This is a genomic window from Paraburkholderia acidicola, from assembly GCF_002362315.1.
Classification (GTDB): Bacteria; Pseudomonadota; Gammaproteobacteria; order Burkholderiales; family Burkholderiaceae; genus Paraburkholderia; species Paraburkholderia acidicola.
The window spans coordinates 2646347-2703485 of record NZ_MTZV01000006.1; the positions used below are offsets into that span (position 1 = coordinate 2646347).

General features: G+C 58.4%; 53 protein-coding genes and 4 pseudogenes (2 of these 57 cut by a window edge). 25 read left to right on the forward strand and 32 right to left on the reverse strand.

Annotated elements, in window-relative coordinates; translation table 11 throughout:
- On the reverse strand, nucleotides 1–610 hold the 5' portion of the coding sequence (locus tag BWP39_RS30290) for a LysR family transcriptional regulator (RefSeq protein ID WP_096725855.1). The gene continues 299 nt to the left of window position 1, outside the view; the window shows 610 of its 909 coding nt (coding positions 1–610); its start codon is at nucleotides 608–610; its stop codon lies beyond the left edge, outside the window.
- Nucleotides 611–736: 126 nt separating this feature from the next.
- Here BWP39_RS30290 and BWP39_RS30295 point away from each other — a divergent pair, with 126 nt between their 5' ends.
- A complete protein-coding gene (locus BWP39_RS30295) occupies nucleotides 737–1378 on the forward strand; it encodes a glutathione S-transferase family protein (protein ID WP_096725856.1) in 642 nt (213 codons plus the stop codon).
- A 22-nt stretch (nucleotides 1379–1400) separates the two neighbouring features.
- Nucleotides 1401–3479, forward strand: a complete 2079-nt coding sequence (locus BWP39_RS30300) for a pyridoxamine 5'-phosphate oxidase family protein (RefSeq protein ID WP_096725857.1) — start codon at nucleotides 1401–1403, stop codon at nucleotides 3477–3479.
- A gap of 77 nt (nucleotides 3480–3556) precedes the next feature.
- Here BWP39_RS30300 and BWP39_RS30305 read toward each other — a convergent pair whose 3' ends face one another.
- Nucleotides 3557–4444 carry an aminoglycoside phosphotransferase family protein gene (locus BWP39_RS30305; RefSeq protein ID WP_096725858.1) on the reverse strand — a complete coding sequence of 296 codons (888 nt, stop codon included), beginning with the start codon at nucleotides 4442–4444 and terminating at the stop codon, nucleotides 3557–3559.
- Between the two features lie 412 nt (nucleotides 4445–4856).
- Between BWP39_RS30305 and BWP39_RS30310 the strand changes: the two genes are divergently transcribed.
- Nucleotides 4857–6188 carry an RICIN domain-containing protein gene (locus tag BWP39_RS30310; protein ID WP_096725859.1) on the forward strand — a complete coding sequence of 444 codons (1332 nt, stop codon included), beginning with the start codon at nucleotides 4857–4859 and terminating at the stop codon, nucleotides 6186–6188.
- Nucleotides 6189–6239: 51 nt separating this feature from the next.
- Here BWP39_RS30310 and BWP39_RS30315 read toward each other — a convergent pair whose 3' ends face one another.
- Nucleotides 6240–7484 carry a saccharopine dehydrogenase family protein gene (locus BWP39_RS30315; RefSeq protein ID WP_096725860.1) on the reverse strand — a complete coding sequence of 415 codons (1245 nt, stop codon included), beginning with the start codon at nucleotides 7482–7484 and terminating at the stop codon, nucleotides 6240–6242.
- Between the two features lie 167 nt (nucleotides 7485–7651).
- Nucleotides 7652–8917, reverse strand: a complete 1266-nt coding sequence (locus tag BWP39_RS30320) for a PucR family transcriptional regulator (RefSeq protein ID WP_207557195.1) — start codon at nucleotides 8915–8917, stop codon at nucleotides 7652–7654.
- 121 nt (nucleotides 8918–9038) lie between these two features.
- Between BWP39_RS30320 and BWP39_RS30325 the strand changes: the two genes are divergently transcribed.
- Nucleotides 9039–10562 carry a flavin-containing monooxygenase gene (locus BWP39_RS30325; RefSeq protein ID WP_096725862.1) on the forward strand — a complete coding sequence of 508 codons (1524 nt, stop codon included), beginning with the start codon at nucleotides 9039–9041 and terminating at the stop codon, nucleotides 10560–10562.
- Nucleotides 10559–11452, forward strand: coding sequence for a metal-dependent hydrolase (locus tag BWP39_RS30330; RefSeq protein ID WP_096725863.1), 894 nt, complete (start codon nucleotides 10559–10561; stop codon nucleotides 11450–11452). Before BWP39_RS30325 ends, BWP39_RS30330 begins: the two co-directional genes overlap by 4 nt.
- A 26-nt stretch (nucleotides 11453–11478) precedes the next feature.
- Here the strand turns inward: BWP39_RS30330 and BWP39_RS30335 are convergent, their stop codons facing one another.
- The 4 genes from BWP39_RS30335 to BWP39_RS30350 form a co-directional block, all read right to left on the reverse strand.
- A complete protein-coding gene (locus BWP39_RS30335) occupies nucleotides 11479–12306 on the reverse strand; it encodes an SDR family NAD(P)-dependent oxidoreductase (RefSeq protein ID WP_096725864.1) in 828 nt (275 codons plus the stop codon).
- A gap of 111 nt (nucleotides 12307–12417) precedes the next feature.
- Nucleotides 12418–12810: a hypothetical protein gene (locus BWP39_RS30340; RefSeq protein ID WP_096725865.1), complete on the reverse strand. Its 393-nt coding sequence runs from the start codon at nucleotides 12808–12810 to the stop codon at nucleotides 12418–12420.
- A gap of 67 nt (nucleotides 12811–12877) precedes the next feature.
- A complete protein-coding gene (locus tag BWP39_RS30345) occupies nucleotides 12878–13507 on the reverse strand; it encodes a TetR/AcrR family transcriptional regulator C-terminal domain-containing protein (RefSeq protein WP_096725866.1) in 630 nt (209 codons plus the stop codon).
- A gap of 88 nt (nucleotides 13508–13595) precedes the next feature.
- The gene (locus tag BWP39_RS30350; RefSeq protein WP_096725867.1) at nucleotides 13596–14555 is read right to left on the reverse strand and encodes an AraC family transcriptional regulator; all 960 of its coding nucleotides are present in this window, start codon (nucleotides 14553–14555) and stop codon (nucleotides 13596–13598) included.
- A 149-nt stretch (nucleotides 14556–14704) separates the two neighbouring features.
- Between BWP39_RS30350 and BWP39_RS30355 the strand changes: the two genes are divergently transcribed.
- The 8 genes and pseudogenes from BWP39_RS30355 to BWP39_RS30390 all read left to right on the forward strand — a co-directional run bounded on the left by BWP39_RS30355 (nucleotide 14705) and on the right by BWP39_RS30390 (nucleotide 23958).
- The gene (locus BWP39_RS30355; RefSeq protein WP_096725868.1) at nucleotides 14705–16117 is read left to right on the forward strand and encodes an FAD-dependent oxidoreductase; all 1413 of its coding nucleotides are present in this window, start codon (nucleotides 14705–14707) and stop codon (nucleotides 16115–16117) included.
- A 207-nt stretch (nucleotides 16118–16324) separates the two neighbouring features.
- Nucleotides 16325–16675: a VOC family protein gene (locus BWP39_RS30360; RefSeq protein ID WP_133116978.1), complete on the forward strand. Its 351-nt coding sequence runs from the start codon at nucleotides 16325–16327 to the stop codon at nucleotides 16673–16675.
- Between the two features lie 162 nt (nucleotides 16676–16837).
- A complete protein-coding gene (locus tag BWP39_RS30365) occupies nucleotides 16838–19183 on the forward strand; it encodes a cytochrome P450/oxidoreductase (RefSeq protein ID WP_096725870.1) in 2346 nt (781 codons plus the stop codon).
- Between the two features lie 140 nt (nucleotides 19184–19323).
- Nucleotides 19324–20271, forward strand: coding sequence for a prolyl aminopeptidase (gene pip / locus BWP39_RS30370; protein ID WP_096726268.1), 948 nt, complete (start codon nucleotides 19324–19326; stop codon nucleotides 20269–20271).
- On the forward strand, nucleotides 20272–20973 hold the full coding sequence (locus BWP39_RS30375; RefSeq protein ID WP_096725871.1) for an AIM24 family protein: 702 nt from the start codon (nucleotides 20272–20274) through the stop codon (nucleotides 20971–20973). It abuts the gene before it with no gap.
- Between the two features lie 408 nt (nucleotides 20974–21381).
- Nucleotides 21382–22518, forward strand: a pseudogene (locus BWP39_RS30380) (cysteine desulfurase family protein); the annotation flags it as partial.
- Nucleotides 22519–22574: 56 nt separating this feature from the next.
- Nucleotides 22575–23273 (forward strand): MBL fold metallo-hydrolase, encoded by a 699-nt coding sequence (locus BWP39_RS30385; protein ID WP_096725873.1) that lies wholly within the window; start codon nucleotides 22575–22577, stop codon nucleotides 23271–23273.
- Between the two features lie 106 nt (nucleotides 23274–23379).
- Complete coding sequence (locus BWP39_RS30390; protein WP_096725874.1) at nucleotides 23380–23958, forward strand: GNAT family N-acetyltransferase; 579 nt, start codon at nucleotides 23380–23382, stop codon at nucleotides 23956–23958.
- A 69-nt stretch (nucleotides 23959–24027) separates the two neighbouring features.
- Here the strand turns inward: BWP39_RS30390 and BWP39_RS30395 are convergent, their stop codons facing one another.
- Both BWP39_RS30395 and BWP39_RS30400 read right to left on the reverse strand, forming a co-directional pair.
- Nucleotides 24028–24609, reverse strand: a complete 582-nt coding sequence (locus BWP39_RS30395; protein WP_096725875.1) for a nuclear transport factor 2 family protein — start codon at nucleotides 24607–24609, stop codon at nucleotides 24028–24030.
- 60 nt (nucleotides 24610–24669) lie between these two features.
- The gene (locus tag BWP39_RS30400; protein WP_096725876.1) at nucleotides 24670–25422 is read right to left on the reverse strand and encodes a siderophore-interacting protein; all 753 of its coding nucleotides are present in this window, start codon (nucleotides 25420–25422) and stop codon (nucleotides 24670–24672) included.
- Nucleotides 25423–25591: 169 nt separating this feature from the next.
- Between BWP39_RS30400 and BWP39_RS30405 the strand changes: the two genes are divergently transcribed.
- Nucleotides 25592–26443: an AraC family transcriptional regulator gene (locus tag BWP39_RS30405; protein WP_096725877.1), complete on the forward strand. Its 852-nt coding sequence runs from the start codon at nucleotides 25592–25594 to the stop codon at nucleotides 26441–26443.
- 19 nt (nucleotides 26444–26462) lie between these two features.
- Here BWP39_RS30405 and BWP39_RS30410 read toward each other — a convergent pair whose 3' ends face one another.
- Genes BWP39_RS30410 through BWP39_RS30420 form a run of 3 tightly spaced genes read right to left on the reverse strand, consistent with a single transcriptional unit; the run spans nucleotide 26463 to nucleotide 28924 of the window.
- Nucleotides 26463–27431 (reverse strand): oxidoreductase, encoded by a 969-nt coding sequence (locus BWP39_RS30410; RefSeq protein WP_096725878.1) that lies wholly within the window; start codon nucleotides 27429–27431, stop codon nucleotides 26463–26465.
- Between the two features lie 40 nt (nucleotides 27432–27471).
- Nucleotides 27472–27840, reverse strand: a complete 369-nt coding sequence (locus BWP39_RS30415) for a VOC family protein (protein WP_096725879.1) — start codon at nucleotides 27838–27840, stop codon at nucleotides 27472–27474.
- 4 nt (nucleotides 27841–27844) lie between these two features.
- Complete coding sequence (locus BWP39_RS30420) at nucleotides 27845–28924, reverse strand: quinone oxidoreductase family protein (RefSeq protein ID WP_096725880.1); 1080 nt, start codon at nucleotides 28922–28924, stop codon at nucleotides 27845–27847.
- A 138-nt stretch (nucleotides 28925–29062) separates the two neighbouring features.
- Here BWP39_RS30420 and BWP39_RS30425 point away from each other — a divergent pair, with 138 nt between their 5' ends.
- Nucleotides 29063–30028, forward strand: a complete 966-nt coding sequence (locus BWP39_RS30425; protein WP_096725881.1) for an AraC family transcriptional regulator — start codon at nucleotides 29063–29065, stop codon at nucleotides 30026–30028.
- 12 nt (nucleotides 30029–30040) lie between these two features.
- On the opposite strand, the gene BWP39_RS30430 is transcribed toward BWP39_RS30425, so the two are convergent.
- Nucleotides 30041–30922 carry a LysR family transcriptional regulator gene (locus tag BWP39_RS30430; RefSeq protein WP_096725882.1) on the reverse strand — a complete coding sequence of 294 codons (882 nt, stop codon included), beginning with the start codon at nucleotides 30920–30922 and terminating at the stop codon, nucleotides 30041–30043.
- Nucleotides 30923–31062: 140 nt separating this feature from the next.
- Here BWP39_RS30430 and BWP39_RS30435 point away from each other — a divergent pair, with 140 nt between their 5' ends.
- The gene (locus BWP39_RS30435; RefSeq protein WP_096726269.1) at nucleotides 31063–32196 is read left to right on the forward strand and encodes a C45 family autoproteolytic acyltransferase/hydolase; all 1134 of its coding nucleotides are present in this window, start codon (nucleotides 31063–31065) and stop codon (nucleotides 32194–32196) included.
- A gap of 168 nt (nucleotides 32197–32364) precedes the next feature.
- Here the strand turns inward: BWP39_RS30435 and BWP39_RS30440 are convergent.
- The 7 genes and pseudogenes from BWP39_RS30440 to BWP39_RS30475 all read right to left on the reverse strand — a co-directional run.
- Nucleotides 32365–32622 (reverse strand): annotated as a pseudogene (locus BWP39_RS30440) (transposase); the annotation flags it as partial.
- 456 nt (nucleotides 32623–33078) lie between these two features.
- Entirely contained in the window at nucleotides 33079–33534 is a 456-nt protein-coding gene (locus tag BWP39_RS30450) for a hypothetical protein (protein WP_096725884.1), read from the reverse strand.
- Nucleotides 33535–33893: 359 nt separating this feature from the next.
- The gene (locus BWP39_RS30455) at nucleotides 33894–34832 is read right to left on the reverse strand and encodes an extracellular solute-binding protein (RefSeq protein WP_096726270.1); all 939 of its coding nucleotides are present in this window, start codon (nucleotides 34830–34832) and stop codon (nucleotides 33894–33896) included.
- 106 nt (nucleotides 34833–34938) lie between these two features.
- Nucleotides 34939–35736: an ABC transporter permease gene (locus tag BWP39_RS30460; protein WP_096725885.1), complete on the reverse strand. Its 798-nt coding sequence runs from the start codon at nucleotides 35734–35736 to the stop codon at nucleotides 34939–34941.
- Nucleotides 35723–36628: an ABC transporter permease gene (locus BWP39_RS30465; protein WP_096725886.1), complete on the reverse strand. Its 906-nt coding sequence runs from the start codon at nucleotides 36626–36628 to the stop codon at nucleotides 35723–35725. The genes BWP39_RS30460 and BWP39_RS30465 overlap by 14 nt, the downstream gene beginning before the upstream one ends.
- Before the next feature lie 182 nt (nucleotides 36629–36810).
- Nucleotides 36811–37800: an AraC family transcriptional regulator gene (locus BWP39_RS30470; protein ID WP_096725887.1), complete on the reverse strand. Its 990-nt coding sequence runs from the start codon at nucleotides 37798–37800 to the stop codon at nucleotides 36811–36813.
- A 26-nt stretch (nucleotides 37801–37826) separates the two neighbouring features.
- The gene (locus BWP39_RS30475; RefSeq protein ID WP_096726271.1) at nucleotides 37827–38282 is read right to left on the reverse strand and encodes a GNAT family N-acetyltransferase; all 456 of its coding nucleotides are present in this window, start codon (nucleotides 38280–38282) and stop codon (nucleotides 37827–37829) included.
- Between the two features lie 494 nt (nucleotides 38283–38776).
- Here BWP39_RS30475 and BWP39_RS30480 point away from each other — a divergent pair, with 494 nt between their 5' ends.
- Nucleotides 38777–39646, forward strand: a complete 870-nt coding sequence (locus tag BWP39_RS30480) for a helix-turn-helix domain-containing protein (protein WP_096725888.1) — start codon at nucleotides 38777–38779, stop codon at nucleotides 39644–39646.
- Nucleotides 39647–39655: 9 nt separating this feature from the next.
- Here the strand turns inward: BWP39_RS30480 and BWP39_RS30485 are convergent, their stop codons facing one another.
- From BWP39_RS30485 to BWP39_RS30495, 3 genes are read right to left on the reverse strand one after another with little or no spacing between them, the layout of a single operon-like run.
- A complete protein-coding gene (locus BWP39_RS30485) occupies nucleotides 39656–41491 on the reverse strand; it encodes a hybrid sensor histidine kinase/response regulator (protein ID WP_096725889.1) in 1836 nt (611 codons plus the stop codon).
- Between the two features lie 14 nt (nucleotides 41492–41505).
- Complete coding sequence (locus BWP39_RS30490; protein WP_096725890.1) at nucleotides 41506–42303, reverse strand: class I SAM-dependent methyltransferase; 798 nt, start codon at nucleotides 42301–42303, stop codon at nucleotides 41506–41508.
- 4 nt (nucleotides 42304–42307) lie between these two features.
- Nucleotides 42308–42829 carry a molybdopterin-dependent oxidoreductase gene (locus BWP39_RS30495; RefSeq protein WP_096725891.1) on the reverse strand — a complete coding sequence of 174 codons (522 nt, stop codon included), beginning with the start codon at nucleotides 42827–42829 and terminating at the stop codon, nucleotides 42308–42310.
- Nucleotides 42830–43064: 235 nt separating this feature from the next.
- Here BWP39_RS30495 and BWP39_RS32660 point away from each other — a divergent pair.
- The 3 genes and pseudogenes from BWP39_RS32660 to BWP39_RS32035 form a co-directional block, all read left to right on the forward strand.
- A pseudogene (locus BWP39_RS32660) lies at nucleotides 43065–43228 on the forward strand (IS701 family transposase); the annotation flags it as partial.
- A gap of 125 nt (nucleotides 43229–43353) precedes the next feature.
- Nucleotides 43354–43527: pseudogene (locus BWP39_RS31810) on the forward strand (IS5/IS1182 family transposase); the annotation flags it as partial.
- 33 nt (nucleotides 43528–43560) lie between these two features.
- A complete protein-coding gene (locus BWP39_RS32035; protein ID WP_170043919.1) occupies nucleotides 43561–44454 on the forward strand; it encodes a LysR substrate-binding domain-containing protein in 894 nt (297 codons plus the stop codon).
- Nucleotides 44455–44503: 49 nt separating this feature from the next.
- Here the strand turns inward: BWP39_RS32035 and BWP39_RS30510 are convergent, their stop codons facing one another.
- The gene (locus BWP39_RS30510; protein WP_157915207.1) at nucleotides 44504–45346 is read right to left on the reverse strand and encodes a M24 family metallopeptidase; all 843 of its coding nucleotides are present in this window, start codon (nucleotides 45344–45346) and stop codon (nucleotides 44504–44506) included.
- A 313-nt stretch (nucleotides 45347–45659) separates the two neighbouring features.
- The gene (locus BWP39_RS30515) at nucleotides 45660–48230 is read right to left on the reverse strand and encodes a right-handed parallel beta-helix repeat-containing protein (RefSeq protein WP_133116980.1); all 2571 of its coding nucleotides are present in this window, start codon (nucleotides 48228–48230) and stop codon (nucleotides 45660–45662) included.
- A gap of 259 nt (nucleotides 48231–48489) precedes the next feature.
- Here BWP39_RS30515 and BWP39_RS30520 point away from each other — a divergent pair, with 259 nt between their 5' ends.
- Nucleotides 48490–49038, forward strand: a complete 549-nt coding sequence (locus BWP39_RS30520; protein WP_096725895.1) for a DinB family protein — start codon at nucleotides 48490–48492, stop codon at nucleotides 49036–49038.
- Here BWP39_RS30520 and BWP39_RS30525 read toward each other — a convergent pair.
- From BWP39_RS30525 to argG, 4 genes are all read right to left on the reverse strand, one after another.
- Complete coding sequence (locus BWP39_RS30525) at nucleotides 49010–49651, reverse strand: DsbA family oxidoreductase (protein ID WP_096725896.1); 642 nt, start codon at nucleotides 49649–49651, stop codon at nucleotides 49010–49012. The genes BWP39_RS30520 and BWP39_RS30525 overlap by 29 nt on opposite strands.
- Before the next feature lie 118 nt (nucleotides 49652–49769).
- Nucleotides 49770–50513 (reverse strand): SDR family NAD(P)-dependent oxidoreductase, encoded by a 744-nt coding sequence (locus BWP39_RS30530; RefSeq protein ID WP_096725897.1) that lies wholly within the window; start codon nucleotides 50511–50513, stop codon nucleotides 49770–49772.
- Between the two features lie 62 nt (nucleotides 50514–50575).
- Nucleotides 50576–51370, reverse strand: a complete 795-nt coding sequence (locus BWP39_RS30535) for a hypothetical protein (protein ID WP_096725898.1) — start codon at nucleotides 51368–51370, stop codon at nucleotides 50576–50578.
- 24 nt (nucleotides 51371–51394) lie between these two features.
- Nucleotides 51395–52741, reverse strand: coding sequence for an argininosuccinate synthase (argG, locus tag BWP39_RS30540; protein WP_096725899.1), 1347 nt, complete (start codon nucleotides 52739–52741; stop codon nucleotides 51395–51397).
- Nucleotides 52742–52756: 15 nt separating this feature from the next.
- On the opposite strand from argG, the gene BWP39_RS31670 reads away from it, so the two are divergent.
- From BWP39_RS31670 to BWP39_RS30550, 3 genes are all read left to right on the forward strand, one after another.
- A complete protein-coding gene (locus BWP39_RS31670; protein ID WP_133116981.1) occupies nucleotides 52757–52954 on the forward strand; it encodes a hypothetical protein in 198 nt (65 codons plus the stop codon).
- Nucleotides 52955–53101: 147 nt separating this feature from the next.
- Complete coding sequence (locus tag BWP39_RS30545; protein WP_096725900.1) at nucleotides 53102–53533, forward strand: Lrp/AsnC family transcriptional regulator; 432 nt, start codon at nucleotides 53102–53104, stop codon at nucleotides 53531–53533.
- A gap of 29 nt (nucleotides 53534–53562) precedes the next feature.
- Nucleotides 53563–54321, forward strand: coding sequence for a dimethylarginine dimethylaminohydrolase family protein (locus BWP39_RS30550; protein WP_096725901.1), 759 nt, complete (start codon nucleotides 53563–53565; stop codon nucleotides 54319–54321).
- Between the two features lie 126 nt (nucleotides 54322–54447).
- Here BWP39_RS30550 and BWP39_RS30555 read toward each other — a convergent pair whose 3' ends face one another.
- Nucleotides 54448–55731: a cystathionine gamma-synthase family protein gene (locus BWP39_RS30555; protein ID WP_096725902.1), complete on the reverse strand. Its 1284-nt coding sequence runs from the start codon at nucleotides 55729–55731 to the stop codon at nucleotides 54448–54450.
- Between the two features lie 36 nt (nucleotides 55732–55767).
- Nucleotides 55768–56766 carry an AraC family transcriptional regulator gene (locus tag BWP39_RS30560; RefSeq protein WP_096725903.1) on the reverse strand — a complete coding sequence of 333 codons (999 nt, stop codon included), beginning with the start codon at nucleotides 56764–56766 and terminating at the stop codon, nucleotides 55768–55770.
- Nucleotides 56767–56929: 163 nt separating this feature from the next.
- On the opposite strand from BWP39_RS30560, the gene BWP39_RS30565 reads away from it, so the two are divergent.
- Nucleotides 56930–57139, forward strand: the 5' portion of a protein-coding gene (locus BWP39_RS30565; RefSeq protein WP_133116982.1) for an MFS transporter. Its footprint extends 999 nt past the window's final position; 210 of the gene's 1209 nt are visible here — the first part of the coding sequence; it begins with the start codon at nucleotides 56930–56932; its stop codon lies off the right edge, out of view.

Here is a 57139-nt window from a genome sequence, read left to right on the forward strand (position 1 = left end):
TTGGATGCGGCAATACCGACAGTGCAACAAAGGGCCATTTCGCCAGCGCGGCCGGCGAGCGGGGTTTTCCCCACTGCTCCACAAAAGCCGGGCTTGCCACCACCCATTTGACGAAGGCGCCGATTTTCACCGCGCGGTAGCTCGAATCGGCGAGTCGACCGAGCCGGATGGCGATATCGATGCTGTCCGCGATCAAATCCACGTAGCTGTCGTTGCAAATCAGTTCGACGTCGAGTTCTGGATAGGCATGGCGCAGATCGACCAGCGCTGGCGCGACCGCGAGCGCGCCATAGTCGTGCGGCGCGCTCACGCGCAACGTACCGCGCACCGGAGCGCTTGCGTCCGACACTGCCGACAAGGCATCTTCGGCCGTCTGCAAGATTTTGCAACACGCGTCGTAAAACACGCGGCCGCCTTCGGTGACCTTGATCTGTCGAGTGGTTCGCACCAGCAGGCTTGCGCCTACCTCTCTCTCGAGCCGCTGAATATGTGTGCTGACCATCGCCTTTGCGAGCCCGAGGCGCGCCGCTGCCGCGGTAAGAGAACCTGCTTCGACCACCGCCGCGAAAATCACCAGCCGGTTCAGATTGATGTCCCGTATGTCTGCCATGATCGATTGTCCACTTTCGATTGACTATGTTTTGAAGCTTAGCAGTCTTCTCGCGCGATGCGGCGGTCGATAGCATTGACTATCTGTTCCAGTTCGAACACCCAGCTCTTTCAAAGGATCTTCCCTGTGCCCGCTGCTAAACCTGCCCAACCGATTCGCCTGCATACCACGCTGCTGTCCGGACACGGTCATCGTGTGAAGCTGTTTCTGACGTTGCTGGATCTGCCGTTCGAAGTAGTCGAGCTGAACATGGCCGCCGGCGACAATCGTCGCCCGGAATATCTTCAGCTCAATCCGTTCGGTCAGATACCGACGATCGAAGACGGCGACACGGTGCTGTTCGATTCGAATGCGATTCTCGTCTATCTCGCGAAGCGTTACGGCGATCCGTCATGGCTGCCGCAAGACGCATTGAGCGCTGCGGCGGTACAGCGCTGGCTTTCGCTTGCCGCCGGACCGATTGCCTACGGCCCGTGTACCGCACGGCTCGTTACCGTGTTCGGTGCATCGCATCACCTCGAAACCGCGCAAAAGATTGCGATAAAACTGTTCGATGTGCTGGAGCGCGAACTCGCCGACAAGCTTTTCGCGGCCGGTGAGCACGTGACGATCGCCGACATCGCGGCACACACGTACATTGCGCATGCGCCGGAGGGTGGTGTGGCGCTTGAACCGTATCCGAACATTCGCGCGTGGTTGCGCCGCGTCGAGGCGTTGCCGCGTTTTGTTGCAATGCCGTCTACCGAGGTGGGTCTGCTTGCCGGTTAACGGCACAGGCTCAGGAATCGCCATGTCCGAAACATCTTCCATCAAGCCGAGCGGTAGCAGTACTGATGCTGGGCCTTTTCACGCCGCTGAAATCGCCGTGCAGCGGCGTGCCGGCGTGACAGACGATGCAGACAGAAGCGGCAGGCGGGGGATTCGCCGGTATATGCCGGAGCAGCATCGGCAGTTCTTTGCGGAGCAGCCGTTCATGGTATTCGGTGGTGTCGATGCCAGCGGACAGCCATGGGCAACGTTGCGCGTCGGTGCGCCTGGTTTCGTGTCGTCGCCGGATGCGCGCACGCTGCGGATCGAAGGCGGTGCATTGCCGGGTGATCCTCTTGCAGAAAGCTGGCACACAGGCGCGTTGATCGGCGGCCTTGGACTGCAACCGTCGACCCGACGACGCAATCGGGTCAACGGTAAAGTGTTGTCGGTGAATGGTGACATCGTTACGCTCGAAGTTTTGCAGAGCTTCGGCAATTGCGCCAAATACATTCAGGGTCGCGCGCCCGAATTCGTTGCGCGTGGATCGGCTGGAGCAATGCCCGAAGTCGAATATGCGGTTGAATTAAACGCAACGGACCGTGCGCTGCTGGCGCGCGCCGACACGTTCTTCATCGCCAGCGCGAATCTGACGAAAGAAGCGGATCTCGCGCGCGGTGTGGATGTTTCGCATCGCGGTGGTATGCCGGGCTTTGTTCGCATCGACGACGCGAACACGTTGACGACGCCCGATTTCAGCGGCAATCGCTTCTTCAATACGCTTGGCAATCTGACGCACGATCCGCGTGCGGGTTTGTTGTTCGTCGATTTCGAGAGCGGTGATCTGCTTTACGTTGCAGCACGCGCCGAAATCATCTGGGAAGGACCGGAACTGGCGGAATTTCCGCTCGCCGAACGGTTGGTGCGCTTTCGCATTACCGAAGTGCGCCGTAGCCGAGCCGCTCTCCCGTTTCGCTGGTCCGCCGTGGATTACGCGCCTCAATTTCTCACCTTGAAACCCGCGCAAGAACCTGCTTCGTCTGTCTGGAGAAAACTGCGAGTCGCGGCGGTGCACGACGAAACACCGTCGATCCGCTCGTTCTATATGGAGTCGATCGACGATACGCCATTGCTGCCGTTCGAACCGGGCCAGTTCCTGCCGATCCGCGTGCCGGTAGAGGGTGTCGGCGCACCGCTGATTCGAACGTATACGCTTTCAGCGTCCAACGATGCACGGCGCTACCGCATCAGTGTAAAGCGCCAGGGCGTCGCGTCGAACTGGTTGCACGACCATCTTGCTGTCGGCATGAACATTGATACGATGACGCCACGCGGCGCATTCACCTATGATCATTCGGCTACGCGCGCGTCGGTATTCATCTCCGCGGGCATCGGCATCACGCCGATGCTGGCGATGTTGCAGCACGCTATCGCGGCCCGCACGACGAAATCGCTCTACTTTTTTCACGGCGCGCGCAATGACAGCGAACGTCCGTTCAGCTCATATCTGAAGGAACTCGCGAGTCATCACGCGAACGTCTCGATGCATCTGTTCGATAGCGACAGCAACGGCGTGGTGGATTCGATGACCTCGCCGGGGCGCATTGACGTCGCCGCGCTCAAACGTCTGCTGCCATTCGATGATTACGATTTCTATCTGTGCGGCCCGGAAGCATTCATGCGCGACCTGTACGAAGGTTTGCGCGCGCTCAACGTGGCCGACGAGCGCATCCGGTTCGAGGCATTTGGTCCCGCAAGCGTAAAACGCACACCTGGCATCGCGTCGAGCACGACGGCGGAACAACTGAACGACGAATTCAGCAATGCAACGACGCAGCAAACGGGCGGCGCGGCCGTGACGTTCTCACGCACGCAACGCACGATGCAATGGTTGCCGAAAAACGGTACGCTGCTGGAATTCGCGGAAGCGTGTGGTATTGATGCACCTTCGAGTTGCCGTTCGGGGATATGCGGCACCTGTTCCACTCGCGTGCTACAGGGTAGTGTGGCTTACGACGGTCCAACTGAAGCCGATATCGCACCAGGTCACGCGCTGATTTGCATGAGTCGACCGCTCGTCGACGAGAATGGATCGCCGCAAGCGTTAGCACTCGATCTTTGATGGCTGTTCCAGTGTCTCCCACTGGCGAAGACCGTCGACCACTACAACGCGTTGTTGCCCTGGAAGATGCCTGTCGACTAATGTGAATCGCTCAGTACTTCGTTGACGACAGCCAGGGAGCTTTCAACCTCGCGTTGATTGCCATTATGCTTTGCCGCGACAATACATGCCCTCCATAAAGCCCACCCGCGGGCACGATCCCACGTGCCGTTGTCAAAAGATAACTTGTTCCGGAACGTGGCGCGGCTTGTTCCGGAAAATTGAGTCCAGGCGATTACGAGGTCGCACGCAGGATCGCCCACTGCTGAGCAACCAAAATCAATGACTGCACTTAACCGCCCATCGGTGACGAGCAGATTGCCGAACGCGACGTCTCCGTGAACCCATACGGGAGAGGCTTGCCAGTCGGACTGCAGGGCAACATTCCACAACCGCTCGACTGCACTCGCATCGATATGGTCGCGAAGTTCAATGAGGGCTTCTCGAATTTCCTGATCGTAGACTGCCAGCTGCCCGCCTCGATGGAAATTGTGCGGCCCTGCCAGAGGCCCATCCTCAACATCAATCTGGTGAAGCGCGTCGAGAAACTCAGCAAGAGAGCCGGCGAATTGATTCATGTCTTTGATCAATTCTGCTTTTGCCGGCTCGCCTTCGATCCATCTATAAATGGACCATGACCATGGATAGCCGTTGTCTGGCATTCCCCTAACCAGGGGTGTTGGAATCGGGAGAGGCAATTGTGATGCCAATTTCGGGAGCCACCGATGTTCCTTCTCCACTTGAGCAGCGTATGCAGGGCCACTCGGCATCCTGACCAGCATATCGTTACCCAAACGGAAGGTCCGGTTGTCCCATCCCCCTGGTTTCACCATCTGCACCGGTAGATTCCCCCATTCGGGAAATTGCGCCTGGATCAATCGATGAACAAGCTGGTCGTCGATTTGCACGCGATTGGTATCTTGCATACTAGCCCAACGTGATGATGACAGCGGGCGCTGAGGTTACCGCGCTCGCTGGCAGCCCCTCGGAGAGGGGCCGTTAATCCATCGCTTACAGTTCGACTACCGCTCTGCCATTAGCAGGTCCACTATTCACACCGCATCCCATTTCTGATTGCGCCAATAAATACACAAGCACGACACGATGAATATGTGTCGCGCATCCCTGCGTCGAATCGGGCGGGGTAGAGTGACATTCATCTCTTTGGCACACGACGGCTCCTGGTTGCTGTGAATAGAAAGGCGTACTGGTCATCGCCTTGTCTCGCACCGCAGCACGACACTCAATCGCGTTGTTCATTTCTGCTTGTGTAGTTATCTGCTCGCGATTCATAGAGCATCCCTGTTCGCAACTTTAAAAAAGAGGGGAGACGTTCCCATGATTGATTCGAGTGGCATCACATCCAGCAAACGTTCCCGGACGATACGTGCGCTTTGCACCGTTTCGTCGACCCTGGCATTACTGATTACCACCAGCGCGCCACTTCATGCGCAGACCTGGACCATTCAATGGAGTGACGAATTCAACGGCGCGGCCGGCGCTGCGCCCGACTCCACCAAATGGACCTACGATACGGGCGGCGGCGGTTGGGGCAATGGAGAACTAGAAACGTATTGTTCGCCTTACTCGAGGACCGCACCATGCGATCCGAATAGTTCCAACATCTACCAGGACGGCAGCGGCAATCTGATCATCAAGGCGATCAACAACGGCGGCACGTGGACCTCGGGTCGCATGAACACGTCTGGAAAAGAAGCGTTTCAGTACGGACGCATCGAGGCCCGTATGAAGCTTCAGGTAGCGGACGGTTTCTGGCCCGCGTTCTGGATGCTCGGCAACAATATCGGCTCGGTCGGCTGGCCCGCATCAGGTGAGCAGGACATCATGGAATGGGTACAAAGCTACGGGCCGAACAAAACGTCTTCTACGGTTCATGGGCCGGGCTATTCGGGGGCAAACGGCATCGGTAGCCAGTTCACTTTCCCAAATGGTGGGCGCGTGGATGACACCAGTTATCACACCTACGGTGTGATCTGGACGCAAAACATGATGCAGTTCTACCGCGATAATCCGGAGCAGCCGTACTTCACGATTACGCCGTCCAATATCCCGGCTGGCACACAATGGGTTTTCAATCAGCCTTTCTACGTGCTGCTGAATCTTGCGATCGGTGGTGGCGGATTTCCGGGCACGACGGATGGCAGCACGCCGAGTACGGGCACGATACTCGTCGACTATGTGCGGGTGTATCAGCCGGGCAGTGCGATCGATAGCAGCGCCTGGTACACGGTCAGCAACCAGAATAGTGGTGCCTGCGTCGATGCTGCGAGCTGGGGTACCGCCAACGGCACCGTCGCCCAGCAATGGAGTTGCGGTGGGAGTCAATACAACCAGGAATGGCAACTCACGCCCACCGATAGCGGTTACTACACGATAACGAACCGCAATGCGGCGCTGGTGTGGGATGTCACAGGCGGCCCATCGGCCACCGCGAGCGGCGCCCTGATCCAGCTATGGGCTTCCGGTGGCGGCACCAATCAGCAATGGATGCCCGTGTCGAATGGCAACGGCACCTACAAGTTCGTTGCGCGCAACAGCGGTCTTTGCCTGGATGTGCCGTCTGCGTCCACGGCCAATGGCGTGCAGTTGCAGCAGTACACCTGCAACGGTAGCGCGGCGCAATCTTTCGTCCTGACGCAACAGCCTTAAAGCAAACAAAGGATGAGGTGCCGGCTAGCGCTGAGCGGCCGGCACCGAACCTCAGACCAACTCGAAACGCAATCCGGCTTGCTGAACGAGACGCTTGATGAAGCGCTCGTCGAACATCGTGGCAGGCGTCCAGAAACCCCCGGGCCGTCCGACCTTGATATCGTCCTTGATGTAGTCGAGCGCGAGACCGATCGCCGCCTGGCCGAGCATCTTGCTGGTGGAGCCGTAACCCGGATCGCGGTCTCCGGTTACTTTCACACGCACGGTTCGTCCGTCATCGGTCCGGCCAAAGAAACGTAAATCGTAGCGGCCGGCCAGTTGAGCCGCGGGGCTGGGGCCTTCGCCGGGCTTCGGCAACAGGAAGCGTTCCATCAGGATGCGTATCGGTTTGGCGATCACGCCTGCCATGAACACACCCAGGCCGGCCACCACCGCCAGGGCGGACAAGCGGCCTTTGATACCCGTGCCGGTCATGATGGCTTCGTCATACGTGAACTGGTTGCCGTATGCCTTATCCGCAAGCGCATTGGAGCGATGAACGACACGCTCATTGATGGCGGACATGACGAAGGGGGCGATCCACGCACCGTAGTCGGCATCGAATTCGGCGGATTTCACGTAGTGCTGGCGCACGGTGAAGCCGTGATCTTTGGGGCACAGCGAATAGGGGTTGAGCAGTTCCTTGCGCACGGCGGGACTGGCTACGGCTTCCTGAACGAGATTGATCACGCTGGCCACCGTACCGCCTGACGCGCCGCCCTTGAGCGTCCTGATGCGCAGCTTCACGTGGGTAGCCGGTATGCCCCACTGTTGCATCGCCTGTTGCTGCAGGAAATAGACGCCCATGTCCGAGGGCACCGAGTCGAAGCCACAGCAATGAACGATACGTGCTCCCGACTGCCGGGCAGCGGGCTCATACTTTTCGATCATCTTCCTGATCCACTGCGTTTCACCGGTGAGATCGCAGTAGTCCGTACCGCTTTGCGCGCAGACCTTGACCAGCGGTTCACCGTATAACGCGTAGGGACCGACGGTAGACACGACGACCCGTGTTCGTGCGCACATGGCTTGCAGTTGAGCTTCGTCGGCTGCGTCGGCGACGATGATTGGCAGGGACTGGCCTGCCGCGCCCAGCGAATCTCTCACGCTCTTGAGCTTGCTTTCGGATCGGCCGGCAATCGCCCAGCGCAAGGTCTCCGTCCCACTCGATAAGTATTCGCAGAGATACCGCGTCAGGATCTGTCCAACGAAACTCGTGGCGCCAAACACGACGAGGTCATAGTCACGAGCGGTCATGGAAGGGTCCTTGGAAGCGGGTGGGTTGGGGTATCGGTAGCGGCTGGAATTGGTTGGTTAATAGCCGTTAGCCAGCACTTTAAGATTAAAGACGACTGTAAGGTCAAGCGGTCGGGTAGAGGAGCAAGTCAGTTCTTTCTGTTAGTGCCCATACGACAGCCGCTTCCTCACTCCGTGCCATCCGCCTCAGGCCGCGTCCACGCGAGCACTTCAAGCGCCGCGCCGACATCGAGCCGCTGATCGGCAAGCGGACGCGGCAACAGCGCTTCTGCACGCTCAAGCCGTCGCAGCAGGGTATTGCGATGCGTATGCAGGGCGTCGGCCGTTGCGGTCACGTTGCAACCATGTTGCAGAAACGCGCGCAACGATCGCTGCAGCGTGGGCGAAGCGTTTGCCAGTTCCCCTAACGTCTGGCTGATGAAATAACGCGCGCCTTTGGTGTCCTGCGTCATCAACGCGACGAGACGGATCTGCTCGATGCTGACCACGGCAGCTGGCGCGTTCAATCTGCCGAGCACGCGCTGCACGGTGAGCGCTTCGAGATGTGAGCGACGAAATCCATCGATGCCGTGCCCCGACGATCCCATCGCGATGCGCACATCCGGCAACGTGCGCAGTGTCGCCTCGAGGTACTGCCGGTCCACGCGCGTCCCCCCCGAGCACCAGACCCAGAGCGTGGCCGGACCGGCCAGGATGATGAGCGGCTGCGGCGCCGACAGACTGCTCGCCAGCGCCTTCGCTGCTTCCTCCAGACGATGCAATTCCGGAGTCGCCGCTTCGCTCCAGATCAGCGCGCCGTAGTGCGCCTGCTCCAACGGATACCCCAGCCGGTTGCTCGCTGACGGCGCACTGACCTGGCCGTTTTCGAGGATCAGCGTTACCAGCTCGCGTCGCTCGACGTGGCTGTCGCGCTGCCGCGCCTCGCGTTCTTCTTGCACGACGGCACTCATCGCCAGCATGTTGGCGTCGATGAATGCGCTGATCGAACGTGCCGAGACGTCGAGCAGTTCTTCGAGTAACGATGGATCGCGGGTCAACTGGAAGGCGATCTGCATCCAGAGCCGCCATGCAACGGTTTGGACCGCTCGGGCCGAACTCATCATCAGTGCCGCCATGCCGCGTCGGGCCAGCTCACGCGCGTTGTGTTCCATGTCGGGCGTGATGTAGGGCGGTACGGGCTGGCCCGGATGCAGGATGTTGGCGGACGCCCAATGCACGACGCCAGCGCGATAAATGCGGCGCGCGGAAGCGAACATGACCGGATCTTCCGCTACCGATTGCCCGGCGAATTCCGGGCTTCTCGCCGCATCCAGCTCTTTCATCGATTCTGGCGGCAACGCCAGCGCGATTTCGGCGCCGCGGCGCAAAAGCTCGCAAACCTCGGGCGAGGGGGCTGGCCACGTGGTGTCGGAGAACGCAGGAAAGGTGGGCATTTTGGGTGGTTTAGCACCATACAGGTTCAATGTCGGTGCATTTTAACCCTAGGATGTGACCCCGGTAGTCAATAACATGTCCCCAGTTGCAATTGGGTTGCAGCCCTGTCGAGGAGACTTCATGACCGTCCATTCCATCCTGCCCTCCGATCACGTCGAGGTGCTGATCGTCGGCGCCGGCATTTCCGGCATCGGCATGGCCCGTTATCTGAGCGACGCACACCCCGGCAAGCGCTATCAGATTCTGGAAACGCGCAGCGAACTGGGCGGGACCTGGAGCCTGTTTCGCTACCCGGGCATCCGTTCGGATTCGGATCTGTACACCTTTGGCTACGCGTTCAAACCATGGACTAATGAAAAGTCGATTGCGGATGCCGCATCGATCCTCGAGTACCTGCGGGAAGCGGCACGCGAAGGCGACGTCGAACGACACATCCGCTTCGGCCAGCGAGTGATCTCCGCGAACTGGCGAAGCGCCGAAGCACAGTGGGAAGTGATCGTGGAGGCAGTGGCCACCGGTGCGCGCAGAACGATGACCTGTCGATGGTTCTTCTGCGCCGGCGGTTACTACCGGTACGAACAAGGCTTTACGCCTAAGTTCGAAGGTCTGGAGCATTTCAAGGGGCAGGTGATCCATCCGCAGCACTGGCCCGAAGATCTCGACTACACGGGCAAGAACGTCGTGGTGATCGGCAGCGGCGCGACGGCGATGACGCTGATTCCCGCGATTGCACCAAAGGCCGCGCACGTCACCATGCTTCAGCGCACGCCGACGTACGTACTCAGTTTGCCGTCGCGCGATCATCTTGGGAACGCACTGCACCGGATCTTGCCCAGCGGGCTCGCGCACGCGTTGATTCGCCGCAAGAACATCAGTCTGTCGCGCGGTATCTGGCGCTTTTGCAAACGCTATCCGCAGGCTGCCCGGAAGCTGATCCGCTACGCGAACAGGAAGAGCCTGCCGGCAGGCTATCCGGTCGACGAGCATTTCAATCCGCCCTATAACCCCTGGGACCAGCGTGTGTGCGCGGTGCCTGACGGCGACATGTTCAGGGCGCTGAGGAAAGGCAAGGCATCGGTTGTCACCGATCACATCGATACGTTTACCGAAACGGGAATCCGCCTGAAGTCCGGGCGCGAATTGAATGCCGACATCGTTGTGACTGCAACCGGTCTGAATGTGCAACTCTTCGGCGGGATCTCGCTGGCGAAGGACGGCGAGCCGATCGATCTCAGCAAGGCTGTCGCCTACAAGGGCTTGATGCTCTCCGGTATTCCGAACTTTGCTTTTGCGATCGGTTACACGAATGCCTCGTGGACGCTCAAGGTCGGACTGGTGTGCGAGCACTTCTGCCGACTGCTTACCTACATGGATGAGAAGGGCTATGCGATCTGCCAACCCGTCGCGCCCGAGGGTTTGCCGACCCGCCCGTTGCTCGACTTTGGCGCGGGCTATGTGCAACGGGCGCTGGATAAGTTGCCGCGTCAGGGGCCCGGTGCGCCGTGGGTGATGTCAATGGATTACTTCGATGACGTGAAGCTTCTTCGCAAGGGAGCGGTGGCCGACAAGGCGCTCGCCTTCACGTCGGTGCCTGCGTCGCAGAGCGCGTCGCCAGTTCGTCGTGTTGCAGGAGGTGCGAAATGAGTACTACAGCAATGAATACCGCAGCAATGAATACCCCGCCGATCGTTCCTCGTTCAGACCTGGACTTCGGCCTGGACAACACCATTCCGCGCTTCTGGTTTGACAACAATCCGTTCAGGACGCGTCTGATGGACGGATTGCAACTGAGCTTCCCGGATGGCGAGCGTTACTTCATCTCGAGCGTTCGCTACTTCCGCGAGCGTGTGAAAGACCCGGTGCTCGCACAGGAGATCAAGGATTTCACACGCCAGGAAGGGCAGCACGGCATGGCTCACACGACGTTCAACAACGTGTTGAAGAAGCAAGGAATGCCGGTCGATGAACTGCTCGCTGTCCAGAAGACCATTCTGGACGGCTATACCCGTCGGTGGTCTCCGGACTTCAACGTGGCTCTGACGGCGGCCTTCGAACATATGACCTCGCTGATGGCAGAGGCATTCTTCGGCCGCAAGATGGTCACGGCGGGGGCTGATCCGCACATGCAGGCGTTATTTGCGTGGCACGCCATCGAGGAAATGGAGCACAAATCGGTGGTGTTCAACGTGATGAAATCGGTCACCAGTATTGGCTATTTTCGTCGCTGCGCGGCGATGATCATCGCTGTGCGGAAATCGAACAAACTACTTTTCAAGAATTCGGATCGCCTGCTCAAGGCCGATGGTTTCAGCTGGTTGGCGCGTAAGTGGATGGTTCTGAAAAATCTGAACTGGATGTATGGCCCGAAGGGCGTGTTTTCCAGCTACAACATGAAAATCCTCGCGTACTTCCGGCCTGGATTTCACCCCACCGATATCCCGGTCATGCAGAGCTATCCCATCTGGCTCGCGGAATATCAGCGCAGTGGAAATCCGCACAAGGCGTGTCAGGCACTTCTGGCACACGCGGCCTGATACGCGGTGGCGCAATCGCTCAGGTGTCAGCCCGCCTTGCCTTGGGCTGCCTTCGAAACGGCTTCCCACTGTCGCCAGGTCGCGAGCCGGTCGGTGTAGGTGTGCTCGACGATCTGCAATGCAGTGCTACCGAGTAGCAGACGCAGCGGCGGAGTAGGTGAGTCGACGACCTGCAGAATCGCGTCGGCCGTGGCGCTCGGGTCGCCCAGTGTGCGGGAGCCATAGGCTGCGGCGAGCTTCTCGCGCAGGCCGGTGTACGCGTCGAGTTTCGTCGAGTGGTGCGCGGAAGCACTGCGCCAGTCGGTGTCGTAACCACCGGGTTCGATCAGCGTGACCTTGATGCCGAAGTCGGCGACTTCTTTCGCCAGCGTCTCGCACAATCCTTCGACGGCCCATTTGGACGCGCCATAGACGCTCGCCGTCGGGAACGTGATGATGCCGCTGAGGCTCGATACCGCAAGGATGTGACCACTACCCTGTGCACGCAGCAAGGGCAATGCGGCCTGGATGACCCACAGCGCGCCGAAAAAATTGGTGTCCATCTGCGCGCGTGCTGCGGCTTCTTCGGTTTCTTCGACTGCGCCGAACAGGCCGTAACCCGCGTTATGCAGTACCACGTCGAGGCGGCCAAAGTGCCGGTGCGCCTGTTCGACAGCGGAAAACACGGCGCTGCGATCGGCGACATCGAGCGTGAGTGGAAGAATCGCATCCCCGTACGACGCGACGAGATCGTCGAGTGCGGCAATGTCGCGCACCGTAGCCGCAACGCTGTCGCCGCGTGCTAGCGCGGCCTGGGCCCAGACGCGGCCGAAGCCACGTGAAGTACCTGTAATAAACCAGACTTTCTTGCTCATACGAATTCACTCCGAAAGAGGCCGGACGACCGGCCCGGTTTGACCTGACACTACGATCGTCTTGAGACTAACAGCGGCAGTCTACCACTGTTAGTCTAACGATGTTAGTTTTCAGGGTGTGGAGTGAGCCTGTTGATGGCCGAGCAGACGCGCGACTTCCGCGTCAATGTCGGCTTCGCTTTCGACGACCCGAACAGGAAAGCCGAATGCTTTCGCGAGAGCGGGCGCCATCGCCTTTGACGCGATGGTCACCGTGCGACGTGTCTCCACGATCACCGCGCCGGCGCACCATCGGGACAGTGCGGGCCGGTTTCGCTTGAGCCATAGCGCGTGCTGTTTGCGCTCGTTTTGTAGGGCATTGTGCTCGTCACGCGGCGCCTCGACGCTCAACAGGACAAAGCGTTGTGCGCGGGCGAACAGTGCGTCGAATTGCGATTCCCACTCTGGCTCGCTGTGCGCGAGGCACATGCGTACGAGTGGAAAATGGGTGGTATCCAGAAACATCGTCGACCTTCTTCGCAGAAGCTGAAATAAGCTAACGTTGTTAGATTAGGCTAACAACGTTAGTTAATCAAGCATCGGCGATCCTGCTCTCGATTCCGCGTATGAGCAGATCGATGCCAAGCGCGAAGCGCTGGTCGAAGTTGCGGTTGAAAATATCGCTGGCAGCGTCGTACGCGTGCGGATAATCGGTATTGGCGAGCGCGACAAATGCAGCCTGGCGCGCTTTCAGGTCGATGCCGTTGTCGGGGCCCAGTGCCTGTTCCTCCATCACGAAACCAAGCACGTAGTAGAGCACGCTGAACGAACCCCACGCGGCGAGCCGTGAGTCTGCGCCAGCTTCGACCAGCGAGGCCATCAGTGCATTGCCGACCCGCATCACGTTTTCGGTCACCCCGTTGCTACCGGCGAACACGCGCGCTCCATCCCGATGCTTCAACATCGCGCGGCGAATTTCGCCTGAAACTTGCCGCAACTGTTCTTCCCATGTGCGGTTACGCGGCATCTTGCGGGCGACGTTCTCCATCAGGAGATCGGCCATGCCATCCATCAACACCTGTTTGTTCTCAAAGTGCCAGTAGAGCGAGGCCGCCTTGATGTCCAGCGCCTGTGCCAACTTGCGCATCGTTACGCCCTCGATGCCAAGTTCATCGAGGAGTTCGATCGCAGCCTCGATGACCTGTTCTTTCTGTATCGCCATAGTGATCTTGTCTAAAGGTTGCTTACCAGGAGCCGCGTGAGAAGGGCGCGAATCGGTAACAGTGTGCCTGAAACACCTGAGTTTGCCGTCATGCCTGCAGATTCCCACCTGAAGCGCGCCACCGTGCCGGCGATACTCCGACCTGTCGCTTGAAGACACGTTGAAACGCGGCAACCGATTGATACCCCACCGATTCACCAATGTCCGCCACCGGCGTGTCTGCATGCAGCAGCATGCGGCCCGCGATAGTCATGCGGATTTCTGTGAGGACATCGGCGGCAGAGCGACCGATAGCCTCCTGAAACTGCCGGATGAACGTCGCGCGCGACATATGGCAGAGCGCCGACAACTGATCGAGCGTCCACGGTTCAGCAGGTGTCTCGAACATCGCGGTGATGGCCGGTTGCAAGCGGGGTTTCCGCGCGAGCGCAAGCAGGCCATGTGGCGGCTGGGTACCTTCCGTGGCGAAACGCAACGTCAGTGCGAACAGCGCTGCCGACAGATGATTGACGAACATCTCGCTACCGACGCCCGGATCGTTGGCTTCTTCATGCATCAATTCGATCAGACGTCTCAGACGGGTGCGGGCCATCGACCGTGCCGGGTCGTCGCGGTCCGCGCCTCGCTCAGGCAATGCGCTATGCACGACCAGACGGCCTGGCAGGTGATCGCGCAACAGCCTGTCTGGAACTGCGCCCAGCAGGAAGCGCCCGCAGAGAAAGTCCGCTTTCTCACCGGCTCCGTTGTTTTCAATGACAGTTAGCGATGCCTTCGGGCTGTGGAATTCTGGCCCCGCAGCATTGCCGCTACCGTCATGAATGAGATGCGCGTTGCCGGCCGGAAACAGAATGATGTCGCCTGCCGTTAGCTGTTCCGATGGACCGTTCACGTCGTCGAGAACGGCATGCCCCGACAACAGGATGTGGTACGGAATTTCGCGCACACCGGAGACCACCTGATCGATTTTCCACGGCGCACCGAAGAGACAGCGCAACTCGAGCCGCCCTGTGACGGGTATCAATGAAAGCAGTCGACTTAGCAGGTCCATGTGATCGGCGTGACCGGTACGGTGAGAACCGGCATTTTAACTTGATGATGATACGTTTGAGCATATAAATGACAATTTATAGTATCGAAAATATCGTCATCGGAATCTACAGTGGAGGCTCCTAACCCCACCCCTGAAGGAGTTGCATCATGAGCCACACCCCCGAAGTTGAACATTTCGACACCGTGATTCTTGGCAGCGGCCAGGGCGGCAAACTGCTCGCGTGGCATCTCGGTCGCACGGGGCAGCGTGTGGCTGTCGTCGAGCGTCAGTGGGTGGGCGGTTCGTGCCCGGCCGTCGCGTGTCTGCCGAGCAAGAACGAAATCTGGAGCGCACGCGTTGCGCATGTGACGCGACATGCCGCCGACTTCGGTGCAGTGGTGAGCGGCCCGGTGACCGTCGATATGACGAAGGTTCGCGATCGCAAGCGTGACATGGTTGAACGCGAAGTGACCGCGCACCTTAACGCCTATGCGGCAAGCGGCGCGGAATTGATCATGGGTAGCGGCAAGTTTGTCGGACCGAAGACGATCGAGATCGAACTCAACGATGGCGGCAAGCGCACGGTGAGCGGCGATCAGATCGTGGTCAATGTTGGCACGCACGCGGCCATTCCCGATTTCCCAGGCCTGCGCGCCGCCGAACCGCTGACGCACATCGGGTCGCTGGAACTGGACTACGTGCCATCCCATCTGGTCGTGCTGGGTGGCGGATATATCGGCATCGAGATGGCGCAAACCTATCGTCGCTTCGGTAGTCGCGTGACGATAATCGAGCGCAACGAGCGACTGATGATGCGTGAGGACGATGATGTTTCCGCGGAGATGCTAGGCATTCTGCGCGGAGAAGATATCGACGTGATCCTGAATGCCGAAACGGTGAAGGTAGAGGGGCGTTCTGGAGCGGGTGTCCGTGTCGTGCTGCGTACGGATGCCGGCGAGCAGGTGGTCGAAGGCAGCGATCTGCTCGTGGCGGTGGGGCGTGTTCCGAATACGACCGGGATCGGTCTGGAAGAGGCCGGTATCAAGCTGAACGAGCGTGGCTATATTCGCGTGAACGAACACCTGCAAGCGTCCACTGCAGGTGTCTGGGCGATCGGCGAAGCGGCGGGCAGTCCGCAGTTCACGCATGTATCGGTCGACGACTTCAGGATCGTGCGCGACAACATGGCAGGCGGAAACCGCAGTACCACCGACCGGTTGATTCCCTACACGATGTTCACTGAACCGCCGCTGGCGCACGTGGGCTTAAGCGAACGCGAAGCGCAGCAGAAGGGCATCGCGGTTCGTGTCGCAAAGCTGCCGATGAAGAACGTGCTGCGCACGCTTGCAACCGATGAGTCGCAGGGCTTCATGAAGGTGCTCGTCGGTGCAAACGACGACCGCATTCTGGGCTTCACGATGATCGGCGCCGAAGCGGGTGAGGTGCTGGCCGCGATGCAGACGGCGATCCTGTCTGGGCTGCCTTATCAGAAGCTGCGCGATGCGGTGATTTCGCACCTGACTTATGCCGAAGGGCTTGGGCCGTTGCTGGCGAACGTGCCACCTCGGGCTGCGGTATAGGGTTCTTCGTCATCTTCAGCTTGCGTGAATGTGTCCCGGTGCCGACGTCGATGTGACTGACGAGTGTGCACCGGGAATCGTGCGTGGGTAACGCGATTCAGATGCAGTATTTGTGGGAGTATTGACGGCGGTTACGTTGATGATCCGATAAGCATCGTCAGGGCGAAATGGATGCCTGATGAAAAACTTGCCAGGGAACTTCCCACGATGAAAATTCACTCTTTGCTGGTACCTGTGGACGATCTGGGCTCAGCCGTCGAGTTTCTGACCAGCAACCTGGGTTGTGTCGTGAAGATACGCGACGGTGACCGCTATTGCGCGCTGGATGCCGGTGGCCAGATGCTGGCGTTGGTGTCGGGAGAGGAGCGGGTGGTCGACACGATCTCTCTGGTTGTTCGCGTCGATGACATCAACGCAGCGGTCGCTTCGATTGTTGAAGGCGGAGGCCAGTTGCTTAGCCCGCCGCATGAAGGGCCTCATGAGGTGCGCGCAGTGGTCACGGGTGTCGGTGGCGTGCCGATGGTGTTGTCGGCCAGACGGCCGTCGGTTGGCTCATAACCGTCGGCCGTCGTAGGGCGGTTCTACCCGTCAGTGTGGGTGTAAATTGCGCTTCAAGAACGGGCGTGCGCACACTCGCTCGTGTTGATGGCCAGCACGAATGAGCGCATCACCGTTGGCGTATGATGTTGACGCAAATAAGGGGCAATCAGGAGACATCGGATGAGCGACGCCATCAATCCGAACCACACCGCGTCGTGTCCGTTCCATGACAATCCAGGCAGCCACACGCCATCAACATCAGGTGGCTGCCCGATCAACCACCGCGCCGCCGAATTCGATCCATTCGAAGACGCCTATCAGCAGGACCCACCCGAATACGTACGCTGGGCACGCGAAGAGCAACCGGTCTTCTACAGCCCGAAGCTCGGCTACTGGGTCGTCACGCGCTTCGATGACATCAAGGCGATCTTTCGCGACAACATCACGTTCAGCCCGTCTATCGCGCTCGAAAAAATCACCCCGACCGGACCCGAAGCAAACGAAGTGCTTGCCTCATACGGCTATGCAATGAGCCGCACGCTCGTCAACGAGGACGAGCCGGCTCATATGCCACGTCGTCGCGCACTGATGGAGCCGTTCACACCCGAGGCGCTCGAGCGCCACAAGCCGATGGTGCGTCGACTCGTGCGCGAATACGTCGACCGGTTCATTAACGACGGCAAAGCCGATCTCGTCGAGCAGATACTGTGGGAAGTCCCGCTTACCGTGGCCCTGCATTTTCTGGGCGTGCCCGAAGAAGACATGGACACGTTGCGCAAGTATTCGATTGCGCACACGGTCAATACGTGGGGACGGCCGAGGCCCGAAGAGCAGGTTGAAGTCGCGCAGGCGGTGGGCAAGTTCTGGCAGTTTGCTGGAAATGTCCTCGAGAAGATGCGTCGCAATCCGGACGGGCACGGCTGGATGCAATACGGCATCCGGAAGCAGAAGGAACTGCCCGAGGTGGTGACGGATTCGTATCTGCATTCGATGATGATGGCCGGCATCGTGGCCGCGCACGAGACGACCGCGAACGCCACGGCGAACGCATTGAAGCTGCTGCTTCAGCACCCACAGGCATGGCGTGATATCTGCGACGATCCACGGTTGATACCGAATGCGGTCGAAGAGTGTCTGCGGCACAACGGCTCGATCGCTGCATGGCGACGTCTTGCAACCCGCGATGTCGCGATCTCCGGCATCGAGATTCCCGCAGGATCGAGACTGCTGATCGTCACGTCGTCGGCGAATCGAGACGAACGTCAGTTTGCGGGCGCCGATCTGTTCGACATTCGTCGCGAGAACGCCAGCGACCATCTGACGTTCGGCTACGGCTCGCATCAGTGCATGGGGAAAAACCTCGCCCGCATGGAGATGCAGATTTTCCTCGAGGCGTTCACGCGCCGTTTGCCGCACATGCGTCTTGCCGAACAGCGCTTTAGCTACGTGCCCAATACGTCGTTTCGCGGCCCCGAGCACCTGCTCGTCGAATGGGACCCGGCGCTCAATCCTGAGCGAACGGATCTATCGGTGCTGCGACCGCGAACGGCGGTGCGTATCGGCGAACCGTCCGCACATGCAATCAGCCGTCCTGTCGTCGTAACGTCCGTCATCTACGCCGGAGCCAACATCGTGCGTGTCAAGCTTGCGTCGCGCGATGGCCGGCCGTTACCGCGCTGGACGCCGGGTTCGCATATCGACGTCGAATGCGGCAATACTGGTATCTCGCGGCAATATTCGCTGTGCGGCGATCCGGCCGACGCGGAGACGTTCGAAATCGCGGTGCTTAAAGAGCACGATAGTCGCGGCGGCTCGGTATGGCTGCACGACACCGTTAAGCCAGGCGCTTTGCTGCACATACGCGGTCCTCGCAATCACTTTCGACTCGACGAAACTGCGCAGCGGGTGGTGCTGATCGCCGGGGGTATCGGCATTACGCCGATCAGCGCGATGGCACGGCGCGCGAAAGAACTGGGTATCGACTATGAGGTGCATTTCAGCGGACGTGCGCGCGCATCGATGGTGCTGCTCGACGAGCTTTCCACGCTGCACGGGGACCGTATCAGCGTGTATGTGTCCGATGAAGGCACGCGCAACGATTTCAGTGCGCTGCGGGTCGACGATGCAACCCAGGTCTATGCATGCGGTCCCGCGAGAATGCTCGACGCACTGGAACAAGTCGCTACGAACTGGCCCGACGACACACTAAAAATCGAGCATTTCGTCTCGGCAATTGGCACGCTCGATCCAGACCGCGAGCACACGTTCGAAGTGGAACTCAAAGACTCGGGGCTCGTCGTGACCGTAGCTGCCGACCAAACACTACTTGCAGCGCTGCGACAGGCGAATGTCGACGTACAGAGCGATTGCGAGGAAGGATTGTGCGGCTCGTGCGAGGTGCGCGTTCTCGCCGGCGAAGTGGATCATCGCGATGTCGTGCTGACGAAAGCGGAACGGCAATCCAATACGCGAATGATGGCCTGTTGCTCACGCGCGCAGGGCACGAGGCTTACGCTGGAGCTTTGACGCCGTACGTACGTGGGCGTTACCCGGATCTGGTGAAGTAACCTGGAGGACGCCGGGTTCCTCCACGATGGTAAAGTTCTCTCCCGTATCGCCACAGGTTGCTCACCTGGAAGCAAGTCTTTGCGAATAAGGAAAAACTCTTGTACCCACCCATTGAACCTTACGAACACGGTTTTCTCGACACCGGTGATGGACATCGTGTGTATTGGGAATTGTGCGGCAACCCCGACGGCAAACCGGCGGTTTTTCTCCACGGAGGCCCCGGCGGCGGATGTAGCGAGGACCATCGACGGCTGTTCGATCCGGCGCGCTACAAGATCATGCTGTTCGACCAGCGCGGGTGCGGTCGTTCCAGGCCGTACGCGAGCCTCGACAACAATACGACCTGGGATCTGGTCGCGGATATCGAACGGTTGCGCGAGCTGGCAGGCGTCGAGAAATGGCTGGTCTTTGGCGGCTCGTGGGGTAGCTCGCTTGCGCTGGCCTATGCCGAAACCCATCCGGAGCGCGTGAGCGAACTGGTGGTGCGTGGCATCTTCACGCTGCGGCGCGCCGAGTTGCTGTGGTACTACCAGGACGGCGCGTCATGGTTGTTCCCCGATCTCTGGGAAGAATACCTGGCGCCGATTCCGGTCGCCGAGCGAGGCGACATGATGGCCGCCTATCGCCGCCGTCTGACTGGCGACGATGAGACCGTGAAGCGTCAGGCGGCTCGCGCATGGAGTTTATGGGAAGGGCGCACCCTGACGCTGTTGCCGAGCCCTGAGCTGAAGGAGCATTTCGGCGATGAAGAGTTCGCCATTGCGTTCGCCCGGATCGAAAATCACTACTTTGTTCATCAGGGGTTCGTGGAAGAGGGACAACTGCTGCGTGACGCCCATCGCCTCGCGAATATTCCCGGCGTGATTATTCAAGGCCGTTACGACGTGGCGACGCCGGCCCGTACTGCGTGGGATTTGGCGCGAGCCTGGCCAACTGCGAAGTTCGAACTGATTCCCGACGCGGGTCATGCCTTTAACGAGCCCGGTATTCTGCGCGCGCTGATTGCCGCGACGGACGGTTTTGCAAACGCGTCGACAGGACGATAAATGAACCCGTTACCGCGACTCTTGCCCACCGCTGCAACCGACGAAACCTTCGGTGGCGTGACTTACCACATCGGTGGTGAACTGGTGCCGGTATTGTCGGTTGATGTCTCGAACACGCCGGTCTACTTCGAGCACCACATCCTGCTCTGGAAAAACTCGAACGTTCGCATTAGCATCAAGCCGCTCAAGGGCGCGGTGAAACGCATGCTGGCCGGTATGCAGGTGTTCGTTACCGAGGCGAGCGGGGATGGCATTATCGCGTTCAGTCGCGACGGCGCCGGCCACATTGTGCCGATTCATCTGGGCGCGGGCGAAGAACTGCATGTGCGTGAGCATCAGTTTCTTGCCGCAACCGAGAGTGTCGAATACACGTTCGAGCGGGTGCGCGGCATCACGAACATGTTTCTCGGCCAGAGCGGTTTTTTCATCGACAGGTTTCGCGGACATCGCGAGGACGGCGTGCTCTGGTTGCACGGATACGGCAACGTGTTCGAAAAGGTGCTGGCCGCCGGCGAGACGATCGATGTGGAGCCGGGCGGCTGGCTTTACAAGGACCCGGACGTGAAGATGGATACGGTGGTGGACAGACTGTCGAGTGGTCTTTTCGCGGCGGGCTTCAACTTCATCGTGAACCGGTTCACGGGCCCGGGTCGCGTCGGAATCCAGTCGATGTATGTGAATAACTCGACGAGCGACCGGTAAGGAAAACCGAGGCTCGCTATCATTTAACTTTGCAAACGGGAGGTAGGTATGTTGGTACGTTTTGTCATGCTGCTGGCAGTGGGCGCTTCGATTCTTTTAACTGGCTGCAATACGGTGGCCGGTGCGGGTCAGGATATTTCGAACTCGGCTCGTACGGTTCAGAAGGCGCTTTGATGGCGGGCGGTGGGGTGTGAGGTGGTGGCGCCAGTTGGCGCGCTACTGCCTTGCGCCTCTGCCCTGAGGTGCTCGATTCCAGCGATAACCTGTGCGAGGGAAAATAAATCTACTGAAGTGCCGTTTTATATTGGCCACGTTCTACAAATCGTCGAATTCGTGAGTTTCTTTGGGACGTTTTTCTGCGGGTGCTTCCGTACAATTTAACGCTCCGACGACCTCTACAAGCCGACGATGAGCACCCATCTGCATTACTTCGATTACGCCGCCACCACACCTGCCGACCCGCGAGTGATCGCATCGATGGTCGAGTGCCTCGGCATTGACGGCGCGTTTGCCAATCCGGCGTCAACCTCCCACCAGGCAGGCATGCGGGCGCGAAACCTCGTCGAGACCGCGCGAGCCGAAGTCGCTGGCGCGATCGGCGCGCGACCCGATGAGATCGTCTGGACCTCGGGTGCAACGGAATCGAATAACCTCGCGCTGAAAGGCTTCGCCGATTCGGCGGCGCGCCCGGGACATATCGTCACCAGCCGTCTGGAACACAAAGCCATTCTCGATACCGTAGCCAGCCTCGAGAGCCGGGGATGGGCGGTGAGTTACGTCGATCCAGACCGGGACGGCGCGATTACCACCGAGGCGGTAGCCAGCGCGATGCGGCCGGACACAGGCATCGTCTCGCTGATGCTGGTCAACAACGAAATAGGCACGTTGACGGACATCGCTGCCATTGCCCCGATCGTGCATGCGGCCGGCGCGTTACTGCACGTCGACGCCGCTCAGGCGTTGGGCAAAACGCCCATTGATGTCAAAGCGCTCGGCATCGATCTGATGTCGATCTCCGCACACAAGGTGTACGGACCCAAGGGGATTGGCGCGTTGTACGTGAGCTCGGCGGCGGCGCAACGGATCACGCCACAGATGCACGGCGGCGGACATGAGCGCGGTTTGCGTTCAGGCACGCTGGCGACGCATCAGATTGTCGCAATGGGAACAGCGTGTGCAATCGCTAAAGCAGAGATGGACGCGGACACGCAGCGAATCACGAGGCTCAGCGAACGTTTGCTTGCTGGTGTATTGTCTCTCGGCGGCGTTCGACACAATGCGCGGAATGCGCTTCGCATTCCGCATACGCTAAGCCTGACCATCGACCATTCTGGCTTCTTCCCATTTATGCTCGCTAGCGATCTTGCTGTTTCGTCGACTTCCGCCTGCAACTCCGCAGCCGGAACGCCATCGCATGTTTTGAGCGCAATCGGACTGAGCGAGCAGGCATCGTCCAGGACGATTCGCTTCAGCCTGGGGCGCTTTAGCACAGAGGAAGACGTCGACTGGGCCATCGCCAGCATCCGGCAGGTCGTCGAACAATGCATGCCGGAAGTTACCGGCGTGTCTGCTTTTCCAGCGGCTTGAGTACCGCGTCGCACATGCTGTTTCATCAATTCTTCGATTCCGCGTCAAGCACCTACACCTATGTGCTCGCTTCCCGCGCAGGTGGCGAGGCGCTCATCATCGATCCAGTCAAGGAGCATCTGCACGCGTATCTGGGCATCATCGAGCGACTGGACCTGCGCCTCGTTCATGCAATCGATACGCATACGCATGCCGATCACATCACCGCGCTCGGCGATCTTCGCGATGCGACGCGTTGCTGCACGATCATGGGTGAACGATCGAAAGCAGAGTGCGTGTCGCGACGTGTCAGAGAAGGCGAGATTTTGCGTGCGGACGGGATTCAATTGCGTGCCGTCTACACGCCTGGTCACACCGACGAGTCGTTCAGCTTCGTGTTGAACCCCGACGCGCCGGCGGCGGTGTTCACAGGCGATGTGCTTCTTGTCGGCGGCACGGGGCGAACGGATTTTCAGGGCGGCGACGCCGAGCAGTCGTGGGACTCGATCGTCAACAAGCTCTTCACACTGCCGGACATCACGGTCGTCTATCCCGCTCACGACTATCGGGGGCGAACCTCGACGAGTATCGGCGAGGAGAAGGTAGCGAATCCACGTATAGCGGGGAAATCGAGGGCCGAGTACGTCGAGATCATGAACGGGCTGAATCTCGCGGATCCGAAGATGATGGATGTCGCTATTCCGGCGAATCTTCGGTGTGGGCGGCGCGATTAACCGATCGGTCTGGACCTCGCTGCTGCTTACGATCACGTGCGCCGTTGTAGGTTGATGGTTCGCGTGTTTAAATGGCCCGCTCTACTTCCGGTTCCCGATCTCGTTCATGCCATTCTTCGCGCCCGTCACACTGACTACCTCGCGCCTTGTTCTGCGGCCGCTTCGTCATGACGACGTGCAGGCACTGTTCGCCATCTGGTCGGATGTGGAAGCGATGCGCTACTTCGCTTTTCCGGCGATGACGCATCTGGATCAGGCAGCGGATCGTATCGAACGCAAATTGAAAACTTCAACTGAGGGCACGGATCTCTGTTGTGTAGTCACGTTGCAAACAACCGGTGAAGCGATCGGCACTTGCGATCTCTTTCGTTTGGACGAGCAATGCCTGCGAGCAGAGATAGGTTTTAGCCTGCAGCGCAAGCATTGGGGTAACGGCTATATGACCGAGGCAGTGTCCGCGGTGATCGGGCACGCGTTCGGCAAACCAGGTTTGCGCAGGATCGAAGCGGATATCGATCCCCGCAATACCGCTTCGGCAGGGCTACTCGAACGACTTGGGTTTCTCCGCGAAGGGCTGCTGCGCGAGCGCTGGTTAGTGGGCGGAGAAGTATCGGACAGCGCGCTGTATGGGCTGCTTGCGAGGGACTATCAGTCTCGCAAGGTCAGTGGCTCTCGCGAGGCGTAGGAATTCCTGGCAAAGCTCGCACGAAGCACGGCTAACGGTTTTCAACACTAGCCGCCGGTTCTGGATCCCTTACCGTCCAGCAGTGAGCCATCTCTGCGCGTCGGCTTTCATTGCGCGCTCAAGTTCACTACCGCGAGTCGCAAAAATACGCCCGACAGGAAAACCGCTCTTTTCCAGCAGATACGCGAGTGGTGCATATTCTCGTGGATACTTCGCGACCACGTCACGGTCGATCTCCACCGTGCCGGCAGGGAACGTGAAATGCGCCATGTCGTACACGCTCTGCCGCTTAACCAGTTTCCAGACGCCACTTCGTTTTTCTACTGTGTCGACGAACCGGTTATGCGCCTCAAAGCCGAGATCGAGTTTCGTGTTCTCTCCGAGGAGTGCCGCGTTGCTCTCCGCAATTGCCTTGTCGCCACTGAACGTAAGGATCGGTGTACCCATCACGTGTTTCGACCTGAGGCTCGATGACGTCATGCTCATCGAGCGATCGACGAATTCGGAGAATTTCCCTTCAAACCACGTTACGGCGATTTCGCCATCTGGATGAAAGAGCGTACGCAGCAATTCCCACTCGCCCAGGTCCCGGTGGATCCAGCCTGTAATGAGGTCGCCAATCTGCAGTCGGTCTTCTGTTCGTGTATCCATCGTCAAATTTCCTGGTAAGGGTATGTATCGGTTTGTGCGGGCGGTCAGGAATGCAGCAGATCAAGTCTTGTCTTTGTGGTCCGCGTGCCCAAGAAGCCAATATCCCTTTGCATCGATGCGTGCCAATGGAGCCCGCTGAACAAGATCCCGTTTGATTGCCTTAACGGCAGTCGCTTCACCGGCGAGGAATACCTCAGCGCGCGCGTCCGACAGACGCAGCATGGCGATCATCTCCTGCAACAGATGTCCTGGGACACGGCCACTGTCCTCTCTGGCTACCCACTGGAATACGGTCGTTCCTGAATCGCACAATGGCTGAACGTCATCGAGGGACGGCACCTCGACCACCACGTAGGTCGGTATGCCGTCCACGGGAAGTGCATCGAGAATGCTCGCAATTGCCGGGAGTGCTGTTTCATCGCCAGCGAGCAATCTCCAGTGAGCGTCTGGGTCAACGCGGTATCCCCCTCGTGGGCTGCTCAGATGCACGACATCTCCCACCTTTGCACTCCCAGCCCAGGCCGATGCGGGCCCGGCGTCTCCATGCAAAACGAAATCGATTTCCATCCGGCGACGATCCGGATGGAAGTGGCGAATCGTATAGGCACGATTAGCCAGCGTCCCGTCGTGTGACGCCGGCAAGACCACTTTCAGCCATTGCGCGGGCAAGGGCACACTCAACGTAGCGAGCGCTTCTCCTTCGAAGGCGATGCGACGCATATTCGGTGTGAGCCGTTCAACGGCGTCGACGACGACTTGATGCGTGAGTCGCGCATCCGCTCTTGCACGCACTTCAACTTCGGCTTCAGCCATGGCACTGCCTCCACAAACAATGGATGGTCGAGAGCGCAACGCCAGACAGGGCGCCCCGGTTGGATGACTGAACTGTACCCAGCCACCATCTGGACGTCATTGCATAATCCGGTCAGAATATTTCGCAATACGGCCAGGTACAGTTGGTCTTTCGAAAGGAAAACGCGCCATGTCCACCTTCCAGGTCAACGATTTCGTTCATGAGACGGAGGTCGACAGCGTTCCCCGCCCAGTCACAGTGACAATCTCAACGAGCGTGTCGAGAGACTGGGAAAAGGCGAGGCATCAGCATCGTCAGGGGCAGTTGCTGTATTCGGTGCGCGGACTCCTCAAGTGCGAGATCGAAGAGGGGGTCTGGATCGTGCCGCCAGAGTGCGCTGTCTGGATACCCGGCAACTTGCCGCACTCTGTTCGGGGCTCGGGTGAAACAGAGTGCTGTTGCCTGTTCGTTGAGCCCGATGCCGCGTCAGGTCTACCGCAATCGTGCTGCACGATTGCGGTGTCGACACTCTTGCGTGAACTGCTGCTGAGGGTGGCCGGATTTGCGCCGCTGTATCCTTTATACGGCCCCGAAGCGCGCCTGATTGCTACGCTGCTCGATGAACTGGCGGTGGCACCGGTAGAAGACCTGCATTTGCCGATCCCGAATCATCCGCGCTTGCGCAGGCTCGCTGAGATGTTGCTGGCCAATCCGACCGACAAGATGTCGATGCGCGAGTGGGCCAGCCGGATCGACATGAGCGAACGCAGCATGAGTCGCTTGCTATTCCAGGAACTCGGGATGAGCTTTGGCCGTTGGCGCCGGCAACTGCACGTCATTCTGGCGCTACAGCACCTCGCGCGCGGTGAAAGTGTGCAGTCGGTCGCGCTTGAGCTTGGGTACGAAAATGCCAGCGGATTCGTCACCATGTTCCGCAAGACGGTTGGCAAACCACCGGCGCGATATCTGGCGGATCGTAGTGCCTATGCGGGCACAGATCGGGACGGTCGATCCGTTCCTACGATCACCGTGTCGGAATGAAAGCACTTGAGTTTTCACATCACCACTCGACACCCGTCATCGTTTCACTGAGTGCCCACAACTGCCCGGCCATGACCCGATCGATAGCCCACGGCAGCACACCGTCCATCGCTGCGTGATCCGCAGGCACAGCAGCCGCAATATCTGCGTTTTCGCAATAGACACCACCGATTCCATCGAGCGCACGACTCGTCGCACACCACACCGTCGTCGCCGCGCCCTGCGGCACCGTTTTGTACAACCGGCGCTGTTCTTCGGGTATTTCGCCGTCCTTGTTGCGATACCCGAGCGCCTGAAGTTCCTGCATCGTGATGAACCGCTGCAGATCGGTTTCGATCCGGCCTGGGTGTACCGCAAACGCCCGGACGCCATACGGCTCTCCGCGTCGATCGAGTGCCACCGTGAACAGCACACCAGCGGTTTTGGACTGCGCATACGCGGTCCACTTGTCGTAGTCGCGGCGTTCGAAATTCGGATCGTCGAAATCGAACGCGGCACGCCGGTGTGCACCGGACGACAACGTCACGACGCGCGCATGGCCCGAGCGGATCAGGGCGGGCCAGAGTCTCCCCGTAAGCTGAAAATGCCCCAGATGATTCGCAGCGAACTGGGACTCGTAGCCTCGTGCATCGCGTACTAGCGGTACGGCCATGATGCCGGCGTTATTGATGAGCAGATCGAGCGGACGTCCGCTTGCAACAAACTTTTCTGCAAACACGTCGATCGAAGCCGGATCGAGTAAATCGATCTGCGCGACCTCGGTACGTGCGATGTCTTTTAGCGCAGCATGTGCTTTGTCCAGTGCCCGCGCGGGAACGATCACCGTCGCGCCGGCCTGGGCGAGTACGCGTGTCGTCTCGAGTCCGATGCCCGAATAACCGCCGGTGACGATAGCGGTCTTGCCGTGCAAATCGATACCGTCGATCACCTGTGCAGCGGTGCTGGTTGAATCAAACCCGGAGTGAAGGGGCGTTTGTCTGGCGGTCATCTGGTGCTCCTGAAATTGAAGTGCGAGTCGCGACTCGCAGTTAGGCCGTCGGGTCCGCCTGGTAATACTCAACAACGAGCCCGTCCGGATGTCGCGCAGTAACATTCCGGCCACCAGGTGCAGCGCGCGGCTCATGCAGGATCGCCGCACCAAGGGCACGCAACTGCGACACGAACTCGTCGAGCGAATCGACGATAAACGCGGCCTGCGGCTCACGTACCGCTGCCAGTGCTTCCGCACTACCAGCGAGCACAATGACGCCACCCACCACCGCGACCTCGATACCGATCGAGTCGAGCCGGATGCGCCGCTCGCACGGTTGTGCCTGAATCGCTTCGTAGAACGCGACGGTGCGTTCGAGTTCTTCCGGCTTTACGTAAAGACGCAATGCCTGGTGCAGAATCCGCATGGGCTTATTCCTCGTGATGATCGATGACAATGCATTCAACGTTGCTCGCATGAGCTGCCGCCTCCATCGCCTCCGGCAATGCGCTGAGCGGATAAACGCGTGAACGCAGCAGGTTCATATCGAGCAGGCCGCTACGAAGCAGATCGAGCAGCCGCCGATACGCGTCGCGCGGGTACATGAACTGACCGAGAATCTCCCAGCCGTTGAGCATCAGCTCTGTGTAGGGCACGGGCAACGGCACTGTCATGCTGCCCATCAAGACGAGGCGGCCGCCTTTCATGAGGCTGCGTAGCGCGCAGAGCGTCAGGGTGGGGTCGCCCGCGTTGCCGACCATATCGAAGGCGAGATGTGCACGGCCGCCGCATGCGGCGCGTATGGCGTCGGTATCGGTGGCGCTGTCGCCGGTCGCGGCAACCGTTTTAACCCGGCCTGGAGCCAGTTCTGCGAGGGTTTGCAGCGCGGCCGTATTGCGCCCGACCGCAACGACCCGCGCCGCGCCCATTGCCAGCGCGACCATGACGGCAGCGGTGCCGTATGCGCCAGTCGCACCGGAGATCACGAGCGTCTCGCCTGCCATCAGCCGCCCTCGCAATAATCCGCCGAAGGGCACGATGCAACGCATCGTCATGGCGAGCTGGACGGCATTCCATTGAGGAAGATCGTCGACGGGGGTTACTGCGCTTGCCGGAAACGACGCATATTCAGCGAGCGTTCCGTCCGGCCAGTCCGCCTGCATACGATGTGCATCCGGTCCGTTGGCCGTCACGCCGATCAGTATTTCCGCGGGATCCTGAACGTTTTCCTGAGCGACGAAATGCGACGACAGAACAACACGCTGTCCCGGCTTCAGATGCCACACACCGGGCCCGACCGCGTGCACGTAACCGACACCGTTGCCACCGGGAATGAAGGGGCGTGGCGGCACGTGATAGATCGGTAGCTTGCCGTTCACGTAGTCCTTCATGTACGACATCAGCGACGATGCATCGATGCGCACGACCACGCCGCCCGTACGCGGCTCGGGAGTGGGGAGATCGACGAGGCTGAGCGAGCCGCCCAGGCGTTCGAGTTGCCATGCTTTCATTGAGCGTCCTTGACCGCATTGAAGCGACCCAAAACCCCGGGAGGGTCCTGTATCGCCGTTTGACTGACGACAATGATCGCGCGGAGAATCGATCGTGACTATAATCAAAACAGCCTAATTCTTATTCGATCGTACACAATGGACGCTTTGTCAGACGTACTCTCGATGCTGCGGGTCAGCAGCGCGCTGTCGTCGCGGTTCGAAGGCCGGGGCGCATGGGCTTTCCGCTTTCCGGCGTACCGGCACGTCAAATTCGGCGGCGTGCTTGAAGGCCGCTTCTTTCTGTGGATCGAGGGTTCGAAAGAGCCGCTTGCGTTGCAGAAGGGCGATTTCTACATGCTCACGGACGGCCAGCCATTCTGTTCCGCGAGTGTCCTGGGCCGGCCACCGATCGACGGACCGGCCACCTACCGATCGATTCGCGGCAGTGACGGCGTGGTTCGCTACCAGGGCGACAGCGAGGATGAAGGCGAGGCGAGCGTCAGTCTTGCGAGCGGCCGCTTCACCTTCGAAAACGACGTCACCGACCTGTTGCTCAGACACTTGCCCCCGTTGATCCATCTACGCGCAACCGATCTCGGGACGCACGCGTTATCGAGCGTGCTCGATCTGCTGAAGTGGGAAACCAGCGACCTGCACGCGGGCGCCGATGTCGCGCGCAGCAGCCTTGCGGCTTTGGTACTGGTGCATGTGCTGCGCGTGTACCTGGCCTCGACCCGTCAACCTGAAGGCTGGTTGGGTGCACTGGCTGATCCGAAGATTGGTGGCGCGTTATCGATGATCCATGCAAAGCCTGGTGAACGCTGGACCGTCGATAGCCTCGCATCGGCGGTCGGCATGTCGCGCACCGCGTTTGCCCAGCGCTTCAGACGTCAGGTGGGCAGCGCGCCTGTCGAATATCTCGCGCAATGGCGCATGACCATCGCGCGCTCCGCGTTGAAGCACTCGGAAGAATCGCTGACGGAAATTGCGGAGCGCATCGGTTACCTGTCCGATACGGCGTTCAGTATCGCGTTCAAACGTTCTACAGGACTCAGCCCAGGGCGCTTTCGTGCGGATGCGCGCGGGCAGCGCGACAGGGCAGTCGAAGACAGTGTGGCTTGAACCTCAAGCATCTCAAGCCTGAATCAGCGCCTGCACAAGCTGGGCCCGCAAAACCGACGTGATATGCGGCTGACGATGCCCCTCCAGCATTCCGATGACGCGTCGCCATCCGGGAACCGGCAGCGGCAACACATCGAGCAATGTGTCCTTCGACCACTGAACATGCCTGAGCTGCGGCACGATCGACACGCCCACATTCTGTCGAACCAGTTCGATGATCGCCGCGATGGAATTCACTTCGAGCACGTCGTTGGTTTTCACGTGCATGCGTCGGAGTACGCGTTCCACATTCGCGCCCGTCAGCGAACGACGCTCGAATCGAATGAATGGTTGCGCTTGCAGAAGCGCTAGCGAATCTTCGCCTGCGGAGCGGATCATTGCGCTTGCCAGCAGCACCAGCGGTTCATCATAGAGTGGTGTCCAGCGCTCCGACGTGGTGTCGGCACGCACCATCTCGACGGCCAGTGCGCCATCGATCTCGCCGCTACGTACGCGGCGCAACAGATCGGCGGAATCTCCGAAAACAAGGCGCACATTCAACTCGGGATACCGCGCCTTTAGCATGATCACATTGCTCGACAGAAATCCCATCGCCGACACCGTTGCGCCGACCGTGATCGAACCCGCGAGGTTATCGGTGGTATCGGTGCCGAGTATCAGCGAGTCGTAAGCGGCGACGACACGACTTGCGTGAACCACCAGCGCACGACCGGCTTCGTTCAGCCGGATCATCCGGCGCGACCGGTCGAAAAGCGGGCGGCGACATTCCTCTTCGAGCGTTCTCATCTGCTGGCCAACGGCGGCCTGCGTTAATGCCATGCGATCGGCCGCAGCGGCCAGCGAGCCGTATTTCTCGACCGCAAGAAAGGTTCGCAGCGTACGGATTTCACTCATCTTCGTCTCGCAGGTAGCGTGTTGTGCCGCCAATTCTAAAGTTTCGGTTTATCAAACAGAAACAAAAATGCATTTTTATTTTTGTTTGCGAAAGCTCAGAATTGGCGCTCACCTACCGTGCCTCGCCGGAACGAACCGCCATGCAAACCATCACTCCGTTTCCCTTTGTGTCTGTCACGGGCGGCGCCTTTGAACGAGGCCGACAGTATGGCAAACAGGCTGCCGGGCGCATTCGCAAAAGTGCCGACATGTATGGGCGCACGCTTGAAAACCTCGGCTATAGCGCGGCGTCTCGAGATGCATTGATCCTGTCGTTCGCGAACAGCATCGGCGAATTCGGCGCGCACTACCTCGACGAAATGCACGGTATCGCCGAAGGCTCCGGCGTGCCGTTCGCCGACATCGTGATGATCAATGCGCGTACCGAAGTGCTCGCCAAAGCGCGCGCGGAGAAGGTGTCCGCGGTGAACGAAGAGGGTGGCGACGGATGTACCGGCGCGTTGATTCTTCCCGAGCGATCGGCGACAGGGCGCCTGATTCACGGCCAGAACTGGGACTGGCGAGCTGACTGTGTCGAAACCGGCGTTGTCCTGCGCGTGCGCAACGACGACGGTCCCGACTTCCTCACGTTTGTCGAAGCGGGCGGTCTGGCACGAAGCGGGCTCAACAGCGCCGGGGTATCGATCACCGCCAATTATCTGGAGTCGTCACGCGACTTCGAAAATCTTGGGGTTCCGCTGTCGCTGCTGCGTCGTAGCGCGCTCGAGCAATCCGTCTTTGCGAATGCGTTGAAGATCGTCGCAACAACTCCGAAGTCCTGTTCGAACAACGTGATGCTCGGCATGGCAGAGGGATTTGGCATCGATCTCGAATGTGCGCCCGATGAACATTTCCCGCTCTATCCCGGCGACGATCAACTGATCGTGCACGCGAACCATTGGGTTAGTCCGGTCGCCCGATCGAAGCTCGTCGATACGGGCTGCGAGAATTCGCCGGATAGCCACTATCGCGACTGGCGCGTGCGCAAGCTGTTGAATCAGTCGGAGTTGATCGGCCGGCAGGACCTCAAGCAGGCGCTGTTCGATTCATTTGGTACGCCGTTTGCGGTGTGCCGCCCGCCACGAGCTGGAACCCGCCATTCGACGACTGCAACGGTGGCGATGGTCGTCATGGAGCCGGCGCTTGGCGAGATGGATGTGGCGCCGCTGCCGGCACTGAACCGAACGTTTACGCGCTATAGCCTGACGGCGGAGCCGGTTCGGCTGGATGACTAGTCTCACTGTGTCGCATATTTTTGCGAATTACTGCGTTAACGAATGGTACAAGCGTGCGTGAGTCTTAGGCCGAGCAAAATACGCAGTGTAGTGATGGAATCAGGAGCGTGACGTTGTGGGCGCTGGACTGCCGCGTGCACGTAATCCGCGGGAAGGACAGGCAGCGCGCGCGCCTAGCGCGGGCATCCCCCACTCGCACACCCGCTGCATGATTGCCTTGTCAGACCACTCAGCCTTGGCAACGAAATGGTGGAGCGACTGATGCTTCGCACTGGCGTGAAACGGAGCAGTACGCGCGGCCATCGGTTCGACGCTCTTTCTCGACAGTGGTAACACCAGCCCCGAACAGTAGCCTCCAAGGCCGGCATGGCGATCTGCGTGTCAGTGGCTCAGATATGTTTCGAAATCGTTGACATCTTCTGTCATCGCGATAGCCCACAGTTTCCGTTACTTCATACTACCAAGCATCGTATTTCATTGACACAGCAGGACTAGGTCGCCAATTGTCCGTCGGCCTGGTCATGTCGAACAGTCATCAGGTTCTCCGCGGTCAGCGCAAGGACCGCCGAGGCCTCTGCAAGCGCATCTTTCTCTTCGGCAGTCAACACCCCTGGTCTGTCGGGCCATGTAGCGACGAGGCGGGCGAGGACCTCTCGTGTACGCAACTGAAGCTGTCGCGCCGAGTCAGCTTCACGAGCGAGATTACGAAGACTCCGTCGCGCATTGCTCCTCCCGCGTTCCGTCCCGTGCTCAATGGCGGAGAGCAGGATCGGAACAAGCGTTCTCCATCGAGGAGCTAGATCAATCGTGGCACGTTCGGATGTCCAATCCGTGTCTCGCGGCGCGCGCCGATCTTGTAGTCCCCTAGCGTTCCTGTTCATCTCAATTGATTCTCCCACTACGTGCTCCACTTGGTTGATACCCGAGCGACAGATACTGAGACAACTCCGAGCCCACCATGAGCGGCAACGGACGCGAAAGAAGGCGACTACCCCAGTTCGCCCGCGTGATGATCGGCTGATGCAACATCGGTTTTCCGTGTAGATCGCCTGCCCCCTGAAGCGCGAACTGCTCGCATCTCAACCGGCCTTTGCGGACGAAAGTTTCGGGGGAATGCCACTCAACTTCGCTGGCAGGGAGAAGGTGAAGTGGGCAAAAGATGACCGCGGTCAAAATAGCGAGGACGGCAACAGCCAGGGCATCGCCCCCGAGAGCGTCAGGCAACAGGTCCAGCGCGCATGCGGTGATGCATGCCGCCGAGATGCAGCTCATCAGGATTGTTATGGAATAGAAGACAGTCGCGCAAAAGCGCCGCTGGCCCGAGAGGTAGCTGTTCACGGACGGTCCTCCCGACGGAACGCAAAGACATGCGTACGTACCAGGTCGTTACGCCGGGTCCGACCGGCAAACGAGGACGGATGCGCGGCACCAGCTGCAGCGAACGGAGGCGCCATGCAGCATTCGGCGTGCCGTAGAATACGGGTAGCCATGGATATTCCTCATCACGACTGTTTCGTCTTGAACCGTTGAAGGGGGTTCATTACCCTGGTCAGGCCGGTACGGGTGCGCCAACACCCGTACCGGCCGCTCTACGTCACTTCAGCTTGATGTTTCTCCTGGGTGTACCACGCGTTCAAATGCAATTCGCATCAAAGTCTCCCGCCCGGTACAGATAACGCGCAGTGTGTTTGCGGCTGCTATCCCTTCAGCTTCGTCCACACCTTGCTCCGCAACGACAGTGCCGCTGGTGAGCACGCCTTGTACGGTCGTAGCCGGGCCTTCTGGTCCTCAGGGACGTTGATCGCCGGATCACGCAGGAGAGCCTGGTCCATGTATTTCTCCGAACCCCTGATCGCGTTGTTATAGCGCAGCGCATTGGACACCTCGGCGATGATCTCTGGCTTCATCATCCAGTTCACGAACTGGTAAGCAGCTGAAAGGTTCTTTGCCTTCGCAGGGATCACAAGGTTGTCCAGAAGCATGCGCGCTCCTTCTCTCGGGACCACGAACTTCACGCTCGACAGTTGCTGGCTCGCTCGCTCGCTGGAGCCATTCCAGTTGTGCTGGACGATCACCTGTTTCGAAACGATCCGATCGATGGGACCGTCATTGCTATAGATCTTGACGAACGGCTTCTGCTTTTCAAGAATGGCCAGCACACGTTTCGCATCATCCGGTTTCTCGCTGCATTCGTCCTGGCCGAGATACCAGCTGGCGGCCATATAAAGTTCCTCCACAGCATCGAGGTCCGCAATCTGCCCACGCACTGCAGGCTCCGGATCAAAGAACGGTTTCCAGCTGTCGTCGAGCCGTCCGCCCGTCACCCTCGCGCCGTCGTAGCTGAAGCCCGTAATGACAACCATGTAGGGCATCGCATAGTTCCGCTCGGGGTCGAACGAAGGGTGCGCAAACTCCGGCTTAATGTTCGCGGCGTTGGAAAGCTTCGACTTGTCGAGTTTGGTCAGCAGCCCCGCGTGAGCCAGGATGGGCACGTAATAGTCGCCGGTGATGGCAACGTCATATCCGCCGGCGCCTGCCTGCAGTTTCTCGGTCAGTGCTGCGTCGCTCTCGTAGACATCAAGGGTAGTCTTGACCCCCGTTTCCTTCTCGAATTGCGTAAGCAGGGACGACGGCATGTAATCCGGCCAGTTTCCGATGTGCACTTCCCCACCTGCGTATGCACCAGTGCTGAACGCAAGACACACTATTCCGTACAGATACTTTCGTTTCATTGAGTAAATCTCAGGTTGTTTTCAGATCTTTGTCTAGCCTCGCCAGCCATACGCCGACCAGCTGCAATGCGGACACACCGACCACGACGGTTGATATCGCGTTGATTTTCGGCGTGATGCCAAGCTTGAGTGCGCTGAAGATGTACATCGGCAACGTCGTCAGCCCCGCTCCGGCGAGAAAGTAACTCGTCACGTAGTCGTTCATCGACACGACAAAGGCGAGCAACGCACCCGCGACAATTCCTGGGGTCGCAAGAGGCAGCGTTATCTGACAGAAGGTGGTCCACGGCGTGGCCGAGAGGTCTGCTGCCGCGTCGAGCAGGTTTCGGTCAATCTTTTCGAGTCGCGCGCCGATCGGCAGATAGGCGAACGGCAGACAGAATACGATGTGTGCAAAGAGCACTGTCGTGAACCCCGGTTCGATTGACAGCATGGAAAACAGGAGCAGCGTGCCGATCGCGAGAATGATTTCCGGAATGACCAGCGGCAACGAGATCCAGGCCACGAGCGCGTTGCGATCTCGCGCGGCGAAACTCCAGCCTGTGACGGCCGCGGCGAGCGCGATCACGGTTGATGCGATCATCGACACCACCGCGAGCACAATCGAGGTCGTAGCAGCACGCATGAGCGTCTGGTCCTGGACCGCATCGACATAGCCGTGAATGCCCCAGCCCTGCCAGACGAGCGCGGATGGCCCCCTGTTAAAACTCATCCAGATCAGGGCAACGACGGGCAGGTACAGAAACACCATCGCACTCCACGCGAACGGTGCTGTAGGCATCAGGCGCCTAAGCTCAGGCGAATTCATGTCTTACGCCGCCCCTGTCGCTCACAGCCAGCCGTACCCGCGAGACGACGAGCGCCACGAGCACAAGTCCGAGAAGCGCGAATGCCATCGCTGCCCCGAGCGGCCAGTTGTGTCCTGAGGAAAACTGAAAGGCGACGAGGTTGCCGAGCATCATCGAGCGATTCCCACCTAGCAGGTCAGACACAACATATGTTCCGAGGGCCGGCACGAACACGAGACCCACACCTGCCGCTATTCCGCCGCGACATCCCGGGATGACCACGTCGCGCAATGCGACTGGACCAGTCGCCCCGAGATCGAGCGCGGCTTCGACAACGCGCCAGTCCATATCGTCGAGCGCGGCATATATCGGAAGCACCATGAACGGAAGAAATGTGTAGACGAGGCCAAGCAGCGTAGCGCCGTACGTGTAAAGCACGCCGAGCGGAACGTCCACGACGCGAATCCGGTTCAACACGTGGTTCAGAAGACCATTGTCTGCGAGCAGGGTTATCCAGCCGTACATCTGCACAACAACGCATGTCCAGAAAGGAACCGTGATCAGGAGCAGGTACAGGGCCTTACGTCGTGGAGGACAACCCGCGATATGGAGTGCGACCGGAAGTGCGAACAGCAGGCAGACAATTGTGGCCATTCCCGCCAGCGCGACTGAGCGCACGAAAATCTGGACGAAATCAGACTGAAAGACGAGCACACCGTCAAAATCGCGTTCAAACAGAAGCCCGATATACGCGTCTGACGAAAATTTACCCCAGGCGACGCCTCCAAAATCGAGCGGTAAAGACCACGAAACAACGGCGAGTATGCCGAGAGGCGCAACAACGCCCGCAGCCAGAATGACGGCTGCAGGCCAGAGACTTCTGTGCAACTTCATCGGTACCTGTAATCGCATTGCGCTCACCTTGGGATAGCCGAGTTTAATGACGTGGCTTCCCCCGAAGCAAGGTCGACTCTTGGTCGCAGCAGGTCAATTTTCACTGTTTTTCATTCATGTATGCACGTTGAATCGCTTCGAGCAATTATTGAAGCCCGCGCACGCTTTAGCGCCCCGCGAAGGAGAACCCATCGATCATCTCAGGACTTGTCCGACAACAGACGGTTGAGCGATTCCGGTTGTTTGAACCCGAGTTTCGAGGCAACTTTCTTGGGGCTATATTGCGCGTCGTTCCGGTAGCGGGTGGCGAGGTCCCGTCGTACTCCTGCGCGAAGTTCTCCGATTGAAGTACCGACTTCTCGAAGTCTTCTCTGCAGGGTGCTCAGTGACAGTCCGAGCTGGTCGAAATCCTTCCGCCCTGGATTCTCAAACAGCAATGCGAGCAGACGACCCACCAGGTCACCGGGAACCCATCGGGCAAGTTCTGCCTCCTTTTTTTCGCACTGCCGGCGGGCAATCTCGAATGCATGAGGATGCGAGACAGGTAGCGGACTGGCTAGCTCAGCGGCGGGAAAATGCACCGCGGTGTCGGCCGCATCGAACTCCACGGGACATTCGAAAAACTCGGCGTAGCGGTCAGCGTGAGGCGGTGCGGAGAAGCCCAACGTGATTCGCGAAAACGTCAGCTCGCGACCAAGAATCCCGATGATCTCGCGCCGGATTGCAGCGAGACAAACGTCGGTGTTCAGGACCAGAAGGTCGGGTCGATAGGTGTAGTTCCGAAGAACTGCTCGTGCGTCGTCACCGGAAACCTCCAGGGAAATACGGAAATAGCAGATGCCAAGAAGCGGATACGCGTAGGCAGTACGAAGCGAAACCTCCAGCGTCGGACTGGTGAGCATCGCCGTGCCCCGGCAACCGTAAGCGGTAACCGGAATCGCATTGCCGATCGCAAGTCCTATTCCGGAATCACCCGACAGCAAAAGCGCATTGGCAAAAACAATGATCTCCTGTGCGTGAGTGATCATCGTGTCGGGTTGATCCAGTTGCTCAGGCAGGATCCCGGTGCCGCGCAACAAAGCGTCGACAGACACGCCGAGCTGGCTAAGGACCTTTTCAGCACAGATGACCGTGTGAAGTGTCGCTGGCCGTTGAGCGGCTGTCCGTCGTTCGCCGTTGTCGCGTGACATCTCTGAATTCTCCAGGTAATCCCGGACTAAGCGAGGTCGAGTGTGAATACGACCTGGCACCCAAACTCGTCGAGTCCGTGTCGCTTCCAGCCGAGATGCTGGTAGAAACCGTCGGCGCGCGAACCCGGGTCGGTGACGAGTTCGACTGATTTAGCTCCCTGGTCGCGCAGCCAACGAACTGATCGTTCCAGTAGCTCGCGACCGATGCCATGTTTGTGGTGTGCCGGGCGAATGAACAGTCCGGTGATGAAGGGTTTCTCGGTCAACACAGGCAGGCAGAAGCCGACAACCTCGCCCTCGTGTTCACAAAGCCACCCACCGCCCTGCCCGATCTTTTCGATCAGCAGGTCACGGTCGAGCAGGTTGACCTGATGTGGATGGATCCGGTTCTCCCGCACGGAAAACCTGACGTCGTAGAAAGACCCGATGTCCCTGGCCGTCAATGGTCTGTATGTGTATTGAATATCGTTGTCTGTCAACATCGGCTCCATGGATGAGAGGAAACCCGCATCGTAGCAGCCAGAGAAACATCCACTTTTAGTTGTCACTGGGGTATTCGTACCTTTCATCCAAATTCTGGCGCTTTCATTCGAAAATTTCTTTCTAATCAACGATTTATAAGGTCGATTTCCAAAGAAATGTCCCGATAATGCCGGGCCTTACTGGCCGCAGGTTCACGGCAAACGACTGCCAGAATTTGCACGAAAGGTACGAATACGCCTGCTGCTAAAATCAAGCGGTCTCATCGACCAAAACAAGCATCGCACACTCTATTTGACCAAACTCACACATACGCATAGCGTGGCCGCATTATTATGAAGGCAAAACGAGCATGTCAAGCCATATTCGCCTCGCATAAGGCATGGCATGCTCTATTTTGATGGCGTTCGCCACCTCTTCGACCCAAAGCGTGCATCGACATCAGTACCCGTACCCGATAGACTCGCTCTGGACCCGAATTGACGAGAAACGATAGATGCCAGAAATCGACGGCGACCTTGCCGAGGCACGCGCCATTGCAAGCAGAGTCAGGGAACTGCTGGAGTCACATGGCATAGGAAAGCGTCAGCACGCTGGAGAAATTCAACGGATTTGTGCTTTAAGCTATTCGCAGGCTCTTCGCAAAATCAAGGGATTGAATCCCTGGACGATAAACCAGCTTAAAGCGGTCGCGCTGGCTTACGGGGAGTCGCCTGCCTTTTTCATTGAAAATATTCCTGTCCAAGGCGCGTTGCTGCCACAAGCGTCTCGGGACAAGGCATGGCTCGTAATTGAGCAACGCAGCTATGAGTGTGTTGCGGAAATCGGGGCGCCATTCTCAACCGGGGTTCCTCCGCAATTCGTCGCGATCAGTGTTGACCATCGGTGGCACATCTATCCCCATGCGTCTGTGCCTCCTGGCCAGCATTACGAGGTGAAATCAATCGAGATCGCCGTCAAGGCAGGGCCGCACACGCCAGTGATCGCGGTACTTGACGACGAACCGGTAGTGACAGAACAGATCTGCACCTACCTCGGGACTCACGGATTCATCGCGAAGGGTTACGTACGGCATCTCGAGTTCGCAAGGGACTTCAGTACCTCGCGTTTTGATGCCTACGTCATCGACTGGATGCTGGATAACACGACTGCACGCGCATCAATTGAACGAATTGCTGAGCATTACTCCAACGATGCTCCAATCTATCTGCTAACTGGAAAAATCGTTACGGGTGAAGCAGATGAGGGGGAGATGGCAGAAATCATCCAGAAATATGAGATCTTTCCGATTGAGAAGCCAGTGAGACTACCGTGGCTGGTCGCGGAGCTCACTCGACGCCTGAAGGGCGAGCGATCAGGAGGATGAGTGCAACGCTCATTTCCTTTGCCTCGTCGATTCGCTTCGCAAGGAGATTCTTGCAAGCGATTTAAATAATTCTGTAGCACGCAGAGGCTTCGAAAGAAACTCATCGAATAGATTTCGCTCTTCCTCGCCGAGAAACTGCTGATTATAGGCACTTAATCCGATAATGGCTACACACTCATCAATCAAGCCTTGTGTTTGTACAGATCGAATAAAACTCGGTCCATCCATAACTGGCATGTTTACATCCACAATCAATACATCATAGCGAACATTTCTGATCAATATTTCAGCCGCATCTGTGGAAATTACGCCATCCACATCAATTTTATACGACCGAAACATTGCCACCAGTGAATCGACGATGCCTTGATTGTCGTCGATAACAAGTGCATGTTGAATCCATTTTACCTCCTCAAACACCGAAATCGGACTCGCCACCTCGTCCTCGAGCGCAGCCCCTCCCACGTCAGCCATCAGATCGCAGGGAAATTCAACCGTGAAGGCAGAGCCCGCACCAAGAGCGCTTTTCACGGTTATAAAGCCATCCAGTGAGTTGGTAATTTCCTTAACGATGGCCAACCCCATACCGATGCCGTGAGAGGGTACTGACTGAACGGTATGCAATCGCACGAACGGCTTAAAGATAATTTTCTGATCAGCCTCGCTGATACCGATGCCACTATCCCGAACCTGCAAACGCAGAAAACTTTGCCCGGTGTAACCTGTCCATCTGGTTTCGACGGAGATTTCGACAACGCCTGCATCCGAGTATTTGATCGCGTTGGATACGAGATTCGCTATTACTTGTTGAATCCGCGTGCTATCTGTATAGATTAACGGGAAATCATCTTCCATGACCAGGTTGATGGTGATTCCTTTTTTATCTGCCGTGGTTTTCTGTGAATCAATGACGGATTTCACTATTTCTTTAATGCGCATCCAATTTTTGGTGACGCGAAATGCTTTTGAATCCAGCATTGCGAAATCCGAAATATCTCGCATCTGCACATCCAGCTGACCGATAGCATTTTCCAGTGCCAGCACAGATTTCATGCCTGCGTGATTTAGTGGCTCATTTGCAAGATTATCGACTGCCGAGGCAATTATCTGCAGAGGCGATCTCAACTCGTGACCGATCATCCCGAGGAAAGCCGTTTTGGCAGCCCGTAATTCACGTTCACGCTGCACGTTAAGTCGGTGTTGCCGCAGCAACCAGAGTAAGCCAAGAAAGGCGCAGAAAATCAAAAAAAGCAATATTCCGCTGAATTGAAGGAATATGATTTGTTTTTGTTTAAAATCCTTAATCGCCTGATCCCGACGCTGCATCTCCGCGGCTCCGATGCTATGCACCAGTTGATTCACCACCGGGCGCATCAGGGTGAGTTTCCGTACAACTGTGTCGACGTCGGCGTTGCTCAGATAACCCTGGTCGAAATACGCATCTATCTGGTCAAGAGGCTGCTGCAGTTCACTCAGGGCCTGACGATACTCCGGGATTGCCATGGCTGACTTCGTTGCGTCGCCCTGAACGCCCAAGATAAAATATTTTGACAGCAGCACATTCCATTCGAGATCGAGATCGTCAAATGTCCTTGATTTTGAAAAAGAAAATTCCGCCAGATCGCTCTTCAGTTCCTCAAGTTTTATTTCAAATTGCGCTGTTCCCCAATAATAATTTTCCTGGGGGCCAGCCAACTCATAAGCAGCAGATGGACTTAGCCACCCCACGGCAGCGTAAATCCACGTGACGATTGCAACCAGAATTGTTAGCAAGAAAATCAGAATAGAGATTCTTTGCGTACCGAATTTTTCCCGAAAATTCTGTTTGAGTCCGAAAATTCGCATTGCTTCTTTGATATCTAGCGTTGTGGCGCGTTGAGAACTTCGTCGGGGACTGCGTCCCAGCGTACTGAGTCACGTGTCAGCCAACCGGGCACGGTCCGAAACGCTAAATGAAGTCCTCGGGAATAGTGATGCAGCTGCAGGCCAAAGCGCGTGAAAAGCGATTTCAATCCCGACATAGTATATATCGTCAGATGTCCATTTCTCGGTGAAATATACCAATGTCGCCTGTTATCATCGTCCGGATCAATCAAATATGTTGAAAAAAGCAGTGCGCCGTCATTTTTCAGGCGGGAGTTGATTTGTGAGAGAGTGTGATCAGGGTCGTTTGTGTGTTCAAATACTTCAAATGAAGTAATGAGATCAAATTTATCGGAGGGAGGCATACCTTTGGAGAAAAACGGATCCCAGCTTCGCACATCGAAACCGTGCTTTGTCAGCAGCTTGGCCAGCAATCCGGCGCCGCTACCGTAATCCAGCATCGATATGCCGCCAACAGATGCAATCAACGCCTGCACCAATCGCGCATTTTGCTGCGGCCGTATCTTTTCACTATCTATATCAACCTTTATATAATCATCGTTATAAATATACGCCTCAAAATCATGATTGCTCCATTTATCAAATGCCGTTGTGAATATGGTTCCGCAAGCACTGCATTTGTAATAATAAACCGGCACGCCCGACAGCTCGAGAAGATATCCACGCCTCTCCTCACAGTTTTTATTGAAATCAACCACATCGTACAGGGTTGCTTCGCCTGCACACACCTTGCAAGTGCAGGAAGGGAGGGATGCTTTGTACATTTCTTTCATGATTTCAATTTACTTCCAACGATTTTACTTGTCTGGCGAAGCTCGCCTCCATCTTGGAATTATTCAATTCTTCATAATATCCGTCACGTGGATAAACTATGAAAAATGGACCAAAATTTCGTATCTTCAGCTTTACTCCGTTCATGGATGTGGCAAAAATAGGGTGATATTTTTCAACATCTGAAAATGGAATGTCGGAAGATATAAAACCATCGTATCCGGTTATCCTGAATGAAGTGCCAGTTGCTCCTACTTTCGCCAACACGTCTTCGATCCGAATTCCCGCGAATTTCGCCCTCGATGTCCAGGGAGTGGATGTAGTTATCACATACTGAGGCATGGCCGCAATATCCGCTTCCGACAGGTGGTACGTCTTTCTCTCCGCGTCCGTGTATTTCGTTATCTTCCCGGTTATATCGAGGCCCGCTTCTGGAAGCTTGGCGTCGGCCACCTGAAGCAGGGATGCCACAATGACTGCGAATACAGCGACCGCGGCAGTGACAATCGGCTTGCTCGATGTTTGCATGTGTTTTCGCTCTGCTGTGTTCCATTGAGAGAAGTTGTTCAACAGCCCACGGCGCACGACAGGGCTACCTCTACGGGTACACGTCGAACCGTACTTCTGATGTTGTCGCGTTGCAGGGAGATGTAGTGTCGGTCACAAGCATAACCGCATATTCCAGGACCTTGCGAGACGTGCGAATTTAACAGCTTTGTATCAGGGCCCCTTTGTACCTGTCGTCAGCGGCCGGCGCAAGCGCCATGCAACACTGAGTATCGCCGCGTACGGGTTTCTGATGGCCCAGAGACTCAGGATGGGATCAGGTACAGGCGATAAAAAAACTTCGTCAAACGCGCGTTGCCTGTCCTTCCCGCGGATTACATCGCACGCAGCAGTCCAGCGCGCACAACGCCACGTTCCTGATTTCATCACTACGTTGCGTATCTTGCTCGGCCTAAGACTCACGCAACGCTTGTACCGTTCATTAACGCAGTAGTTCGCAAAAGCGTGTGACACAGTAAGACTAGGGAGCTGTTGCGAAACTACCTATTGTCGACGCGCAAGGCATCCCGCTCGCGGTCATCCTGACCGGCGCGAACCGCCACGACAACCGCCACGACATTGCCCAGCTTGATGCATGGGTTGCCGCAATTCCTCACATTCGCGGCAGGCAGGGCCGTTTCCTGCGCGAACGCGGCACCACACCTGTGCTCGCAAAAATGTTTAAATCTCCCCCTACGTTCTTGAAGACCGCAATGACCGACCGACTGCGCCTCAACATTTCCGCGCTTCGTGCGCTTGAAACGGCCGAACGCTGCCGAAGTTTCACCCTGGCCGCCAACGAACTGAACCTGACGCATAGCGCCATCAGTCATCAGATCCGGCAGATCGAAGGATTGCTCAGCGTTCCGTTGTTCGAGCGGGCGCAAACACAAATGATCCCCACGGCGGCCTGCACGCGACTGGCGGAACGTGTGCGTAAGAATCTTGCCGATCTCGAGTCCGCGTTGCTCGAAGCCAGGAACTCGAACCAGCAGCAGCGGCTGGTCCTCAAGGTCAACGTCATGGCTGATTTTGCCAACGTATGGTTGATTCCGAAGCTGGGGGCATTTGCGGATGTTAAACCGCATGTCGATCTTTCAATCACCGTGCGCAATACGCTGGATGTTCCTGAGCGCCACGAGGCAGACGTTGGTATCTGGCATAGACCTATCGATAGAGACGGCTTTCAATCGAGGAAGCTGCTCGATGATTCGGTTGTCGCGGTGTGTACTCCGGCATTCTTTGACAGGCATGCACCATTGGATGCGAGCAAGCTGGCGCATGTGCCGTTACTGAGGTACGCAGGACGCTCATGGCGAGAATTCTTCGATGCCGCTGGAATCAGCGCGAGCGATCCGAACTATGGGCCGATGCTCAACGACGCAGCATCGCTTCTGCAGGCCGCGCTCGCGGGCCAGGGCGTCGCCATGCTTCGGGAGCGCCTTATCCATTCTTATCTGCGGGACGGAATACTCGTGCGTATCGGTAGCACCCGGATTCCGTCGGCGCTGTCCTACCATATTTGCTGGCATCAAGATAATCCCAAGCGCGAAGCCATTCTGCAATTTGCAGAATGGCTCGAGGAAGTAGTCAACGAATCAGACTAGATTCTGGTGCCGGGATCACACCATTTCCGCAGTGCCGGGCGGTATGCGGTTAGCGGCGAGCACGCGCGTCATAGAATGACGTGTCTTCGCCCTCACGCAGGTCAAGGACTTCGCATCCGTCGTCGGTCACCGCGACGACGTGCTCCCAATACACTGCCAGAGACTTGTCTGCGGTCTGTGCGGACCGGGTGACGTTATTCAGCCGGATACCCTCACCAGAGCCCGCGCAGATAAACGGTTCGACCGTGATTACCATGCCTTTCTCGAGCACGCGACCTTCATTCACCGGGGAGTCGTAGTACGGGATAAGCCAGCCGTCGGCATGAACCTGACCGGTCGAGTGGCCGGTGCCGCTCGGAACGCGAAGCATCGAGAATCCGAAAGATTCGACATATTCCTGCACGCGCCGGGCAATGTCCTGGAGCTTCGCGCCCGGCCGAACGAGACTGATGCCAAGGCACATCGCCTGGTAACCGACCGACATCAAGAGACGCGCCTCCGAACTCGTCTCCTCTCCAACGATCCACATGCGTTGGGTGTCGCCGCACCAGCCTTCCTTCTTGATGCTGACGTCAACGCCGAAGAGATCGCCCTTCTTCAAGGGAAGATCATTCGGTTCGCCGCTGAATGCGTTCTCGTTGTGCGCGATCGAGATGCATGCGTACTGGCTCGAGTCATAACCTGCCAGATCCTCGCGATCGATCTCGGCATGGTACTTGTTGACGATCAGGTCATAAGCAATGTCGTTGATTTGACGTGACGTAACGCCGGGCTGAATGTGAGGCGTCAGATCCTGAAGAACCTGCGCGGAGATACGACCTGCGACGCGCAGCATTGCAATCTCTTGCGGGGTTTTGATGGAGATCTTGTTGTAATCGACGTTGTGGCTCATAGGGCACCATGGGTTCATCAGTTGGACGTATGCTGCGCCGGGCATTTAAAGCGCTCCGAAGGGCTTGCTCCAGACCAGGAGCGGGCATCGAAAGCTAAAACGCTCTTAAGCGCAATCTCATGCCAGCTCGCCGTTACAGCGTCTGGGCATGTAGAAAGTATCGATTTCGGTGATCGATACGTCCAACGATGGTTTTTCACCCGCGATGTGAATAAATTTGCACGGCCTCGAAAAGATGCAGTGCGGCGGCGCCGTTCACAGGTGCTCCCTCACCTGTGAATTCCTGCGCTCGCTGATTGCGCATCGGCACATTTCACGGCGCGATATAGACGCCATTCATGGTCGCGTAGGTACCCGACAGCTTGGTCACGGTGATGGTGTGCTGGCCGCGAGTCAGCAAGGGAGACGTGTACACCGCCACGTTGGAGTGTCGTACTCCATCGGCGGGCACCGTATTCACGACTTGTTGTGCGCCACCATCGATGGCGATACCCAGGTTGCCCTGATCGATGTATTGCTCACCGAAAACCTGGATGACCGTACCGGTAAACGACAGGGTCATCGTATCGCTATTGTTCGTCGTGTAATGAAGGTCATGCAGGTAGTCATAAAAGGACGACCGGTTGTTGGCGTCCTGCCATGAGCCGCTGTAGGTGATCTGCGATGAGTTATCGCCAATGCGGCCATTGATGCTGCTTTCCGTGATGGCATCGCGAATTCGTTTTCGTCCTGCATGATCGAGCAATGTCGAGGGGATATCCGACATGGCCGAGATGGTGACATTCCCACTGTCGTTGCTGGCGTCGACTGGTAGCGGCGGACAGGTGTTGTAGTCGTTCAGCGCCGCATCGACATAATTCCCGGTGATCCAGAGGTGCCCTGTGGGCTCGCATCCACCCTGCACAGATTTAAACGGCCCGATCGAGTTGAACGAAGCATTGCCCTTCCAGTTGATCCACTCCGAACCGGCATCGTCGTAGTAGGTTCTCATGACGTTGTTGCTGTTGTACGAGACATTGCCGGTCACCTGCATTCCATGAGCGAGTGTGGCCACCGGATCGATCGTCACGCCATCGGCTTTGTACTGATACTGCGCCTGGTGACCTTCGATGTAGATCGCTCCTCCGTCCGTCAGTCCCGACATATAGTCATGCAGTAGATTGTCGCTGAGGGTATTGCTGTCATTGACGTTGGTTGAGTTGTCCGGATGAGCGGAGTTGTCGACATGCCCCTGGATCACACCGGCGGTAATGGCCGAATAGGGCACGTCGTGAATCTCGTTTTGCGTGACAACCGTCTTGCGGCCGAACAGCAAGGTAATGCCGCATGCGGACGGATAATCCGTGCCGACGTTGTGAATCAGGTTACCGATGATCTTGTTGTCTCTCATGATCTCGTTGACACCGATCACATCGTTTGCCACCAATGCCAGATCGGGATTGCAATTCTGTTTGATCGTCGTGGCATCCGACGAGTGAGTGGGTGTCGGGTCGGACGTGCAGCCCATCAAGATTCCCGTCGAAGCAATCGAGGCGAACTCGTTGTTCCGGATCAGGTTATCCGACGATCCGTACATGAACGCGAGGCCCGCGCCTCCCAGATCGATGAAGCGATTTCCCGTGAACGAAATACGGTTCGATGCGCTGAAGCTGACGTTGGCCAATGGCTGAGATAAGGCACCCCAGGGACACGTACCAGCGGGAGATGAGAAATTGCACATGCCCTGATTGCCGCCTGCGGTGGTCATCCGCAGATTGCTTTGGACGTCGGCAAACCCAACCGAGGTAGATGGATCGTTCCAGGTCGCGTAGGAAAACTGCAGGCCAGAGAACGTCACGTCATGCAGCGGGTGGGCTAGCGATCCCGCACCCTGCAGCAGGGTCTCCAGGCGGGGAAGCTCCACATCCAGTGTGGCGATCTGCTGCCCGGGTAGCGGCTGGTAGTAAAGGACGTTGGCTCTCGAATCGAGAAACCACTGGCCTGGCTGGATCAAGGCCTGGGCATTTTGTATCGATGACGGCATCGTGCTGGAATTCATCGATGGCAGACCGCCGCTGGGCTGTGCGAACGACAGGCGATTGGTGACATTGGTCCAGCACGGCTGCGCCATGGTCAGCGTGCCGTTCGAATAACCGGTCACTCTGCACCGCGATTCAGTCCACGCGCCATTGCCCTGGGTATAGACGAACTCGACATTGGCAAGCTGCGCCGCATTCAACCCGGCGAACCAGGTCATGGCGACACTGTCGTTAGCGATGTTGTAGCCGGTCGCTGAGCCTGTCCAGCCGCCAACAAACCCAAGCTGGTCGGGCGTCTGTTGCGCCACCCGTGCGGGCGCGCCGTTGATGTAGAGCTGTCGGGAGTTGCTGCCAGCCGGTGCTGGAGCTGACCATACTCCGCCTGTGCCAGATTGCGACCATCCTGTGACCTGCGTCGCGCCGGAGATCACCGGGTGCGCACCGGTCATTGCCCTCCACACGACCGGGTGGCCTGGCGCCCCGGAATCCGCCGGACCGAATTTCAACGGGCTCGCGAGCCGGTATACGCCATCGGCAAGCTGAACCTGCACGTCGGTCACGCCGGAAAACCGCAGCGATCGAACGGCACGTTGAGCGCCGCTCAGATCACAAGGGGCGCTTCTCGAACAGTCGCCCGATGACCCGGATGGACTCGCATAGAGCATCCTTGACGCGCTATTCGCAGTACTGGGCGCCGCAACGTTTTGCGCCGCCAGTTCGGCTTTCGACAGACTGGTGCCTTCTCCATCCCCTCCGCAGCCTGCCAGCACCACACTCACACCAACCACCATCGTTCGAAGCAATCTATACATCACCGCCGATGAGCGTAGCGGGGCGTTGCCCTTCACTGAACTGACTGGAGTCATGGGGTGTTCCCTCTGTTCGTGATTGCGCTGACATTGCATTTATCGATAAAGGGGAGTCGCTGATTTTCAGATTTTGATGAGAAAGTTTGCGTATAAACAAACAATTCATATGCGAACGCTATCTTAAGTGCGACGCACCAAAACATTAGGGTTTTTGCTGATCTCCGTTCATCGCCCTGAATGTCTGGAAGTCCGCACAGCCTGCTAAGGTCAGCTTCTCGATCAACCCCAAAGCAATACGCCATTCAGGAAAGCGACAATGAGTGCACAAGGGCTTCTGATTTCTCTGTTTCGATACAAGGCATGGGCTGACGAAGGGCTGATTGCAGGGCTGGCCAGGCTTGAGGAGGAGGCGCCAGACGACGAGTACTACACGGCGGTTAGCGTCCTCAATCACGCTCACATCGTCGACCGGATTTTCGTCGCCAATCTTCAGCGTGTGAGGCACGCCTATACGAAAACAGAGACGGCCGAGGTGCCGAAACTGGAGGATCTATCGAGAGCAATCAGAGAAACGGATCAATGGTATGTCGCGTACCTTGAGCGTCTGGACGAGACCGAACTTACCGAAGCGATTGAGTTTGTTTTCACAGATGGGACGCCTGGACGAATGTCACGCGAGGAAATGCTTGGACATATCATTGCCCACGCCGGATACCATCGCGGCGAAGTGGGTCGAATCCTGACTCAGCTAACCACGTCCTCGCCGCGTGACACTTTTACTGGCTATCTTCACGAAGTCGAGCCCGCGCGTCGAGGGCTGCCAGGCGAACACCGAACTACGCTTCCGCCAGTACCCGCTCGATAACCTGTTCAAACGCTTCCACCGGTTGGCCGCCGCTCACCAGGTAGCGATTGTTGAAGATGAACGCCGGTACCGACTGGATGCCCATCGCCTGGTATTTGTGTTCTTCAGCGCGAACTTCGTCAGCGTACTGTCCGCTTTGCAGCACACCACGCGCTTCTTCTGCGTCGAGCCCCACCGATTGCGCCGCTTCGACGAGCACCGCATGATCGCTCGGGTCTTTGCCGTCGGAATGATAGGCGCGCAACAGCGCCATTTTGAGCGGTACCTGCTTGCCTTGAATACTCGCCCAATGCATCAGGCGGTGCGCATCGAATGTGTTGTAGACGTGGTCGCGCGATCCGAAGACGAAGCCGACACTCGCGCCGCGCTCGCGGATCATCGCTTGTGTTTCGGCGATCTGTTCCGGTGTACGTCCATATTTTTTGCCGAGATAGTCGACGATGGCTTCGCCACCGGGTCCCATCTGCGGATTCAGTTCGAACGGATGAACGGCGATTTGCGCGTCGACTGTTTCGTCGAGACGCGCCAGGGCGAGCTGCAGCGATGACAGGCCGACTGCACACCATGGGCACGCGACATCGGAGACAAGATCGATGGTGATGGTTTGTTTCATTGCTTTCCTGATGGGGTAATGTGCAGTGCAGCCGGGCTGGCATCGCACTGGATTTCCGCACAGGTTAGCTCGAAACGCCGATCCTTGCAGTGACCCCGGATCGTCCCGCACGCGTCTGCTACGTGAGATTGAGCCCGCCGTCCGAGAGCAGAATCTCGCCCGTCAGATAGTCCGAGGCGACCAGCAATGCAACCGCCTGCGCGATGTCTTCAGGACTCGCTGCCCGGCGCATCGGCGCGCGCTCTTTCCAGAGTTGCTGCGCCTGTGTCCAGCCAGCAGTAAGCGGTGTATCCACGAGTCCAGGCGCAACCGCATTCACGCGGATATCGGGTGCAAGCGACACAGCAAGCAAACGGGTCACATGGTTTAACGCGGCCTTGCTCGCTGCGTAAGGAATGGACGCGCCCTTGGGACGAACGCCTGCGTGCGAACTGACGTTCACGACACAACCTGGTCTTCCACGTGCAGCAGCTTCACGTAAGGCTGCTTCCGCTTCGGCCACGAGACGAAACGGCGCGATCACGTTGACTTCATGCAACTCATGCCAGACATCCGGCGTGGCCGCGGCGAGATCGGCATGGGGGATAACGCGACTGATCCCGGCGTTGTTCACCAGGACATCGAGTCGACCCCACGCAGCAATGGCCTCTCGAATCAACTTCACGCGGTCTGCGTCGTTGGCCAGATCGGCTTGCACGTACGTGGCCGAACCGAGTTCACTGGCCAGTGCATGTCCCACTTCGACTGAACTGCGCGAATGCAGGACGACAGCGTATCCATCCAATGAGAGCCGGCGAGCAATCGCAGCCCCGATACCGGAAGTCGAACCAGTGACCAGTGCAACAGGCTGCGAAGTTTTCATGGAGGTGCGAGTGGTGTGTTTAAACCGGCCGGGTTCGTACTGATGAGTCCGGTTTCAACGACTTACGCCGTCGTAACGGCGCGTTGCTTATCGAGGTTCGCGCGCCGTGCCATCGCTATCCGCCGGGTACCCCATTGCACGAGCATCGCTAGCGCTGCAGCTTCTACAAACGCCACGGCAGCAGGTTGATGAAGCAACGCGAACGAAAGCAGCAAACAGAACGCGGCAAACGAAAACCTGCCGAGTACCATGCCGCGCAATAACGAAACGACGAAGTCGGACCCGTGTGCGCGATGTGACGATACCGACAGCACGGTTCCAAGCAACGGGAAGACTGCGAACAAACCACTCCACGTCGGGCCCATCCGTCCCGACAGCGACGTCACTACGATCGTCAGCGTTGCGCCCGCCACCATTCTGCCGATCAGATCGGAGCGTGTCAGCGGCGCACCTGCTGCGACGGCCGCACTGCGTGGCAAAAACGATTGACCGAAGCAGACGGCTGCGAAAGCCACAATGGCAGCCCATATCGGCGATGTCGGCAGGAACGAAAGGGCACACGCGCAAACGAACCACGTGCAGAGACCGGCAACGAGCGCAACCGGCCACGGACGCGAACGGCACGTCCATGCATAAGCGAAATTGAACGCTTCCGACGCGAGGATCGCAGAGAGGGAAAGTATCGCGGCACGCGCGCCGAAAGCCGGGCCGTGCGCGAGGACGAGGAGGTAAAGAATCGGACCGGCTACGACGGGTAGGCCGGCCAGCCATCCCGCGATGGCCGGTCCCCACCATTTGCCCGACATCGAGACGATAAGCAGAAACAGCGGGACGAGCGTGAGCTTGAGCGCAAGCATGCCGGTCACGGTTCCTGGCCTCGCTTATTTGCCTTGCTTTTTGCTGTCGTCCTTCAGCTCCGGCAGCGCCGAGGTGTCGCCTGGTGTGAGCAGACCCACCTTGGCGTAGACCTGAAGCTTGTCGCGCGTGTCGGTGATATCCAGATTCCGCATCGTCAGTTGGCCGATCCGGTCGCGCGGCGAGAACGTCGACGCGACCTTTTCCATCGACAGCCGTTCGGGCTGATACGTCAGGTTCGGCGAGCGCGTGTTCACGATCGAATAGTCGTTGCCGCGACGCAGTTCAATTGTCACTTCGCCGGTGATCGCACGGGCGACCCAGCGTTGCGCCGTTTCGCGCAGCATGATTGCCTGCGGATCGAACCAGCGGCCCTGGTACAGCAGACGTCCGAGCCGGCGACCGCTCTCGCGATACTGCTCGATCGTGTCTTCGTTATGGATGCCGGTCACAAGCCGTTCGTACGCGATGTACAGCAGCGCGAGCCCCGGGGCTTCGTAAATGCCGCGGCTCTTCGCTTCGATGATCCGGTTCTCGATCTGATCGCTCATGCCGAGTCCGTGACGTCCGCCGATCCGGTTTGCTTCCAGCAGCAGTTCGACCGCGTCCGTAAACTCCACGCCGTTCAGTGCGACCGGCCGGCCTTCTTCGAAACGGACCGTGACCTGTTCGCGGGCGATCTGCACGTCGTCGCGCCAGAACGCGACACCCATGATCGGGTTGACGATCTGGATACCGCTTTCAAGGCTCTCGAGATCCTTCGCTTCGTGCGTCGCGCCGAGCAGATTGGAGTCGGTCGAATAGGCTTTCTCTGCAGACATCTTGTAGCCGAACCCTGCCTTGTGCATGAATTCGGACATCTCCGCACGGCCACCGAGCTCGTCGATGAACGCCTGATCGAGCCACGGCTTGTAAATCTTCAGGTCCGGGTTCACGAGCAGGCCATAGCGATAAAACCGCTCGATGTCGTTGCCTTTATACGTGCTGCCGTCGCCCCAGATATTCACGCCGTCCTGCTTCATCGCGGCGACGAGCATGGTACCTGTCACAGCGCGGCCGATCGGCGTCGTGTTGAAATAGGTCACGCCCGCCGTCGAAATATGGAAGGCACCGGATTGCAACGCCGCAATGCCTTCAGCAACCAGCTGGGCCCGGCAATCGATCAAGCGTGCGTTTTCTGCGCCATATTGCATCGCCTTACGCGGGATCTCGTCGTAATCCGTCTCGTCGGGCTGGCCCAGATTTGCCGTGTAGGCGTACGGTACGGCGCCTTTGACGCGCATCCAGTGCAGCGCCGCGCTGGTATCGAGGCCGCCGGAGAACGCGATGCCCACGCGTTGCTGCAGCGGAAGGCTTTCGAGAATAGTAGTCATCTGAGGATTGCCTGGTTGAAGGTGACGCAAGAACTAAAGGATGAGGTTGCGGCGCGATGCGGCTCGGTAGGGCTGATTCAATGGACGATTTTCGGCGATCTCGGCGTCGTTGTCGAATCTGTCATGGATGCACAGTTACTTGCCCGCGGCCGCTCGCGCCGCCCGATAGACGCATTATTTCTAAAATTCTGGCCAGCAAAAAGCCGTCAATAGTGTCAGTTTTGTCGATAAAATAAGCAAAATGCTACATCGCGCCAGCAATATGATCGATTGGCGCCAACAAGGGCAGTGCCGCGAACAGTTTATTCCGGGGCGTTTCATCTTGCTGACCGGCTCTGATTATCAAAAGGACCCACGCACATGATCGTGCTCGACGACATCGACCGGCAACTCATCGCGCTGCTGCGCGACAATGCGCGGCTGCCGGTCGTCGCGCTCGCGAAGGAACTGCGGGTCGCGCGCGCGACCGTGCAAAACCGGATGACGCGACTCGAACAGGGCGGTGTGATCGTCGGCTATACGGTGCGGCTGAAGGCAAGCGCGGAGCGTCACCGGATCCGCGCGCTGATGTCGATTGCCGTGCAGGGTAATCGGGCCGCGTCGGTGGTCAAGGTGCTGCGCGGGCATCCGAACGTCGCGACGATTCATAGCACGAACGGCCGTTGGGACATGGTCGCGGAACTGCAGGCGGATTCGCTGGAGAGCTTCGATCGCGTGCTGGGCACGATTCGGTTGATCGATGGGATTGCGACTACCGAGACGAGCATTCTGCTGTCGACGCATAAGGCGTGAGTTCGGCGAACCGGTCAGGAGGAGTTTCGATGCATTTCACGAAGGCAATCGTTCGTCGTCCCGCCGCATCGTGCGGCGCCGGCCTCACCACTGCGCAGTCGGGCGCTCCCGACTACGACAGGACGCTGACGCAATTCCAGGCCTACTGCGACGCGTTTCGTTCGCTTGGTATCGAACTGATCGAACTACCGATGCTCGATGCGTTCCCGGACGGCCATTTCGTCGAGGACGTCGCTGTCGTTACCGCGGAATTCGCGGTTGTCACGCGTCCGGGCGCACCCGCGAGGCGTGGCGAAATCGATTCGATCGCCGCACCGCTTGCTGCGCATCGCACCTTGCTACCGATGCGCGATGGCCGTCTCGACGGCGGCGATGTGATGCAGGTCGACACACGCTTCTACATCGGACTGTCGGGCCGTACCGATGCAGCCGGTATCGCCGCGTTCGAGGCACTCGTGGCGCCGCACGGTTACACCGTCGAGGCGATTCCTCTCGAAGCCGGGCTGCATTTGAAATCGGTGGTCAATTATCTCGGCGACGATATGCTGCTCGTGACTGAAGCGCTGGCGGGGCATCGTGCGTTCGATGATTTTCGCCGGATGGTGATCGATGCGGCCGACGAGTACGCATGCAACACGCTGCTGGTCAACGGTGCGCTGCTCACGCCCGCTGGTTATCCGCGCGTGCAGGAGAAAATCGCTGCGCTCGGCATGCCGCTGCACATGCTCGACGCGAGCGAATTTCGCAAGATGGATGGTGGATTGACTTGCCTGTCGCTGCGGTTCTAGCCAGGTCCGGCGTAACGATCGCATACCGAGAACGTTTGCCGGACCATCGGCGCTCATTGGAGCATGAGCGTTTAGTCCATGCCGGGCCTGTTGTTCGACCAGGACCGGCCAGATCCCGTCACACCGTCAGCAATGCTCCAGCGCATTCGACAGATCGGCGATCAGATCATCCGGATGTTCGAGTCCGACGGAGACGCGAATCAATCCCTCAGACACGCCCGCTGCCGCGCGCGCCGCAATCGGCACACCGGAATGTGTCGTCGACGCCGGATGACAGATCAGCGACTCCGTGCCACCCAGACTCACCGCAGACTTGAACAGCGTCAGACCATTGATAAACCTGAACGCCTGTTCACGACCCCCATCCAGCACAAACGCAAACGTCGATCCCGGTCCCGTACATTGACGTCGATACACTGCCTGGTACGCGGGATCATCGTTCAGTTCGGAGTGCAGCACCTTAACCGGCCGATGCGGATTGTCCGCGAGCCATCGCGCGACGGCGGTGCCGCTACGCGCAGCGGCTTCCATCCGCAGCACGAGCGTTTCCATTGAACGCGTGATCATCCACGACGAGTGCGGATCGAGCTGCGAGCCGAGCGAGCTGCGAATCCCGCGCACCTTGGTGACGAGGGCGCGTGTGCCTGTCACGCCGCCCGCAACCAGGTCGCTATGTCCGCCGACATACTTCGTCAGCGAATACACGCACAGGTCGATGCCTTGCTTGACCGGCTTCTGATACAGCGGTCCGAGCATCGTGTTGTCGCACACCGAAAGCGGACGATAACCGTGACGCGTTTCGAAGGCATCGATCTCGCGACGCAGTCCTTCGAGATCGAACAACGCGTTGGTCGGATTGGCCGGCGTCTCGATGTAGCACATGCGCACGTGGCCTCTTTTCGCGGCGGCTTCGAGTGCGTCGCGAATCGCATCTGTCGAGAGACCGTCGTCGATCACCTGCGACGTGATGCCCCATTCGGGAAGAAACTTCGAGATCAGTGTTTCGGTGCCGCCGTATAGCGGGGCGGATTGCACGACGCAGTCGCCAGGGCGCAGAAATGCCAGCAGGACCGCTGCAATCGCTGACATGCCGCTCGATGTCACCACGGCAGATTCGGAGCCGTCCAGCAACGCGAGCCGGTCCTCGACGATCTCGAGATTCGGGTGATTGAAACGGCTATAGACGAGCCCCGCGCTTTCGCCTTCGGGAGAGGGCTTGCGACCGGACACCATATCGAAGAAGTCGGCGCCGTCCTCCGCGGTGCGGAACGCGAACGTCGATGTCAGAAACACAGGCGGCTTGACCGAGCCTTCCGAGAGGAAGGGATCGTATCCATACGACATCATCTGTGTCTCGGGATGCAGATCGCGGCCGGCGATCGTGCGCTTATGGTAGTTGCGATAGGCCATTGATGGCTCCACTTGAGATTGTACGGTTCGGCGTTTTTAGTCGACCGCCGCTACATCCTGCGCGCGCACTGCGCCCGGCGATTGTCCCACGACGCGCTTGAAGGCGCGGCTAAAAGCTGCGAGCGAACCGTACCCGAGGCGATAGGCAACCGTTTCGATCGATTCGCGATCGCGCGTGATCCATTGCGATGCGAGACGCATGCGCAATTCGGTCAGATAGCGCACCGGTGTCATGCCGGTTGCTGCCAGAAAACGTTCGGCGAACACGGAGCGCGAGTGGCCCATTTCGGAGGCCAGTTCTGCGACCGTCCAGTTGCGGCCCGGATCGCGATGCAGCGCGACGATCGCACGACCGAGGCGCGGATCGCGCAGGGCCTGCACCCAGCCCGTTGCGTCGCCGCAGCCGCATTCGACCCAGCCGCGCACGATGAACGCGGCGATGACATCCGCGAGCCGCGCAAGGATGCCGGCGAAGCCCGCCCGTTCGGCGCAGGATTCGCGCTCCATCGCATCGAGCATCGGTCGGATCTCGGGGTAGCGTTCGAGCAGCGTGCCGACATGCATGACCTCGGGCATCGCCGTGACGAGCGGCTGCATGCCGCCCAGATCGAGCTCCATGCAGCCGCTGAAGATCAGTGCGTCGTCGGCGTCGGTGGCTGCTTCGCTTTCGTCAGTTCCTTCGGCAGCAGGGCTTGCCGCAGTCGCGGTGTCGATCTGGGTCACGGAATCGCATAACTGCGCGGTTTCGAACGCCGAGATCGAGCGGGTCGGTACGTCCAGTGCGGAGAGCAGTTCGTGCGCGGCGCCGTGCGGCAGCAGCAGCGCGTCGCCGGCTTCGAGCTGGTAAGTCTCGCTGGCCGTGCGCAGGACAACCGGTCCGCGGCCGACAAAGTGAAACTGGGCCCGCCCCGGCACAGTACCGAAGCTGATGCCGAACGGGCGTGCGACCTGAATGCGCCGGTAGCGGACGCCAAAGAGGCGCATACCGAGCAGCAGATCGCTGATGAGGTCGTGGGAATCGGATTGCTGCGGCATAGATGTCACCTACGAAGTCACCTTCAAAGCCCCGGGCTGTGTGGTCAGCATCGGTTCCGGACGATAGATCAAGAATAGCGGATTTTATGCCATAGACCGTCCTGCCGCTTATCCTTACACTGTGCCCTCATCGAGTAAACCCGTATTCGGAGCGCAACGAAGCATGGACACCACTATCCAGGTCGCGGAGGCCTTATCGGTCGAGCAGGACGAGAAACCGGCGTGGGGCGCCGTCTTTTCAATGACTCTCGGCGTGTTCGCCCTGGTCACGGCGGAATTTCTGCCAGCCAGCCTGTTGACGCCGATCGCGTCGAGCCTCGGCGTGACCGAGGGCGTAGCGGGGCAGGCGGTCACGATGACCGCAGCCGTCGCA

Coding starts and splice junctions, on each gene's coding strand:
- BWP39_RS30475 (WP_096726271.1), bottom strand. CDS start 38,282: ATGTTGACAGACAACGATATTCAATACACATACAGACCATTGACGGCC.
- BWP39_RS30420 (WP_096725880.1), bottom strand. CDS start 28,924: ATGAAAGCATGGCAACTCGAACGCCTGGGCGGCTCGCTCAGCCTCGTC.
- BWP39_RS30305 (WP_096725858.1), bottom strand. CDS start 4,444: ATGCAAGATACCAATCGCGTGCAAATCGACGACCAGCTTGTTCATCGA.
- BWP39_RS30320 (WP_207557195.1), bottom strand. CDS start 8,917: ATGCCCACCTTTCCTGCGTTCTCCGACACCACGTGGCCAGCCCCCTCG.
- BWP39_RS30510 (WP_157915207.1), bottom strand. CDS start 45,346: ATGAGCCACAACGTCGATTACAACAAGATCTCCATCAAAACCCCGCAA.
- BWP39_RS30355 (WP_096725868.1), top strand. CDS start 14,705: ATGAGCCACACCCCCGAAGTTGAACATTTCGACACCGTGATTCTTGGC.
- BWP39_RS30515 (WP_133116980.1), bottom strand. CDS start 48,230: ATGACTCCAGTCAGTTCAGTGAAGGGCAACGCCCCGCTACGCTCATCG.
- BWP39_RS30300 (WP_096725857.1), top strand. CDS start 1,401: ATGTCCGAAACATCTTCCATCAAGCCGAGCGGTAGCAGTACTGATGCT.
- BWP39_RS30425 (WP_096725881.1), top strand. CDS start 29,063: ATGGACGCTTTGTCAGACGTACTCTCGATGCTGCGGGTCAGCAGCGCG.
- BWP39_RS30455 (WP_096726270.1), bottom strand. CDS start 34,832: ATGCCGTCGTCCCTGCTTACGCAATTCGAGAAGGAAACGGGGGTCAAG.
- BWP39_RS30495 (WP_096725891.1), bottom strand. CDS start 42,829: ATGCAAACATCGAGCAAGCCGATTGTCACTGCCGCGGTCGCTGTATTC.
- BWP39_RS30390 (WP_096725874.1), top strand. CDS start 23,380: ATGCCATTCTTCGCGCCCGTCACACTGACTACCTCGCGCCTTGTTCTG.
- argG (WP_096725899.1), bottom strand. CDS start 52,741: ATGACTACTATTCTCGAAAGCCTTCCGCTGCAGCAACGCGTGGGCATC.
- BWP39_RS30385 (WP_096725873.1), top strand. CDS start 22,575: ATGCTGTTTCATCAATTCTTCGATTCCGCGTCAAGCACCTACACCTAT.
- BWP39_RS30545 (WP_096725900.1), top strand. CDS start 53,102: ATGATCGTGCTCGACGACATCGACCGGCAACTCATCGCGCTGCTGCGC.
- BWP39_RS30340 (WP_096725865.1), bottom strand. CDS start 12,810: ATGTTTCTGGATACCACCCATTTTCCACTCGTACGCATGTGCCTCGCG.
- BWP39_RS30335 (WP_096725864.1), bottom strand. CDS start 12,306: ATGAGCAAGAAAGTCTGGTTTATTACAGGTACTTCACGTGGCTTCGGC.
- BWP39_RS30325 (WP_096725862.1), top strand. CDS start 9,039: ATGACCGTCCATTCCATCCTGCCCTCCGATCACGTCGAGGTGCTGATC.
- BWP39_RS30410 (WP_096725878.1), bottom strand. CDS start 27,431: ATGACCGCCAGACAAACGCCCCTTCACTCCGGGTTTGATTCAACCAGC.
- BWP39_RS32035 (WP_170043919.1), top strand. CDS start 43,561: ATGACCGACCGACTGCGCCTCAACATTTCCGCGCTTCGTGCGCTTGAA.
- BWP39_RS30550 (WP_096725901.1), top strand. CDS start 53,563: ATGCATTTCACGAAGGCAATCGTTCGTCGTCCCGCCGCATCGTGCGGC.
- BWP39_RS30310 (WP_096725859.1), top strand. CDS start 4,857: ATGATTGATTCGAGTGGCATCACATCCAGCAAACGTTCCCGGACGATA.
- BWP39_RS30395 (WP_096725875.1), bottom strand. CDS start 24,609: ATGGATACACGAACAGAAGACCGACTGCAGATTGGCGACCTCATTACA.
- BWP39_RS30555 (WP_096725902.1), bottom strand. CDS start 55,731: ATGGCCTATCGCAACTACCATAAGCGCACGATCGCCGGCCGCGATCTG.
- BWP39_RS30405 (WP_096725877.1), top strand. CDS start 25,592: ATGTCCACCTTCCAGGTCAACGATTTCGTTCATGAGACGGAGGTCGAC.
- BWP39_RS30490 (WP_096725890.1), bottom strand. CDS start 42,303: ATGAAAGAAATGTACAAAGCATCCCTCCCTTCCTGCACTTGCAAGGTG.
- BWP39_RS30470 (WP_096725887.1), bottom strand. CDS start 37,800: ATGTCACGCGACAACGGCGAACGACGGACAGCCGCTCAACGGCCAGCG.
- BWP39_RS30415 (WP_096725879.1), bottom strand. CDS start 27,840: ATGCGGATTCTGCACCAGGCATTGCGTCTTTACGTAAAGCCGGAAGAA.
- BWP39_RS30375 (WP_096725871.1), top strand. CDS start 20,272: ATGAACCCGTTACCGCGACTCTTGCCCACCGCTGCAACCGACGAAACC.
- BWP39_RS30525 (WP_096725896.1), bottom strand. CDS start 49,651: ATGAAACAAACCATCACCATCGATCTTGTCTCCGATGTCGCGTGCCCA.
- BWP39_RS30560 (WP_096725903.1), bottom strand. CDS start 56,766: ATGCCGCAGCAATCCGATTCCCACGACCTCATCAGCGATCTGCTGCTC.
- BWP39_RS30430 (WP_096725882.1), bottom strand. CDS start 30,922: ATGAGTGAAATCCGTACGCTGCGAACCTTTCTTGCGGTCGAGAAATAC.
- BWP39_RS30350 (WP_096725867.1), bottom strand. CDS start 14,555: ATGGACCTGCTAAGTCGACTGCTTTCATTGATACCCGTCACAGGGCGG.
- BWP39_RS30485 (WP_096725889.1), bottom strand. CDS start 41,491: ATGCGAATTTTCGGACTCAAACAGAATTTTCGGGAAAAATTCGGTACG.
- BWP39_RS30400 (WP_096725876.1), bottom strand. CDS start 25,422: ATGGCTGAAGCCGAAGTTGAAGTGCGTGCAAGAGCGGATGCGCGACTC.
- BWP39_RS30365 (WP_096725870.1), top strand. CDS start 16,838: ATGAGCGACGCCATCAATCCGAACCACACCGCGTCGTGTCCGTTCCAT.
- BWP39_RS30435 (WP_096726269.1), top strand. CDS start 31,063: ATGCAAACCATCACTCCGTTTCCCTTTGTGTCTGTCACGGGCGGCGCC.
- BWP39_RS30480 (WP_096725888.1), top strand. CDS start 38,777: ATGCCAGAAATCGACGGCGACCTTGCCGAGGCACGCGCCATTGCAAGC.
- BWP39_RS30360 (WP_133116978.1), top strand. CDS start 16,325: ATGAAAATTCACTCTTTGCTGGTACCTGTGGACGATCTGGGCTCAGCC.
- BWP39_RS30345 (WP_096725866.1), bottom strand. CDS start 13,507: ATGGCGATACAGAAAGAACAGGTCATCGAGGCTGCGATCGAACTCCTC.
- BWP39_RS30520 (WP_096725895.1), top strand. CDS start 48,490: ATGAGTGCACAAGGGCTTCTGATTTCTCTGTTTCGATACAAGGCATGG.
- BWP39_RS30465 (WP_096725886.1), bottom strand. CDS start 36,628: ATGCGATTACAGGTACCGATGAAGTTGCACAGAAGTCTCTGGCCTGCA.
- BWP39_RS30530 (WP_096725897.1), bottom strand. CDS start 50,513: ATGAAAACTTCGCAGCCTGTTGCACTGGTCACTGGTTCGACTTCCGGT.
- BWP39_RS30330 (WP_096725863.1), top strand. CDS start 10,559: ATGAGTACTACAGCAATGAATACCGCAGCAATGAATACCCCGCCGATC.
- BWP39_RS30460 (WP_096725885.1), bottom strand. CDS start 35,736: ATGAATTCGCCTGAGCTTAGGCGCCTGATGCCTACAGCACCGTTCGCG.
- BWP39_RS30535 (WP_096725898.1), bottom strand. CDS start 51,370: ATGCTTGCGCTCAAGCTCACGCTCGTCCCGCTGTTTCTGCTTATCGTC.
- BWP39_RS30315 (WP_096725860.1), bottom strand. CDS start 7,484: ATGACCGCTCGTGACTATGACCTCGTCGTGTTTGGCGCCACGAGTTTC.